The sequence below is a fragment of the Pseudoalteromonas holothuriae genome (assembly GCF_945859825.1).
Taxonomy (GTDB): domain Bacteria; phylum Pseudomonadota; class Gammaproteobacteria; order Enterobacterales; family Alteromonadaceae; genus Pseudoalteromonas; species Pseudoalteromonas holothuriae.
This window is the reverse complement of the sequence record NZ_CAMAPC010000011.1, coordinates 115,343-167,717: the sequence shown is the minus strand read 5'-3', so window position 1 is coordinate 167,717 and position 52,375 is coordinate 115,343. Positions and strand designations below refer to the sequence as shown.

The 52,375-nt window shown below is 39.1% G+C and carries 58 protein-coding genes (1 of these 58 only partly in view); 16 read left to right on the top strand and 42 right to left on the bottom strand.

Annotated features, from left to right (window positions below; all coding sequences use genetic code 11):
* Positions 1-202 (bottom strand): hypothetical protein (locus tag OCI93_RS14325; RefSeq protein WP_261626674.1); only part of this gene is annotated, 202 nt, incomplete at its 3' end.
* A gap of 753 nt (positions 203-955) precedes the next feature.
* On the opposite strand from OCI93_RS14325, the gene OCI93_RS14320 reads away from it, so the two are divergent.
* Positions 956-1,540, top strand: coding sequence for a hypothetical protein (locus OCI93_RS14320; RefSeq protein ID WP_261591527.1), 585 nt, complete (start codon positions 956-958; stop codon positions 1,538-1,540).
* 54 nt (positions 1,541-1,594) lie between these two features.
* Here the strand turns inward: OCI93_RS14320 and fliP are convergent, their stop codons facing one another.
* From fliP to OCI93_RS14190, 26 genes are all read right to left on the bottom strand, one after another.
* The gene (gene fliP, locus OCI93_RS14315; RefSeq protein ID WP_261591542.1) at positions 1,595-2,332 is read right to left on the bottom strand and encodes a flagellar type III secretion system pore protein FliP; all 738 of its coding nucleotides are present in this window, start codon (positions 2,330-2,332) and stop codon (positions 1,595-1,597) included.
* Between the two features lies 1 nt (position 2,333).
* Positions 2,334-2,627 carry a hypothetical protein gene (locus OCI93_RS14310; protein ID WP_261591526.1) on the bottom strand — a complete coding sequence of 98 codons (294 nt, stop codon included), beginning with the start codon at positions 2,625-2,627 and terminating at the stop codon, positions 2,334-2,336.
* The gene (locus OCI93_RS14305) at positions 2,620-2,937 is read right to left on the bottom strand and encodes a FliM/FliN family flagellar motor C-terminal domain-containing protein (RefSeq protein WP_261591525.1); all 318 of its coding nucleotides are present in this window, start codon (positions 2,935-2,937) and stop codon (positions 2,620-2,622) included. The genes OCI93_RS14310 and OCI93_RS14305 overlap by 8 nt, the downstream gene beginning before the upstream one ends.
* Positions 2,938-3,678, bottom strand: a complete 741-nt coding sequence (locus OCI93_RS14300) for a FliM/FliN family flagellar motor C-terminal domain-containing protein (protein ID WP_261626673.1) — start codon at positions 3,676-3,678, stop codon at positions 2,938-2,940.
* Positions 3,678-4,856 (bottom strand): flagellar basal-body rod protein FlgF, encoded by a 1,179-nt coding sequence (gene flgF, locus OCI93_RS14295; protein WP_261591523.1) that lies wholly within the window; start codon positions 4,854-4,856, stop codon positions 3,678-3,680. Before flgF ends, OCI93_RS14300 begins: the two co-directional genes overlap by 1 nt.
* 12 nt (positions 4,857-4,868) lie before the next feature.
* Positions 4,869-5,285: a flagellar hook assembly protein FlgD gene (locus OCI93_RS14290; RefSeq protein WP_261591522.1), complete on the bottom strand. Its 417-nt coding sequence runs from the start codon at positions 5,283-5,285 to the stop codon at positions 4,869-4,871.
* Positions 5,275-6,393 (bottom strand): hypothetical protein, encoded by a 1,119-nt coding sequence (locus tag OCI93_RS14285; RefSeq protein ID WP_261626672.1) that lies wholly within the window; start codon positions 6,391-6,393, stop codon positions 5,275-5,277. Before OCI93_RS14285 ends, OCI93_RS14290 begins: the two co-directional genes overlap by 11 nt.
* Positions 6,386-6,838, bottom strand: a complete 453-nt coding sequence (locus OCI93_RS14280; protein ID WP_261626671.1) for a hypothetical protein — start codon at positions 6,836-6,838, stop codon at positions 6,386-6,388. Before OCI93_RS14280 ends, OCI93_RS14285 begins: the two co-directional genes overlap by 8 nt.
* Positions 6,828-8,150, bottom strand: a complete 1,323-nt coding sequence (locus OCI93_RS14275; RefSeq protein ID WP_261591519.1) for a FliI/YscN family ATPase — start codon at positions 8,148-8,150, stop codon at positions 6,828-6,830. Before OCI93_RS14275 ends, OCI93_RS14280 begins: the two co-directional genes overlap by 11 nt.
* Positions 8,143-8,889 (bottom strand): FliH/SctL family protein, encoded by a 747-nt coding sequence (locus tag OCI93_RS14270; protein ID WP_261626670.1) that lies wholly within the window; start codon positions 8,887-8,889, stop codon positions 8,143-8,145. Before OCI93_RS14270 ends, OCI93_RS14275 begins: the two co-directional genes overlap by 8 nt.
* A complete protein-coding gene (locus OCI93_RS14265) occupies positions 8,889-9,248 on the bottom strand; it encodes a hypothetical protein (protein ID WP_261626669.1) in 360 nt (119 codons plus the stop codon). Before OCI93_RS14265 ends, OCI93_RS14270 begins: the two co-directional genes overlap by 1 nt.
* On the bottom strand, positions 9,238-10,623 hold the full coding sequence (locus OCI93_RS14260) for a flagellar M-ring protein FliF C-terminal domain-containing protein (protein WP_261626668.1): 1,386 nt from the start codon (positions 10,621-10,623) through the stop codon (positions 9,238-9,240). Before OCI93_RS14260 ends, OCI93_RS14265 begins: the two co-directional genes overlap by 11 nt.
* A 14-nt stretch (positions 10,624-10,637) precedes the next feature.
* Complete coding sequence (fliE, locus tag OCI93_RS14255; protein WP_261626667.1) at positions 10,638-10,934, bottom strand: flagellar hook-basal body complex protein FliE; 297 nt, start codon at positions 10,932-10,934, stop codon at positions 10,638-10,640.
* Position 10,935: 1 nt separating this feature from the next.
* Positions 10,936-11,337, bottom strand: coding sequence for a flagellar basal body rod protein FlgC (locus tag OCI93_RS14250; RefSeq protein WP_261591514.1), 402 nt, complete (start codon positions 11,335-11,337; stop codon positions 10,936-10,938).
* A complete protein-coding gene (locus OCI93_RS14245) occupies positions 11,337-11,708 on the bottom strand; it encodes a hypothetical protein (RefSeq protein WP_261591513.1) in 372 nt (123 codons plus the stop codon). The genes OCI93_RS14250 and OCI93_RS14245 overlap by 1 nt, the downstream gene beginning before the upstream one ends.
* A 9-nt stretch (positions 11,709-11,717) precedes the next feature.
* Entirely contained in the window at positions 11,718-12,836 is a 1,119-nt protein-coding gene (locus OCI93_RS14240) for a flagellar basal body P-ring protein FlgI (RefSeq protein ID WP_261591512.1), read from the bottom strand.
* Between the two features lie 2 nt (positions 12,837-12,838).
* A complete protein-coding gene (locus OCI93_RS14235) occupies positions 12,839-13,405 on the bottom strand; it encodes a flagellar basal body L-ring protein FlgH (RefSeq protein ID WP_261591511.1) in 567 nt (188 codons plus the stop codon).
* Entirely contained in the window at positions 13,392-14,345 is a 954-nt protein-coding gene (gene flgA / locus OCI93_RS14230) for a flagellar basal body P-ring formation chaperone FlgA (RefSeq protein WP_261626666.1), read from the bottom strand. Before flgA ends, OCI93_RS14235 begins: the two co-directional genes overlap by 14 nt.
* A gap of 4 nt (positions 14,346-14,349) precedes the next feature.
* The gene (flgG, locus tag OCI93_RS14225; protein WP_261591509.1) at positions 14,350-15,126 is read right to left on the bottom strand and encodes a flagellar basal-body rod protein FlgG; all 777 of its coding nucleotides are present in this window, start codon (positions 15,124-15,126) and stop codon (positions 14,350-14,352) included.
* Between the two features lie 2 nt (positions 15,127-15,128).
* Positions 15,129-15,800, bottom strand: a complete 672-nt coding sequence (locus tag OCI93_RS14220; protein WP_261626665.1) for a flagellar basal body rod C-terminal domain-containing protein — start codon at positions 15,798-15,800, stop codon at positions 15,129-15,131.
* 2 nt (positions 15,801-15,802) lie between these two features.
* The gene (flhA, locus tag OCI93_RS14215) at positions 15,803-17,875 is read right to left on the bottom strand and encodes a flagellar biosynthesis protein FlhA (RefSeq protein WP_261591507.1); all 2,073 of its coding nucleotides are present in this window, start codon (positions 17,873-17,875) and stop codon (positions 15,803-15,805) included.
* Positions 17,876-18,928 (bottom strand): EscU/YscU/HrcU family type III secretion system export apparatus switch protein, encoded by a 1,053-nt coding sequence (locus OCI93_RS14210; protein ID WP_261591506.1) that lies wholly within the window; start codon positions 18,926-18,928, stop codon positions 17,876-17,878.
* Between the two features lie 2 nt (positions 18,929-18,930).
* Positions 18,931-19,677, bottom strand: coding sequence for a flagellar biosynthetic protein FliR (locus OCI93_RS14205; protein ID WP_261591505.1), 747 nt, complete (start codon positions 19,675-19,677; stop codon positions 18,931-18,933).
* A 32-nt stretch (positions 19,678-19,709) separates the two neighbouring features.
* Positions 19,710-19,973, bottom strand: a complete 264-nt coding sequence (locus tag OCI93_RS14200) for a flagellar biosynthetic protein FliQ (protein ID WP_261591504.1) — start codon at positions 19,971-19,973, stop codon at positions 19,710-19,712.
* Positions 19,963-21,111 carry a tetratricopeptide repeat protein gene (locus tag OCI93_RS14195; RefSeq protein WP_261626664.1) on the bottom strand — a complete coding sequence of 383 codons (1,149 nt, stop codon included), beginning with the start codon at positions 21,109-21,111 and terminating at the stop codon, positions 19,963-19,965. Before OCI93_RS14195 ends, OCI93_RS14200 begins: the two co-directional genes overlap by 11 nt.
* 124 nt (positions 21,112-21,235) lie before the next feature.
* Positions 21,236-21,724 carry a hypothetical protein gene (locus OCI93_RS14190; protein ID WP_261591502.1) on the bottom strand — a complete coding sequence of 163 codons (489 nt, stop codon included), beginning with the start codon at positions 21,722-21,724 and terminating at the stop codon, positions 21,236-21,238.
* A gap of 99 nt (positions 21,725-21,823) precedes the next feature.
* On the opposite strand from OCI93_RS14190, the gene OCI93_RS14185 reads away from it, so the two are divergent.
* Entirely contained in the window at positions 21,824-22,129 is a 306-nt protein-coding gene (locus tag OCI93_RS14185) for a hypothetical protein (RefSeq protein WP_261626663.1), read from the top strand.
* 16 nt (positions 22,130-22,145) lie between these two features.
* Here the strand turns inward: OCI93_RS14185 and OCI93_RS14180 are convergent, their stop codons facing one another.
* The 4 genes from OCI93_RS14180 to OCI93_RS14165 all read right to left on the bottom strand — a co-directional run bounded on the left by OCI93_RS14180 (position 22,146) and on the right by OCI93_RS14165 (position 27,494).
* Positions 22,146-22,820, bottom strand: coding sequence for a sigma-70 family RNA polymerase sigma factor (locus OCI93_RS14180; protein ID WP_261626662.1), 675 nt, complete (start codon positions 22,818-22,820; stop codon positions 22,146-22,148).
* Positions 22,821-23,689: 869 nt separating this feature from the next.
* Positions 23,690-24,820 carry a ribonuclease D gene (rnd, locus tag OCI93_RS14175; RefSeq protein ID WP_261591499.1) on the bottom strand — a complete coding sequence of 377 codons (1,131 nt, stop codon included), beginning with the start codon at positions 24,818-24,820 and terminating at the stop codon, positions 23,690-23,692.
* 55 nt (positions 24,821-24,875) lie between these two features.
* On the bottom strand, positions 24,876-26,528 hold the full coding sequence (fadD, locus tag OCI93_RS14170; protein WP_261591498.1) for a long-chain-fatty-acid--CoA ligase FadD: 1,653 nt from the start codon (positions 26,526-26,528) through the stop codon (positions 24,876-24,878).
* A gap of 120 nt (positions 26,529-26,648) precedes the next feature.
* Positions 26,649-27,494: an alpha/beta fold hydrolase gene (locus OCI93_RS14165; RefSeq protein ID WP_261626678.1), complete on the bottom strand. Its 846-nt coding sequence runs from the start codon at positions 27,492-27,494 to the stop codon at positions 26,649-26,651.
* A 131-nt stretch (positions 27,495-27,625) separates the two neighbouring features.
* Between OCI93_RS14165 and OCI93_RS14160 the strand changes: the two genes are divergently transcribed.
* Entirely contained in the window at positions 27,626-28,918 is a 1,293-nt protein-coding gene (locus tag OCI93_RS14160) for an alkaline phosphatase (RefSeq protein WP_261626661.1), read from the top strand.
* Positions 28,919-28,940: 22 nt separating this feature from the next.
* Here OCI93_RS14160 and OCI93_RS14155 read toward each other — a convergent pair whose 3' ends face one another.
* The 5 genes from OCI93_RS14155 to OCI93_RS14135 form a co-directional block, all read right to left on the bottom strand.
* Entirely contained in the window at positions 28,941-30,986 is a 2,046-nt protein-coding gene (locus tag OCI93_RS14155; protein ID WP_261591496.1) for an EAL domain-containing protein, read from the bottom strand.
* A gap of 92 nt (positions 30,987-31,078) precedes the next feature.
* The gene (locus OCI93_RS14150) at positions 31,079-31,372 is read right to left on the bottom strand and encodes a hypothetical protein (protein ID WP_261591495.1); all 294 of its coding nucleotides are present in this window, start codon (positions 31,370-31,372) and stop codon (positions 31,079-31,081) included.
* A 42-nt stretch (positions 31,373-31,414) separates the two neighbouring features.
* On the bottom strand, positions 31,415-32,101 hold the full coding sequence (tsaB, locus tag OCI93_RS14145) for a tRNA (adenosine(37)-N6)-threonylcarbamoyltransferase complex dimerization subunit type 1 TsaB (RefSeq protein ID WP_261591494.1): 687 nt from the start codon (positions 32,099-32,101) through the stop codon (positions 31,415-31,417).
* Position 32,102: 1 nt separating this feature from the next.
* On the bottom strand, positions 32,103-33,929 hold the full coding sequence (locus tag OCI93_RS14140; RefSeq protein ID WP_261626677.1) for an ATP-dependent DNA helicase: 1,827 nt from the start codon (positions 33,927-33,929) through the stop codon (positions 32,103-32,105).
* A gap of 166 nt (positions 33,930-34,095) precedes the next feature.
* A complete protein-coding gene (locus tag OCI93_RS14135; protein ID WP_261591493.1) occupies positions 34,096-34,335 on the bottom strand; it encodes a hypothetical protein in 240 nt (79 codons plus the stop codon).
* A gap of 327 nt (positions 34,336-34,662) precedes the next feature.
* Between OCI93_RS14135 and hisG the strand changes: the two genes are divergently transcribed.
* The 11 genes from hisG to OCI93_RS14080 all read left to right on the top strand — a co-directional run bounded on the left by hisG (position 34,663) and on the right by OCI93_RS14080 (position 43,463).
* Positions 34,663-35,562 carry an ATP phosphoribosyltransferase gene (gene hisG, locus OCI93_RS14130; protein WP_261626676.1) on the top strand — a complete coding sequence of 300 codons (900 nt, stop codon included), beginning with the start codon at positions 34,663-34,665 and terminating at the stop codon, positions 35,560-35,562.
* A gap of 5 nt (positions 35,563-35,567) precedes the next feature.
* Entirely contained in the window at positions 35,568-36,866 is a 1,299-nt protein-coding gene (hisD, locus tag OCI93_RS14125; protein ID WP_261626660.1) for a histidinol dehydrogenase, read from the top strand.
* Complete coding sequence (gene hisC, locus OCI93_RS14120; RefSeq protein ID WP_261626659.1) at positions 36,859-37,932, top strand: histidinol-phosphate transaminase; 1,074 nt, start codon at positions 36,859-36,861, stop codon at positions 37,930-37,932. The genes hisD and hisC overlap by 8 nt, the downstream gene beginning before the upstream one ends.
* A 10-nt stretch (positions 37,933-37,942) precedes the next feature.
* A complete protein-coding gene (gene hisB / locus OCI93_RS14115; RefSeq protein WP_261626658.1) occupies positions 37,943-39,004 on the top strand; it encodes a bifunctional histidinol-phosphatase/imidazoleglycerol-phosphate dehydratase HisB in 1,062 nt (353 codons plus the stop codon).
* Entirely contained in the window at positions 39,001-39,594 is a 594-nt protein-coding gene (gene hisH, locus OCI93_RS14110) for an imidazole glycerol phosphate synthase subunit HisH (RefSeq protein WP_261626657.1), read from the top strand. The genes hisB and hisH overlap by 4 nt, the downstream gene beginning before the upstream one ends.
* A 9-nt stretch (positions 39,595-39,603) precedes the next feature.
* Positions 39,604-40,338: a 1-(5-phosphoribosyl)-5-[(5-phosphoribosylamino)methylideneamino] imidazole-4-carboxamide isomerase gene (locus OCI93_RS14105; RefSeq protein ID WP_261626656.1), complete on the top strand. Its 735-nt coding sequence runs from the start codon at positions 39,604-39,606 to the stop codon at positions 40,336-40,338.
* A complete protein-coding gene (hisF, locus tag OCI93_RS14100; protein ID WP_261591486.1) occupies positions 40,320-41,099 on the top strand; it encodes an imidazole glycerol phosphate synthase subunit HisF in 780 nt (259 codons plus the stop codon). Before OCI93_RS14105 ends, hisF begins: the two co-directional genes overlap by 19 nt.
* A complete protein-coding gene (gene hisIE / locus OCI93_RS14095; RefSeq protein ID WP_261626655.1) occupies positions 41,090-41,707 on the top strand; it encodes a bifunctional phosphoribosyl-AMP cyclohydrolase/phosphoribosyl-ATP diphosphatase HisIE in 618 nt (205 codons plus the stop codon). The genes hisF and hisIE overlap by 10 nt, the downstream gene beginning before the upstream one ends.
* Before the next feature lie 148 nt (positions 41,708-41,855).
* Positions 41,856-42,632, top strand: a complete 777-nt coding sequence (locus OCI93_RS14090) for a glycosyltransferase family 25 protein (protein WP_261626654.1) — start codon at positions 41,856-41,858, stop codon at positions 42,630-42,632.
* A 110-nt stretch (positions 42,633-42,742) separates the two neighbouring features.
* Positions 42,743-43,243, top strand: coding sequence for a hypothetical protein (locus tag OCI93_RS14085; protein ID WP_261591482.1), 501 nt, complete (start codon positions 42,743-42,745; stop codon positions 43,241-43,243).
* On the top strand, positions 43,236-43,463 hold the full coding sequence (locus OCI93_RS14080) for a helix-turn-helix transcriptional regulator (RefSeq protein WP_261591481.1): 228 nt from the start codon (positions 43,236-43,238) through the stop codon (positions 43,461-43,463). The genes OCI93_RS14085 and OCI93_RS14080 overlap by 8 nt, the downstream gene beginning before the upstream one ends.
* A gap of 57 nt (positions 43,464-43,520) precedes the next feature.
* Here the strand turns inward: OCI93_RS14080 and OCI93_RS14075 are convergent, their stop codons facing one another.
* The 5 genes from OCI93_RS14075 to dnaK all read right to left on the bottom strand — a co-directional run bounded on the left by OCI93_RS14075 (position 43,521) and on the right by dnaK (position 49,809).
* Positions 43,521-44,411: a lipase chaperone family protein gene (locus OCI93_RS14075; protein WP_261626653.1), complete on the bottom strand. Its 891-nt coding sequence runs from the start codon at positions 44,409-44,411 to the stop codon at positions 43,521-43,523.
* Positions 44,408-45,325, bottom strand: coding sequence for an esterase/lipase family protein (locus tag OCI93_RS14070; RefSeq protein WP_261591479.1), 918 nt, complete (start codon positions 45,323-45,325; stop codon positions 44,408-44,410). The genes OCI93_RS14075 and OCI93_RS14070 overlap by 4 nt, the downstream gene beginning before the upstream one ends.
* A gap of 498 nt (positions 45,326-45,823) precedes the next feature.
* On the bottom strand, positions 45,824-46,282 hold the full coding sequence (gene ybaK, locus OCI93_RS14065) for a Cys-tRNA(Pro) deacylase (RefSeq protein ID WP_261626652.1): 459 nt from the start codon (positions 46,280-46,282) through the stop codon (positions 45,824-45,826).
* Positions 46,283-46,622: 340 nt separating this feature from the next.
* A complete protein-coding gene (dnaJ, locus tag OCI93_RS14060; protein ID WP_261591477.1) occupies positions 46,623-47,759 on the bottom strand; it encodes a molecular chaperone DnaJ in 1,137 nt (378 codons plus the stop codon).
* A gap of 127 nt (positions 47,760-47,886) precedes the next feature.
* The gene (gene dnaK / locus OCI93_RS14055; RefSeq protein WP_261591476.1) at positions 47,887-49,809 is read right to left on the bottom strand and encodes a molecular chaperone DnaK; all 1,923 of its coding nucleotides are present in this window, start codon (positions 49,807-49,809) and stop codon (positions 47,887-47,889) included.
* Positions 49,810-50,050: 241 nt separating this feature from the next.
* On the opposite strand from dnaK, the gene OCI93_RS14050 reads away from it, so the two are divergent.
* Entirely contained in the window at positions 50,051-50,842 is a 792-nt protein-coding gene (locus tag OCI93_RS14050) for an acyl-CoA thioesterase (RefSeq protein WP_261591474.1), read from the top strand.
* A 26-nt stretch (positions 50,843-50,868) separates the two neighbouring features.
* Here OCI93_RS14050 and OCI93_RS14045 read toward each other — a convergent pair whose 3' ends face one another.
* Positions 50,869-51,639 (bottom strand): substrate-binding periplasmic protein, encoded by a 771-nt coding sequence (locus tag OCI93_RS14045; protein WP_261591473.1) that lies wholly within the window; start codon positions 51,637-51,639, stop codon positions 50,869-50,871.
* A 209-nt stretch (positions 51,640-51,848) separates the two neighbouring features.
* Here OCI93_RS14045 and OCI93_RS14040 point away from each other — a divergent pair, with 209 nt between their 5' ends.
* A protein-coding gene (locus tag OCI93_RS14040) for a PqiA/YebS family transporter subunit (protein WP_261591472.1) crosses the window boundary here: on the top strand, positions 51,849-52,375 show its 5' portion. 682 nt of this gene lie beyond the right edge of the window; 527 of the gene's 1,209 nt are visible here — the first part of the coding sequence; it begins with the start codon at positions 51,849-51,851; its stop codon lies beyond the right edge, outside the window.

Here is a 52,375-nt window from a genome sequence, read left to right as displayed (position 1 = left end):
TATTGTAGGTACGCATCACGCCCAAGCCTAAGCCCAGCCCTTTCACTTGTTCATCTTGATTTTGTAGAACTAAATTACCCGTGGCTGCATTAACAAATATATTCTCTGATGCTTGTCCGTGTGCCGCACGATTGCTTTGTCCCAAAAGTGAAGTTGAATTGTTGAAAAAACCGAGTCCTTCGCCTGAAATAACAGTTCCCATGGTGCGCCCTTTGCAGTTTATGTTTAGCTTATATACCTCTTCCAAGATTTTTTCGAAATGTTTAATAAAAAGTACAATTTTTTTATTCTTTTCTTCCATTAAAAATAAAATAATATAATTTTCAATGGCCTGTAGTTTTAAACTTCAAAATTAAAAACATTCATCGTCTATAGCCCTACATTAAAACTCTCACCAGCACCTGATGCACTCTTAACATCGTGTGCTTTAGTCAGCAGCAGCCGCTATTGTAACTAAGTACAAATAAAACAAAGAGATAAGCTGATTACCTCTTTGTTACTTTATAAATGAAAAATCAGCAACCTCACAAAAAGTCCGTATTATTGGCATGGTTTTATACGATGATTTTTTCATAGCAAGTGTGAATCAACCTTTTTATTATTTAGGTTATGTCTAATGCAATAACTTTAATGCATTAGTGAAAGTAAAAGCCTAAATACGCTATGTATGTAAATGAGTTTAAAAAACAAAAAACATGAATCTATACTCAAGTTTAAATATATCCTTGTAACATAAGTTTATATATCTTAACGTTATAAAACGCATCTACAGGCATTAACAATCATCTACTAGGCTGCTTCAAGGTAACTTAATTTTCTCATAAAATTAGGCCACTCAATACAACCACCAAAAGTGAGTAATAAACAAACTCAGTTACCGAAGCTGCAATTTGCACATAGCCATAAAACAAAAATTCAATTATGATAGGTGAACGATTGAACAAAGAATTTAGTCATGGAAACTTCAGAAGAATTGGTACTAACAAGCATAGAAGAGTTAATTAACGATTTTCCTAAAATTATAAAAAACCAGCAGTATGATAAAATATCAGAATTAATAAAGCTGCAACCACACAGCTTTGAATTGCACTTTTTAGACGGCTCATATCATGCTGAGCATGGTGTTTACGAGCAAGCAAAAGATGCGTTTATACTCAGTATAAATATTAACCCCGATTTTAACATATCACGATTTCAACTGTGTTTTCTTGCAGTTATCAATCAAGACTTAGATACATTTAACACCTATATAGAACCGCTGCTTGAACTAAACAGCAATAACTATCTGGCTCTTTTTGCAAATGCACTTGTTAATATACTACATGACAATATAGAGCAAGCAAAAAGCAACCTCAGAGACGGTATGCTTTTAAATGACGAAAACTTATCACTCAATGAGAATATGAATAAACTTTTATCTCTCATTAGCGAAGATGCTGAAAGTAGCAATAGTGAAACACAAGAAAATGTTACAGAAGATGAACTTAATAGCTCGACAAACTCTGTATTATTAGATATTTATAAAAATAAGTTTAATTAAGAATTAACAACCAAGTATAGAGCTATCTACTCTACACTTGGTTAACTTATAGTATTATGTAAAACTACTGACTAAAGATTGTGATATTAACGACCACCCGTCAATTAATACAAACAGCATTACTTTAATAGGTAGTGCGATAGAGATCGGTGGCAGCATTATCATACCCAAAGACATTAATACACTTGCCACTACCAAATCAATTAATAAAAATGGTATAAATATAACAAACGCAATTTTAAATGCCGTTGTTAATTCACTAAGCAAAAACGCTGGCACTAAGTAACTAAATGAAACCTCTTCAATACTTTTTGGCGGCTCTTTCTTTGCCATCTCAAGTATTGCTGAGAAGTCTTCTTCTCTAGTTTGGGATACCATAAACGCCTTCATATGTTTGCCACCATTATCCAGCGCAGTTTCTAAATTAATCGTATCACTGACGTAAGGGCGAACAGCTTCATTCTCTACCTTCTCCCAAACGGGTAACATAGTATAAAATGTTAAGAACAAACTTAGCGTAATAATAATAATGTTTGGGGGGGTTTGTTGTAACCCTAGCGCATGTCGTAGCATCGATAAAACAATGACTATTCTTGTAAAGGCAGTCATCGCAATCAACATGACCGGAATAAACGATAATACTGTTAAGGTAAGGACAGTTTTTAGCTCAGGTGCTAAACTGTCGAGTAGACCAGAGTTAGTTACTTCCTGTAGTAAGCTCGTTTGTGTACTCTCAGTGACTGCATATGCTTGGGGGAAGAAGCCAAGAAGTATGAACAAAAAGCTAATCATTTTACCCAATTTGCTCTACCTCTTTAATTAGTGTTTCGCCATGTAATTCAATAACGCCAAACTTCGATTCAAGCACAACATACTTCTTATCGTCTGTACACAATTCATAAACCACGCTTTGTTGGCTAAGCCTTGTTTTACTTAAAACTCTTACACCTTCATGCACTTCATGACTTTTTACATAGACAAATTTTAAATATATATAAACCGCAACCAGAAGCAAAGACACGACAGCTAATATGATTAACTGAAATTCGCCCACAGCTTCTGATTGCCTAAACTGAAGTTCATTCATCTGTTAAAACCGGAACATCCGTTATTTCTACACCAAATTTCCCTTCGGCAGCCACAAGTCGACCCATTGCAACTACATTACCGTTTAAACAAAGTTTGATAGTATCTTGCGTGCTTTGCTGAAGTTTAACGACTTCGCCAGCCTCTAAAGAGTACAACTTATCTAAAGAGATTTCCGTATCTCCAACTATACATTCAAGTTCAACTTGCACGCCTTTTAAGACTCGCTTGTCTAAACCAGAAAACACCTTCGTACCTGTTCCGCTGTCTTTTGCTACTTCTGTAAACTCTACCGGTTGAACGTCTTTCATTTACGACTCCAAAAATATAATTGCTTTACTATTATCACGCTCGACTAAATAGCCTGATGCCACATTATCTGCTTGGTTAACACCGACAGGGATTGGCTTTTCAACTTCCTGCTTAAGCATAATGACATCACCTTGTTTTAAACACATAACATCCACAAAGTTAACAGGTTCAGTTTTTAGTGATACGCGCATTGGCAGCAAACTGTATTTTGCAGCTTGCTTCAGTGGGCTTACAACCTTCTTATTTTGATCGCTACTAGATGACTCTAACCACACCTGAATTACATCAGCAGTTAAGTAAACAGACAGTGAAGCCTTTTCCGATATCAGCTGCATCTTAATAACTGGCTGTTGCTTACAATTTTTAACCGAGCTATTAATAGCAAACCCAGCAAAAATTTTATTACGTAAATCAAAATACACATTATCGATTGGATCTGTATCTAATGTTTGCAGCAAAACCTGCATGGTATTTTCATTACAGTTAAACATTTGCTGTAATAATATTTGCTCGCTTGATGCTGTATCTGCATAAATGCTAATACCCGATTCATGCATATCTTCCATTTGACTTTGTGTAAGCGAAAGTGCACAAAATAGCTGTTCGTTAAAAACTATATTTACGTCAAACTTGCAGCTGCTAAACCACGTTTTTTGCCATTTGCTGACTTGTTTATTTAACAAACTAGTTATGGCCAATCGTGTTTCTTTATCAAATACACCCGCACTCAAAACTGACATTATCGGCCTCTAGTATTCTCATATAGCTGCTCTAGCAACTGGTTTGATACATTAAGCAACCTTGAACTTGCTTGATAACCACGCTGAATAACTAACATGTCTGCAAATTCACGCGATAAATCAACGTTTGATAGCTCAATACTCTTTCCTGCGATACCACCCAAGCCAGCAGTGCCTGCCTTGCCAAAAGTAACCCCAGAGTTTCCTTGTGCAATAAACATATTACCATTAACGAGCTTTAGAGAACTTTCGTCTTTAACTTGTGCTAACGCTAAAGATGGGCCTTTCACAGTCTCCCCGTTGCTATATTTTAATGCCAAAGAGCCATCCGATGAAAACTCAATACTTGTTAGAGACGCAACCGCAGACCCATCCTTAACATCTGCCTTAAGTGTTGAGGTTTCCCCTGTATCCATCGATGTTGACTGAGAAAAGTTTGATGGGCTGCCTAGTGCAAAAGTCACCGCAGCACTACCGCCCATTGAATCTTCAATATTAACTGAAAATGAAGCTTCTCCTTGTTTAGGTGTACCATCAGGTCCAAAAGTAACCTTAGATGTTGAAAGAACAACACCAGGAGCTGACGATTTACTTACATCAACACTCCATTCACCCGTAACTGTGGTACTTTTTGTGAACTTCAATGTCAATTCAATTTCTTCACCCAGCTTGTTAAAAACTTTTACACCTGATATTTCATGAGATGAAGCACCACTTGACAAGTTACCGCTTAATTCAACAGATGTAGAAGCTTTAGGTGCTTGCATTTTTAGACTGCTAATATCAAATTCTGACATAGCGCCAGTATCACTTAAACTCGCAACACTTAGCCCACTATTTTTATCAACAAGAATACCTTCACTATTAAATGTGAATTGTCCAGCACGAGTGAGATACTGTTCATTATCTTGCAACAAAGTAAAGAAGCCTTGACCACTAATCGCAACGTCTGTTGCATTTCCTGTTTGCTTGATATCTCCAGGAGTAAACCGGTACCCTAAACCAGATATTTGCGTGCCAATCCCCCCATTCCCCTCACCACCGCTCAAGCTGTCATAAAATGTATCAGCAGCTCGAAAACCTGGGGTATTCATATTCGATATATTATTACTCACTGTATCTAGGTTTTTTGAGAATGAAAGCATTCCCGAAAGCCCGTTAAAGAAGGCTTGAAACATAATTAACTCCCGTTATTGTTGTACCACAGTCACTCGACTTAACGATACCTTATCGATAAAGCTACCTTCGGCACTTTTTATTGTTAATGTTGGTCCATTCGCGTCGTAGTGAACAGCTTCAATGGTGCCATTAAACTCAGAGCCCGATTGCAAATTAACTTGCACGGTTTTTCCAAGTAAATTTAATGCCTGATTCGATGAGTTCATCGATAGCAGACTTTGTAACTTGTCATTAGATTGACGCGTTTGTTCCAGCGCAGAAAACTGTGCTAACTGTGCTAAAAACTCTCTATTATTTAACGGCTCTAATGGGTCTTGAGAATTGAGCTGGGCCAAAAATAGCTTTATAAATTCATCTTGAGAAACATTGCTGTTTTCATTAGTTGCATTAGTTGCTCCATTTACCTGACCAATGCTTTCAATTGCCATTGAGACCTCCTTTTCTCCAAACAGTAACACCGTTAAAGCTATATTCTTGTATCTTGGCGAGCATTTCATCACTCGCTAATTGACTCATCCAAGACCTAATTGCATAGCTATGATCCTGACCACTAAAGTAGTCTCTTGCTGATACTTTTAATTCATTTTGCTGCGTAGAAAACACATATAGTGCTTGTTCAGAGTGAGGTTGATAGCGTAAATCAAAAAACGGTTTTACAATCTCAACAGCACTTTTATTACTTACTTGCCCACGAACCTGCTGGTATAAAGCGCGACCATAGGAACTCGCTTGCATTAGCTTAAAGCTTTGCAATTGCTCAGCTTTAGCTTTAACACTTGGTTGTAATATGTGTTTTTGCATTGGTAAAGAAGGGGAATTTGCGGTTCTCACTTGCTGAGTATCAGCCACTTCACTGGCAGTTTTAAGTTGTGACAAATATCCTGTTGCCAATCGCCCCCAAGACACAGTAACTTTAACTTCGGTTACCGAGGTTTGGCCTATACTTTGCGTTTGAATTGAGAACGTTACCGCATTATTAGTCAGGTTGACTTGCTGCTTATCGCCACTGGTTTCTGTGTTGTCTGGTTGCTTGCCAAGAACTTGTCCTGAAAATAGCAATGTCAAACTATTTTGCAGTTTACTTTCTAAACTTTCTTGTTGGCTATCAAGTTGCTCACTTTGCAATTTGCTTTCTTGTTGGCTAACAAATTGCTCACTTTGCAATTTGCTTTCTTGTTGGCTATCAAGTTGCTCACTTTGCAATTTGCTTTCTTGTTGACTAACAAGTTGCTCACTTTGCAATTTGCTTTCTTGTTGGCTAACAAGTTGCTCACTTTGCAATTTGCTTTCTTGTTGGCTACCAAGTTGCTCATTTTGCAGATTGCTTTCTTGTTGGCTATCACTTTGCCATTGTTCTGGTGGTCTCGACGGAGAAAAGATCACACCATTTTTTTTACTGTCTGCGAGGTAAGACGTATTTGGTACACTTAACAACTCCAAAAACTGCGAGTCTAAGCCATTTTTATTATTTGGCTGGCCTGTATTCCTGCCATCTAGCGACTTAGCGTTAAAAGCTGAAACTAAACTGTCAAGCACGGTGCTTCCCTCCCATATTGATAACCCATAGCTGCTCCAATTGTTTATCTTGCGCTTTATGCAACCTCTGCAGTTCCTGCAGCTCAAATTTACCTGCTTGGTTGTCTATGACTTTTTGTTTAAGCTTAAGTAATTTCAACTCTTGCTCTAACGTTTCTCGTTCCAGCTTAAGCTCATTTATACGCTCGCTCAATTGAGACATAGTACGAGTTAAAGACGCTACATGATTCAAAGTAGCTTGATGCATCTCTGGGATCACGTTCGCTTTAAAGAAGTAATTATTTGTCTCATCTAGTTTCTGAGCACAACTTTTATGCTGCGCTTGTACATCATCGATTCTCACAATTAACTCGTTAATCTGGGCTTGCTTAGTCGTAAAACGATGCTCAAATAACTGAGCATACTGCCCACACAAGCGCGCTATTTTAAGGTTATTAGACATCATGCAACTCCAATTCATTTAGGCACTTAAACATCGTATCTCTATTAATGTGCTTATTTTTCGGCTGCTGTAAGAAGTCACAAATTGCCTGATAATTATTTTTTATATGTTGCGCATTAGAGTTTTCACCTTCAACCATGCCAATTTCAAGCAGCTCTTTATTATCTTCATAGTTGAGCCATGCTTTGCGCACTTTAAGTAATGATTCTCGTTGTTCAACTGTCGATAAATCTGTAAATAATCGACTAACAGATTTTAAAATATCAATGGCTGGGAAATGATAGCGTTCAGCTAATTGCCGAGTCAGTACGATATGACCATCCAAAATCGCACGTAGAGTATCTACAACAGGATCATTAAAGTCATCATTCTCCACCAATACTGTAAATATCGCTGTAATAGAACCGCGGCCTTTGAATTTTCCACAGCGCTCAACTATTTTAGGGATCGCAGAAAATACCGATGTGGTATAGCCTTTGAGTGTAGGAGGCTCGCCAATTGCTAACCCTATTTCCCTTAACGCCATAGCAAAACGCGTCATAGAATCAATGGTTAATAGCACTTCTTTGCCTTGTTGCGAAAAATACTCAGCCAAAGCCAAAGCATAATTAACTGACTGGACGCGAACTAACGGCGACTCTTGTGCTGTTGCAGCAATTACAATTGAATTTATGAGGCCTTCTTCACCTAATGTGCGAGACACAAATTCTTCAACTTCTCGGCCTCTCTCTCCGACCAACACAACGATGTTAACTCTGTCATCCGTCAATCTGTTTTTACATATATCGCTAAGTAGACTGCTTTTACCAACACCACTACCTGAAAATAGGCCCACTCTTTGACCCGCGCCCAATGTCAAAAATGTATCAATCGCCGTGATGCCTGTATCAAATACATCAGAAATTGGTTCCCTATCCAGCGGGTTAATTGGTGCAGAATCCATTTCTACGTCAACGGCTTCTTCAATTACACCTTTACCATCTATTGGTTTGCCAAATGCATCGATCACGCGACCCAAATAATTATCACCAACAGGCACCGTGACGTTGTGACCTAATGACACCACTTTACTTCCATACGTCACACCACGTAAGCTTTCAAACGGCAGAAGCAATACCTTTTGCTCTCTAAAACCAACAACTTGGCATAAAATTTCAGATTGGCCTGATTTTGGGTATATCTTACAAAGTTCACCAATGTATGTACCCGGGCAATTTGCCTCGACCACAAGTCCGATGGTCGTCACAACAAAGCCCTTACTCACTTGACCTTCAATGTTATCCAGTGTTTGCTTGAATAACTTTAAATTAGTCAATGTCAGTACTCCTTTTTAGCTGTGCTAAATTTCTGCACCATGTATGAAGTTTCTCACTAAAGTTTGTCTCAATATTGCCATTGGTCAATTCAAGTCGAGTATCCCCAATCGCTAGTTTTTTATCTTCTTTTATTAATACGTTTTCATGTATCGAAGACGAAAACTGACTCTCTAAATGCTTATGGACAAATTGATAATCCTCAGTACTCAAGCACAAGATCACGTGCTTTGTCACTAAGTACTCTTGTGTTGCTCTTTTCAACACCTGATCTAAATAGTCGCCTTTTTCTAGCCTTTCACCTAGAAGCCTAAAGACGGCAAGTGTCATAACGTCATAAATATCTTTATCCTCAAGCTGCACTTGCGGAGTTAGCTGGTTTACGCTCTCGATTAGCGACACTAATGTTTGTTGCTTCGTGTCGATTTCTTTTCTCATTTCATCATGTTCTAACTGAGCTTGCTTTTGAGCATCTTGTAAACCTCGCTCTCGACCTTCCTTAAAACCGCGTTCAGACTCTGTTTTAACAATGGTTTCAATATCCTGTTCAAACATTTCAACAATAAGCTGTTGCCTTTGCTTAACATCCATATCCATCAATAAAGCTCTTACATCAGGCTTAGCATGAGCTTGTAAACCTGCAACACTGTGATAAGTTTGTTCAGTATTAGATTCGTCTATAGTCGAGACCACATCGGCATCAGTATTTGGACTATGATAAGTTTTAACGCTACCTATCATTACCGGCCCTCCTTGAGGCAAGTATTATGGGCCGAACGGTTCATTGACAAATGTTCATCTAGTAGTTTTCTTATACTTGGCGTCACCAGTTGTTCATTTGCTTTAACACGCTGTAAATATGCATAAACTTCGCTCGGAAGTTGCTCTATTTCAATATCCACTGGCTCATGTTCCGTTGAAAACTGTGCCAACAACTCTTTAGGGTTTTCAATACCAATCTGGTTTAAGGCCTTATATGCACTTTTTACTTGCCGACTGACTGTGGGGTTTAATTGACGTAATAACCACTCTCTATCTATCCAACTCAACGTAGTAAGCTTCAGTGCTACCATTTTGACAGGATCATGTTTAGCGTGCATTACTAGCCTCCTGAGCCTCTAACCACTGTGATACTTCTTGCAACAAAGCTTGACGTTCTTTTTTTGGTAAACGACGTCGTCTAATAAGCACAGCCCCAAGTAGCAAAATACTTGCAGGCATAAGAATCAAAAGCGCCATCTGGAAAGATGTAAAATTCAACGCCCATTGGTTTGTTGCTACTGCAGATGTTTGAAGCTTAGTGTGTGGTTGTGTAACTAATTCTGATTTTGAGTTTGCCACCTCTGCTGGAGGAGTATTTGTTAGGATAATCGGTTCAAAATATTCAATAGCGACCGTATCACCGCGCGCTTTATTCAAACCAGTAGCAGAGGCCAGCAAAGTCTTTAATTTAGCTATTTGTTGCTCCCCGACATTAGCAGTTAAAGCAACAGCAATACTGACTCTTTCAACATGACCTGCCAGCTGGGTGCTTTGTTCTGTTTTACTGCCAACTGAATATTCAAGCTCTTCATTTACCTGTAGTGAATTTGGTTCACTTTGCTCATCGTTGTTAGTTAAACCACGATTTGACGTTTTCTTACGAATGATAACGCCTTCACCACTTGGCCCTACAAGTAACGATTTCTCCACAGAACTCATCTTTTTATGACTCAATTCTACACTTGCAGATACGGCAAACTGTGATGGCATCATATAAAGCGCTAATAATTTTTCAACTTTTTGAATTAGTTGAGCTTCTTTTGCAGCGCTGCCAACTAATAATGCTTGCTCATCTGAATCAGCCGAACCACTTGACAACTGCTTTCCATGTTGCGAAAAAACGGTGACTTGTTCTGTATTTAAACCTTCAATAGCTGCTGCAACTAATGATTGCACCCCAGTTACATTGCGCCGTGTCATTTCATAACCTGGCTCGGCAAACAAAGTTACCGAGGCTTTTGCTGGTAAGCTGTCTGATGAAAACAGCTTTTTATCCGCCAAAGTTAGATGAACACGTGCGTAATTAATATACGAGAGCGACGATAGGGTTCTTTCTAACTCGCCCTGCATTGCGCGTTGAAACGTTACTTTTTGTGCGTGTTCAGTCATGCCGTAGTCGGTTTTATCAAAAAGCTCTAACCCGTGAGATAAAAAATTACTTCCCTGCGCTTGCTCTAATAACAGCTGACTCTTTCCAAGCTGTTCTTGATTAACTAATAATTCGCCACTAGACGTATATTTGTAATCCAGATTATTCTGCTCAAACTTTTCTATAAGCGCTGCTGACTGTTGAACATTATCAACAGGGATAGCTTGGTAGTTCGCTTTAACGACCCAAACAACAGCAAGTACCGTCAAAACAATGATTAAAGCGGCTGCTGCCATCATTGAACGTTTCTGTACAGGCGTTAATGTGGTAATTATATTTCCCATTTTTGAGTTCTCACCTAAATCTGCATTTTTGTAATTTCTTGATAAACATCAAGTAATTTATTTCTGACTTGAACAGCCATATTGAGCTCCAACCGCGCTTTTTCCATCGCAATCATAATTTCGTGAGACGGGATGCTTTCTCCCATTGCCACACGCTCTACGATACTGTTCGCTTCAACTAAATTACCATTGAGCTGTGCAACTTGAGCTAACATAGTATCCATAAATACGCTCTGTGGTTGGGTTGAAACGAGTTCTGCCACATCACTAGTTTTAACCAGCTCAGTTGAGCCAATTGCTAAGACTTCCATACTATTTCCCTATTTCTAGCGCTTTAGAACTCATGCTTTTATACGCATTAAACGCTTTTACATTTGCTTCATATGCGCGTGTGGCAGTGTTAAGGTTGAGCATCTCAGTTGCTAAATTAATTTTCGGCGCATAAACATAACCCTGATCATTGGCAAGTGCATGCTCAGGTTTAAACTGTGCCTGTACCAAACTCGTTTGCATAAGTAACTGATCAGCTTGCAGCTCTATGCGCTGCGCAAACGATAAGTTATTTACTGCACTTGACAGTTGTTGAACCTTATAAACACCTTCAGGTGAGGATGCTACAGAGTTTGCATTGGCAATGTTCAAAGATGCCGCCTGTAATTTTGCACGTTCAACTGCCATGCCCGACATACTTATAGCGTAAATATCATGTGCCACTATCGCTTTCCTCCTGATATCGCGAGATTCATTAATCCCAATTTTCTATTTAATACTTCAGCTAGCTTTCGATAACTACCAGACGCTTTCATTGACAGCGCCACCTCTTCATCAAGTGTCGCCTTCTTATGGCTTTGCTGTATATAGCTGGATTCTACTTCTTGCCACTGAGACGATAAGTTTGAAATCACTTGCGCTCGTTGCTCTGCAGGGAGAGCGTTAACTTCTGCCAACAAGGTCGAAAAATCAGCGCGTTGAGAACCTGCATTAGAAATACTGTGAGATGCAATATTTTCTAGAGCTAAGCGCTGCTGTGTAGCGGCAATATTCATTGATAATCTAAGCGCTTCTATAGATAATAAATCAGACATATTTTTCTCCTATTGAACCACTAACTCAGCATGCAATGCGCCGCTTTTCTTAAGTGCTTGCAAAATAGAAATAATATCTCGAGTTGATAATTTTAGTTTTTTAAGTGCGCTAATGAGCTCAGCAATACTCGTGCCTTGAGCATTTTGGTATAAAGCCTCATGATCTTCAGATACCGTGACTTCACTTGTTGGCGTCACTGTAGTTTGAATCCTACTACTTGGGTTAATTAGTACGCCATTAGGTTGAGAAACGTAAAAATCAGTGTCAATAGTTAGTTCAATTGAGCCATGGGAAATTACAACACCACCAATACGTATATTGGCACCTGAAACCAACGTACCAGTGCGCTCATTTATTACTACTTTTGACGCCACTTCTGGCACGACCCAAGCTTGTTGAATCAATGCAATTGCAGAGATCACAGACATACCTTCGCTTGGTGTAACCACTATTTTACCCGCATGCAAGGCTGTGACATCAAAACCTGTTGCCTTGGAAAGTGCTTTAACAATCCTGTCAGCTGTCACAAAGTCTGGATGCTTAAGCACTAAACTTAAAGTGCCGTCATCATTAACAAATTGGTTTTTAATTTCACGTTCAACAGTTGCTCCTTGTGGAATAAACCCAACCGTAGGATGATTTCGTTGTAACACACTTTGATTAGCTTCAAATTTGAAACCTCCAACCGCTAAGTTACCTTGTGCTAAAGCATAAACTTTGCTGTTCGCCCCCTTAAGAGGTGTCATGTACAACGTCCCGCCAGTGAGACTTCTTGCATCACCAATAGAGGAAACATGTACATCTAATTTATCACCGGGTTGAGCAAATGCAGGTAAATCAGCGGTCACTATAACGGCTGCAGCATTTTTACTTTTTATATCATCCGTAGATAAAATCAGGCCAAAGCTTTCTAGCGTATTTTTAACAGATTGTAATGTTGCAAGGCTACGCGAGGAGTCTCCTGAGCCAGCTAAACCCACTACAATACCATACCCAACTAAAGCATTTTCACGCACCCCATCTACTCGAGCCAAGTCTTTAACTCTTACCGCTCCTGAGCCACTTGCATAAACAGTTGCACAATAGAACATCACAAAGCAGGTTATTGCCAAACTTAATATGCGCATTCCTAAAATCCTAACCATGTAAATAATTGAGACAACATACCTTCAGACTCAGGCTCATCACCTGTGAAGTTAATTTTTGCATTCATAATTCGCGAAGAAAGTAGCGTATTGTTTGCCATAATATCGACAGCTCTTACACGACCTGATAATTCAATACTTTGTAACTCTCCATCAATGGTAATGTTCTGCGCCCCCTGAATAACTAAGTTACCGTGCAAGTCAATTTCACTAACAATGGCTGTAATTTGTGCCTTAATATACCCATTACGACTAGTAATCGCGTCACCGCTATACTCTGCGCCAATGCCTAAGCTATGTGGCCAAGTACCTTGCGGTGAACTGCCTGTAGCAGAAATTGACAAATCATTCGCATTGGACGTACCCGAACGGCTTTTTGCCTGTGCATTTTCAAGTACTATTACAGTTACTGTGTCACCAACTGACATCGCTCTTTTATCTGCTGTCAAAGAGTTAAATGAACTTTCATCAAATAATGACGTGGCATAAAGATTCAGGCTCAAAATTGCACATAGCACAATGACTAAGCCCTGTATTTTACTGTAAAACAACGACAACTCCTTTTTGTACAATTTTTGCTTTAATAGCCTGATTACTTGACTCAAGCATAATGTTGATCTCATCTTTCAATTGCCCTTCCCCCAATGCTTTCGCTTTTCCTGTGATAAACAAAGCACCGTCTTGCATCTTAAACTGCACTTGGTCACCTTGTTTTACTAATGGCTTTATCCTGGTATTGTTATTGTTAAGTACACTGCCAAACTTTAGGTTTCTACTAACGATCAAGTCTTTTACTACCATTTTATGGTTAGGCAGTTTTAAATGATTAATACGGTGCCATTGCCATTGAATATCAGCTGCGCTTAATAAAGTATTTTTCTTCTTATCAACAACCAGTACAGGACTTAACCGTTCAAATTCGAGCAACATAACAATAGAAAACTCATAGCCATTATCTAAATCAAGCGTCAACCGTTGTTTGCTAAAGACTGTATTGGGCGCGTAACTTTTTACAGAGACCTTGCTAGTTTTATGTGGCACACATAATCGCTCTAAATCATCATGAAACTTCGCAGATACCAGCCGTATATGACTAGACTCTAGCCACAACTCAACCTGCCGAGCAGCAACCTGCTCGATTTCAACTTTTGGTAACTGCCAACATTGTTTTAGAAATACCTGACGTAATCCAGTCACCTTCCAATCAACACTCAAATTAGGTGCAATTGCTTTCACACTTTTAGTAATATCCTGTGAAGTCAAACGATTAGCTAACTTTGGCCAAGCAATTTCAAGCGCTTTAACCTGATTAACTAAATGACTATTTGACCCTGAAACATCAGCGATACTTTCGATTAAAATGGTACCATTGCCTTGGTGCTGCATCTTATTTATACGCACAACTAAAGTAGGCTCCGCTGATTTAACTTTGGGTGATATAACGCATAACCCAATTAATAGATAGAACACAAAAACAGCAGAAAACCTCACAGCCCTAGCGCCTTAAGTTGTTAATAGTTTCTAGCACTTGATCTGACACTTGAATGATCCGAGCATTTAACTGATATCCTCGCTGAGCCAGCATCAAGTTAACCATTTCTTCATTCATTGATACATTCGATAACTCAGTAAAACCTTGTACTATCTGACCAACACCATTTTCACCTGGGGTGCTAAAATTAGGCTGTCCTGCCTGCTCAGTTGCACTATATAGATTATTACCCAAGCGCGTTAAGCCCTGTGGATTACTAAAATTAACGAGCTCTAATTGACCAAGTTCAACTAACTGTGTAGAACTGTCTACCCGAACTAAAACTGCGCCACTGGAAGTAAAAGTAACGCTGGTAACATCTGGTGGCAGTTGAATATTCGCACTTAACTTTTGCCCTTGAGACGATACTAAATATCCACTCTCATCCACTCGTAATCTACCTGCTCGTGTGTAGGCGAGTTCTCCATTTTGCGTTTCAACCGCCAAAAAACCATTACCATTAATTGCAATATCAAATGGATTACCCGTTTGCTTTAAATCGCCTCTTTCAAAGTTAACCATTTGCTCAGATGTGGTTACACCAATACCTTGTGTTTGCGATTGCTCAGATAGCTGCGTGTTTTGCATACTTGGGTTTGTTTGATATACCAAATCCACGAAATTAACATCTGAGCTTTTAAATCCTGGCGTTGATACATTTGCAATGTTATTAGAAATAACTTCTATTAATTCCTGCTGCGAGTTCATCCCTGTTTCTGCTATATATAAAGCTTCTATCATTGTTATTTTCTTCCCAATTCATTAATTCCAGCATTCATCATTTGGTCATATGCAGATGCTGCTTTTTGTAAACTTTGCACGTGTCTATTCAAATTAATCATGTGTGTCATTTGTTCACCTGAGTCGACATTTGAGACATTAATCGAATTTGCTTTTATGCGGGTGTTTTGTACGTCTGTAACTGGCCCAGAAAATGAGTACAAACCACCTGACTGCCCAGCAACAACTTGACCAACTTCAACAATTTTTAGTTGTTCCAGTTGCTGGCCATCAATAAACACTTGACCTTGTTCAGAGACTGATACTTGTCCACTACCAACATTTATTGCTCCATTGTCTCCAACTAATCGTCCGCCTGACACATGAGTCAGCCAACCTTCAGACGATACATGAAAGCGGCCATAACGAGACAAAAACAGTTGCCCATGTTTTTCAATGACAAAGTAGCCCTGTGATGCAATCGCCCAGTCAAGATTACGATCGCTGTCTTTCAATGCACCATATTTTGAAGATATGTTTTGTTGAGCGACTGTTTGGTTGTTTCCTAATGCAACATCAAAAGACTGTATTGCCTGATAGCCAGGAGTATTAACGTTAGAAACATTTTGGCTCACTGCTTTTAAATGTGCGAGATCTCGCTCAATACCTTGTGCAATCGCTTCGATAAATGCCATTACTATGCTGCCTCCATACTTTTTCTACTTCGCACTACACCTAAGTTTGTCACAGAAACAGCGGAAGGGATCTCTGAAATTGCCAACACATGTAGCTGAGGGATTACACGCTCTAACAGACGTCTTGTTGCTAGGCGGATCGGAGAGTGACAAACTAAGACAGCAGGTAAGCGCTTAGATATAGCCTGCTCTGTAAAGCCGGCTAACTGTTGAATAATTAGGTCTGTTAACTGTGGGTCTATCGCTAAAGAGCTATGCCCACTTTCGCTTTGCACACCAGAAATTAGCTGTTGTTCAACAATTGGTTCAAACGTAATAACATGCAACATATCATCATTATCTAACAAGGTTTGTACAATCTGAGCTTTAAGCTTTTCACGTACCTGCTCACACAAAAAATGTACTTCTTTTGATACTTTCCCTTTATCTACTAAACACTCGAGAATCATTTCAAGATTTCTAACCGACACTTTTTCTTTGAGTAGTTGCTGTAATACGTTTTGAATTTCAGAATAACTAAGTACGTTTGGAATAAGCTCATTCAGAAGGCTTGCCTGTGTACCTTCCAATCGGGATATCAATTTCTCAGTTTCAGCACGAGTTAACAACTCCCATGCATGAGATTTAATCATTTCGGTGAGATGAGTAAGTAAAGTGGTTTCCGCATCAACCACAGTATAGCCCGCTCTTCGCGCATTATTTGATTGCTCTTGTGACACCCAACAAGCCGGTAAACCATAAGTCGGTTCTTTTGCCTTAGTGCCTTCAACTGCATCTAGCTTTCCTTTAGGGTCAATTGCCAAATATTTATCGAAATATAAGCTACCTCGCCCAACTCGAGAGCCTAATATGCGCAGCTCATAACATCCCTCTTTCAAACTTGGATCATCAAGCAAAAATAGCTTTGGTGCAATAATTCCAAGATCTCTTGTCAGCTGCTTTCTAAACGTTTCAAATCGATCGAATAAAACATCACCTTGTTCATGTATTGCATCCGCAATTTCAGCTGACACCCCTAATTCCAAAGGCCGAATTGTTAGCATCGACTCAATGCTGTCTTCTTCTTTACTCTGTTCTGTGTTTTTATCATTATCACCGCTTTGCTTATCATCTATCGTCTTTGAACGACGATAAGCGACAATACCAAGCGCAAGGAAAATAATGCCAATAGACAACAACGGAATCACTGGCAAACCAGGCAATAGCATGGCACTAAACAATGCACATGAGACAATGAAAAGTGTTTTCGGTGACGAGGTTATTTGTCGCCCGAGTTCATCGCTTAAATGAGCGTCAGTGGCTGCACGCGTAATGATTATTCCCGTTGCTGTTGCAATGATCAATGAAGGGATCTGGGTTACAATACCATCGCCTACCGTAAGTAATGTGTAGGTCTGTAAAGCTTCTTCCCAACTCATGCCTAGCTGCGCAACACCAATCGTTAAACCGCCAATAATATCTATAAGTATGATGATAATACCCGCTATTGCATCACCTTTTACAAATTTACTCGCTCCATCCATAGCACCATAAAAGTTAGCTTCTTTCTCTATGTTTTCACGACGACTTTTTGCGGTATGCTCATCAATTAGCCCCATATTGAGGTCAGCGTCAATACTCATTTGCTTACCAGGCATCGAATCAAGAGTGAACCTTGCGGCAACTTCAGCCACTCGCTGAGCCCCGTTGGTTACCACAACATACTGCACGACGATAAGAATAAAAAATACGACTAAACCGATGATATAATTACCACCCACAACAAAACTACCAATTGACGAAATAACTTGCCCAGCATCTCCTTCATTTAAAATTAACCGCGTTGCAGAAATATTTAGGCCCAACCTAAATAACGTTGCAATCAGCAGCAAAGATGGAAAGGTAGAGAAGCTTAGCGGTTTATCTGTATAAAACGTAAGCATCAATATTAATAAGGCCAAACTAAAGTTGAGAATTAGTAATATATCTAACAATAGCGGAGGCACTGGTATAAACAGCATCATCAAAATGACGATTACTGCAATCACCAATAATAAGTCTTTGTTAGCCGCTAATATCGATGCGATCTTCTTCATTTATTTTATTCCTAATAACCATCGAAATATTGGGGCCAAATCGTCGAAACAATGTGCTGGAACTGGTTTATTCAAACGTGTTTCTTTATAAAGCTTTCTTGCTAATGGCTTATTTTGAATAGTTGGAACTGAGTAGCGACGTGCTTGAGAACGAATTTTACCTGCAAGTTCACCTTTACCAACCGCCATGACCACTGGTGCAATCATTGTTAACTTGTCATATTTCAGTGCGACAGCAATATGGGTTGGGTTAACAATAACGATGTCAGAGTCTTTAACCTGACTGAGTGCAGCGCTTTTTTGTAACAGCTCTTGTTGTATTTGCTTTTGTTTAGATTTTACCTCTGGGTCACCTTCGCGTTTTTTATGATCATCTTTTACTTCTTTACGGCTCATCATCATATTTTTCATAAAATCCCAACGATTAAAAATAATATCAAACAATACAAATGGAGCTGATAATAGAATAAAATATATACCAACCTTTATTAACATATTTAACCAGATGGAAGGTAAAATACTAACGGGAGATATCATTAACTCATATGCATACTCTATTAACGTTGAAGAAGAAAAATAGATAACCAATGTGAAAGCCAATAATTTAAAAACACTTTTTATTAATTCAAAAACTGTCTTTTTTGAAAATATCTTTTTCAATCCTGATGCGGGGTTTATCTTTTTAAAATCAGGTGTTATAGGAAATGAGCTCAAAACAAAACCTGTTTGAAATACATTTGAAAACACACCAAATAGCATAACAAAGCCAATTAGTGGAACAAAAATATAAAGCATTTCCATACTAACAAATCGGAACAGAGTTACTAAGGACTCAGATGTAAACGAAAAATCTGAAGAAATAAGAAATATACGTTTAAGTAGGCTTATAAACTGCATTGATATACTATCAAACAACATAGTAAATACAGATAAAAACACAATGCATGTTACAAGTAAGTTCAATTCTTGGCTTTTACTAACTTGTCCACGACCCTTTGCTTCTTTGAGCTTCTGGGGAGTTGGCTTTTCCGATTTATCTTGATCTTGCGACATAACTAAGACAACATCCCATTCCAAAAAATAAAGACCTGATTAAATAAGCGTTCAAATATAAACTTACTATGCATAGTAAATAAGCCGAGCAAAAATAACCCTGAAAAAATTTTTAATGGGAGCATTACAAAATAAATATTCATCTGAGGCATAGTTCTTGATAACAATCCAATAAACATATCCAGGCACCACATTAAAATTATTACTGGGGCAAACATAAATAGCCCAACAGTAAACATGATCGTAATTAAAGAAGCAAAATTAGGTAATTTTAAATCAAATAATCCAGCACCCACAGGTAGAACTTCAAAACTAAATACAATGCCTTCAATTAATTTGTAATGCATACCAGAAACATAAAAAATACAAATCGCTGCGGCTAAAAAAATACTGCCTAATAATGGGTCTTGGCCCTTATTGGTTGGATCGATAACGCCAGCAGCCCCAAAACCTATTTGCATATCTAATACGCGGCCCCAAAATGTGATAGTGACAAATGCGAGTTGAAGCGTAAAAAATAACGCTAAGCCAACTAAAAACTCTCCGATAATTGAAACAATCCACTGCGTTGCTTGTACCTCTACTTGTTGCTCTATCAAAAAACAACAAACAATAGAAAATGCAATTAAGAGTACAACACGCACAAAACCAGGTATCCTTTGCAAAGGTCCATAACCACTAGATATAAAAAATGGCATCAACCTTGACATGACCAATACAAACTCACTTGCGATACCAGTTAGATCCATACGACCCCAATCAACCCCTGCAACTAAATAGCTTAAAAGTTTTTAATGGACGATATAGTTTGAATCGTAAACTCTATCAACACATTTAGCATCCAAGGGCCTGCAATTGCCAGTACCGCAACAGATACAATTATTTTTGGCACAAATGTCAAAGTCATTTCTTGTATTTGTGTGACCACCTGAAAGACACTAATTAAAAGACCAACGACTAAAGTTGCCACTAGCAATGGCATAGCTATTTGCAAAGCAACTTGAAACATGCTGCCCAGATAACTGATAACAACATCAGTGCTCATTATACTTCCCAGAGCGTTCACTTATTATTTTCATTGACTTTTCAATTAGTTGCTGATACGTTAACTCATTCACATGACTTTTGGAGTTTAAAATACGTTCAATCATTTGTTTCGCAGAAGCTTCATTCCCATTTTTAGCACTGAGCAACGACTGGGCATAATGAGCTGTAAAACTATTCGGGTCTAAACGTAGTGACTTTTTAATTAACTTATTCGCTTCATCGAGCTTTTCTCTGTTAAGCTCAATAATTGCCAAGCCGGCATGTGAATCAGCAAAGCTCGGATTTAATTCAAGTGCACTTTGGAATTGTAATTCTGCTTTTTCTAGTTCATCGATAATTAAGTATGTCCAGGCTAATAAATGATAAGTACCTATATGATTTGGCATAAAAGTGACTGCTTTCTCAAATGCTATGACCGCATTATTATACTGCGCATGGTATAAATCTATTTGGCCAGCCAAGGACCAAACACGCCCAACATAGGGGTTAATTTGCAAGCATTTACCTACATATTTTTCAGCTAATGCGATTTCATGTTTTGCTAAGGCACATGATGCCAATGCAAGCAGAGCATCTAGCTGATATTCAAATTCTTGTATTGCATTATTGGCGAATTCTTCCGCATGTTCGTAATTGCCAAGATCAAGCCAACACATTGCATACAAACCAAGTGCTTCGGCATTTACATGATTTGTTATGTACTTATCCAACACAAGCTTTGCTAATTCTATTTCTCCACTCATATAATGTGCCCGAGCACACAATGTGTAAGTCATAGCAAGTATTTTCGAATCTGCCGGAAAATTGCTAAATGTCTCAATGCAGCCATCAAAATTTGACTCTTTAAATTGAATTAGTGCGTTAAAATAAATGCACCACTGCGATAGTATTAATTGATAAGTTACTAGATGTTGTTTTGCAGATGCTGTTTGCCCACTCTGGATTAATAATTCGACTGCACTAGCATGAACAGCTTGAGATTTTATCTGATCAAATGGAATCTCAGAATAAGCTTTAGCATATATTTCAAACTCTTTATGTTGAGAAATGCTAGTAAGTAGCTCCTGAAGTAACAGCTCATTTTTTTTATCATTTAACCAAAATGACATTAACTTTTCAGTTCTAGAAATATTCATTCTCTACTCACGTTTAGTCTCAAATCCATTTAGGCTGCGAAATGTACCAGATTTGTATCTCAGATCAATAGAAGCAACGCATTATTCGTAATTTTTTAGTGAAAAAATGTAAATTATAAATTTACTAGATTATGTGCGTCATACAGTGGCGAACGAAAGATGCTTTCCTAGTATCTTTCTTTAAATCACTAGCATTAGTATAAAAGCTTGAGTAACTCTCACAAAAGTCTTCTTGTGCATTTGTTGATGCATAATTTGAAACAAAATACTGACTGTTTGGAAAAATATCATTCACCCAAGTTACTCGCATCCGACTAGGTAGAATATGATTAAACACATGATGACCAATCTCATGATAGAGAACATGATAGAAGTTTTCTTCATGAATGATTTTATGAATTGTAATAAATTTACTGGGTAATCGATTGTATTGGCCTATCACGTTATAGTTAATTGGCCTCGGATTCACATAACTGCGCTGAAAAAAGCGTTCTGGATCATAGACGATGTATTGCAAACCCTTAAGGTGGGCATTGGGCACTTTCGCAATTGCAGTTTTAATTTGATCATTTGAAACGACTGTTTGCTTACAAAAATCTTTTATATATAGCACCGTACCTTCTCCACGATGTAAAAATCTATACTTGCAAAACCGTGCAATACCCGTAAGTTCACTTTATAATACCCACATAAAATCGATAGAGGTTTACTCATGCTCCCTCCAATAAATAAGTCAAAAGCTAATTTTGGTTATACCAGCGCTAAGCCAAAGGAAAAAAGCGATAAAACAAAAAAACAAGCAGTGTCTTCTTACTACCTTTCAGATCCAGCCCCTCCTTTAAAAGGACAAATAAGACAACTGGTCTTTAGCACCTTAAAGCATAAGTTTGGTGATAAACTGGAAAATGAACCTGAATTTATAAAAATGGTTGATACTGTATGCGCTCAGATAGAGCCTAGTATTACAAATTCACGAGACTTACAAAATCAACTTGATAAACTTCTAAAGGGCAACTAGCACTTCAAAAGTTTAATTAACTTTCTTCCAGCATTTTTGCTACTTCTCTAAGCGCAATGTTTCGTAATTGACTAACTCGACCTAAAGATAATCCCAAAATATCAGCCACTTCTGTCAAACTTTTTTCAAAACGATAATGCAGTGATAATATGGCTCCTTTGGGTTCATCCAACCTCAACACCGCTGCCATACAACTAATTTTAAGCCTTTCCATTTCATCGGATGAATAATAATGACCATCCAATCTAGTTTCTATAGCCTCTTCGTGTTCATATTCTAAAAGATACTCGAGTGCTAACTCTTCTATAGCGCCAACGAGCCCACTCGATGCAATTAAATCGTCTATTTTAGTGTTGCCATCGGGTGTTGAGCTGTATAACTTATTTTTATATGCGCAGTCATCTGAATATTTGAATACATGATTAAGAATGGCTCCACGTACCCTGTATTGTGCATAGCTTTTAAACTTTACTCCTTTATCCAAATCAAAACTATCCATAGCCTCCAGCAGGCCTATCATTGCATGCTGATAAAAGTCTTCTTTATCAGCACTGACTTTACATAAACGCTTTTGCCAACAAAGCGCTTCAATATCAGCCCACTGCTGATATTTTTCGTATAGGAAATGCCTCGCATTTTCACACTTTCGAATCTTCCAGTGTGACCACATTGTAATTTCTTGTTCGTCCATTTGCTCTAAATAACAATTGAATAGCTTAATAATACTAAACAGCTACTGCTTATTCCCATGATAAATTACACTATATGATCGAGCGCTAACATTGTTTGACTAAGACTAAATCTGTCTTTCTTATGTATCTAAAAATAACACAACCGCCCCACAATGGATACAGACAATTGACATAAACGCAATCAATCTAATGTTACTCTTTTGTTTTATAATACTTTTAATAATTCATTAATTTGCTAATCAGTCACTGAGAATTATGGATATGTTTATTCGTTAAAACTCTAATGGTTTACATTGAGAGCAGTATCAATCGCATAAAAAAATGATTAGGTATTGCGATAGATAAATGACTAAGTAATCAAGTAAAAATTCCGATATACAGATATTCTGCACACACCATTTTTATCGCATTTAATGAACCAATTAGCTTGCTAGAATGAGCTATTTTATTATAAAAGAGATGTGATACACCCCCTCATAAAAAACAGCAATAGTGGGGCTTCAAGGTATTAACTTATTCAAATATTTAAAACTTGCCTACTCCCATTTTTAAAACCGAAGATAGCCATGAGTTTTTAATCAGTCTATTTTTTGACAGCATACATACTAAAAGAATTGAGTCTCTAGCAAATGCTACGGCTGGAGTGATAAAAAAGCAGCTAAGATACCCATATCATCGGAGTTAGTTTATCTCAAATAGCAGAAAGCGCTGGTAAGCATTCGATTCAACAAGTTGCTCGTTTACTCAGAGCCCTAAAGTGAATGTGTGATCAATTTTTGATCTCTGGGTTAATTAAATATTTTTGTTTTGGCAAAATTAGCGTATTTTATTCAAGAGCCGTTAGGCTCTTGTCGCTCAATATACTTAATTATACATCCCATTCACTAATCGCGAGTTTAACCATCTCATAGCGCCAAGGTTGCAGTAAATCTGGTTTGAGTAAACTTGCTCGCTCTTCAGCGGTTTTTTTCCAATTCCAACTGATCAACTGATTAATTTGCTTTTTTGATGCCAAAACATCTGCAGGTATTTCATTATCGTCAGCGACTTGTTTAATGTGTGCGGTGAGCTGTTTTGCTGCTTTTTTATATTCGGGGTAATCTATTAACCTGAGTAGTTTTTTAGGGCAATGAGGCTCAGAAACTAACCTACCTTTTTCAATACACGCTACAATTTCTTTGCCTGAACGATTAACTTCCATAGTCTCAATGCCAGGCACACTGCGTAACCCATTTAACGATGTTGGGCGGCGCTTGGCAATTTCCACCATAGTGTGCTCTTTTAGAACAAAGCTCAATGCTAAGTTTTTTCTATGTGCTTTAGCTCTTCGCCAAGCAGCTAGCTCCTTAAGCACAGCAAGATCTCTTGACTTTAACTGCCATGCATTTTTAATATCTAAATAAACTTGGTCATCAGGTACACTAAATGCGCGCTTAGAAGCGATGAGCTCACTCTCTTTTATCACTATATCAACTAAATCACGTTCTTTTATTAATTCATAGATATGCTCAAAACATGGCATTAAATAAAAAACATCAGACGCAGCATAATCAAGTTGTTTCTGTGTGAGTGGCCTTTGTAACCAGTTTGTTCTGGATTCACTTTTATCTATTTCAACTTCGAGAATCGTTTTAACCATATTCGCAAACCCAATGCAATTTCCCTTGCCAAGAACTTGTAATGCAAATTGCGTATCAAAAATTGGATTAGGCACAAAGCCTGCGAATTTTTGAAATACTTCAATATCCTCAGAAGGTGAATGAAGAATTTTGAGTATGTTCGGGTTTTTAAATACATCCCAAAGCACAGTAAAATCAAGTTCCAGAAGCGGGTCAATTAAAGCAAGTTGATTTGCGGCAAACACTTGAATTAATGCAACTTCTGGATACAAAGTGCGGCGGCGCATAAACTCAGTATCTAAAGCAACAACTTGCGCCTGAGAGATATTTGAAACAAATTTATTAAGCTCAATTTGGGAGTGGATAACTTGATACTGCACTGCGTCTCCTAGACATATTTATAGTAAAAAAAAGCCGGCTAATGCCGGCTATTCTTTATTCTTTTAAGGCCCGACGCAGGATTTTCCCGACATTTGTTTTTGGTAGTTCATCTTTAAACTCAACCAATTTCGGCACCTTATAATTAGTCAGATTCTCACGACAATGTTTGATTATATCCTTTTCTGTTAAAGAAAGGTCTTTTTTAACGATAAATACTTTAACTTGCTCACCACTAACTTCATGCGGCACACCAATAGCAGCAACTTCTAATACACCTTCATGCATAGCAACCACTTCCTCTACTTCATTAGGGAACACGTTAAAACCAGATACGATGATCATATCTTTTTTGCGATCCACGATATAGAAGAAGCCTTCATCGTCATAGGTGGCAATATCGCCAGTTGCAAACCAACCATCTTTTAAACATTCAGCAGTAGAGTCTGGTCGATTATAGTAACCAGCCATTACTTGAGGGCCTTTAACGCAAAGCTCGCCAGCCTCACCTTTTGCTGCTTCTTCACCGTTTTCTAGGATAATTTTCAGCTCTGTACTGGGTGCTGGTAAACCAATTGACCCATTGTAACCATCCAAATCATAAGGGCTAATCGTCACTAATGGCGCACACTCAGTAAGACCATAGCCTTCCATCAACTTGCTTTTGGTAATATTTTGCCAACGCTCGGCAACAGGTCGTTGCACCGCCATGCCACCACCTAAAGACATTTTTAAGTGTGAAAAATCAAGTTCTTCAAATCCTGGCGTGTTCAATAAGCCATTGAATAGCGTATTTACACCTGTAATTGCGGTAAATGGATATTTTGCTAGCTCTTTTACAAATGCAGGCATATCACGCGGATTAGTGATCAAAATATTATGACCGCCATATTTCATAAACGTTAAGCAGTTCGCCGTTAACGCAAAAATATGGTAAAGCGGCAATGCAGTGATCACCACCTCTTTGCCTCTATCTAATACTTTGTCTAAACAACCAGAAACTTGCTCTAGATTACCCACCATATTGCCATGGGTTAACATTGCACCTTTTGAAACCCCTGTAGTGCCGCCTGTGTATTGCAAAAAGGCTAAATCACTTAAGCTTACATCTGGCACTGTATATTGTTTTGGATCAGCGCTAACAACCGATTTAAAAGCAATAGTATTTGGCAATGAAAATGCTGGCACCATCTTTTTGATATGTTTAACCACAAAGTTAACCAGATGCTTTTTAACACCGCCCATCATATCGCCAATTTCAGTTAATATGATGTGTTTAACTTGGGTTTTTGGTAATGCTTTTTGCAGCGTTTGAGCAAAGTTAGCTAGAATAAAAATAGCTTTAGTTTCAGAATCATTTAACTGGTGCTCAAGCTCTCTGACTGTGTAAAGCGGATTAACGTTTACCACGGTACAACCAGCTCTTAACACACCTAATATTGCCAACGGTGTTTGTAATAAATTTGGCATCATCACCGCCACTTTATCACCCCTGCCAAGTTTCAAGGTGTTTTGAATGTAACTTGCAATCGCTTTGGTTTTTTCATCAACTTGTTTATAAGTTAAGGTCTTTCCCATATTACTGTAAGCAGGCAAAGACGCATATTCAGTAAAACTTTTGTCAAACAATTCAAGCAATGAGTTGTAATGTTCTGGATCAATAGTGTGAGGCATACCTTCTGGGTATCGCTTTAGCCAGATTTTTTCCACTCTTAGCTCCTGTGTTTTAGTTATTTTTTTGAGACTTAACCTTAATAGATATAAGGCGCTTTAACAATTGAGCAAATACTCTAATTCGAGAATATTCCCATATTTATTGAAAATATACAATTAAGTTACTACATTTCTATTCATATGGCGTTCAATTAGTTCAATACACACTTTGGGATTATCCATATGACAGTGATGTCCACCTGAAATCTTCTCAACTTCTAACCTATTAAAACTCCTTCCAAATACAGCAATATTTTGCTGTACAAAATCGTATCCTTTAGTGCCTAAAATGAGTAGGCTAGGTACATTCACATCTTTTAACAGTGCCAGAGCTTGTGCTTGTGTGTAACGAAAGCCTGAACGCGCTTTAAGTTGAGGATCAGTGGTAAGACTAAATCCCCCCTCTACTTTTTGCGTGTTTCTTTGCATCAACAGTGCCGCATCCTCTGTACTAATATCACCGACATTACTTCTGACCTTTGCCAGTGTCTCAAAGTTTGCATAAAGCCGTGGCTTAAACCTATCTATTTTTGCACGCTGTTCAAAAGACTCCATAACTTGCTGTTTCATCTGATCAGGCTCTGTACATACTAACCCTATTCCTTCAAGCATCACTAAACTTTTTATGCGCTGTGGGTATAACGCACTAAACAAGCCACATACCATAGCGCCAAGTGAATGACCGAGTAAATGACACTGCTCAATGCCCAGCTCATCCATAATAGTCAACAGGTCATACACATAATCGATAAAATAATAATCGCCTGAGCGCCATTGAGATTGCCCATGACCCTTTAAGTCAACAGCAATGTACGTAAAATCAGTATTAGCTTTATCTAGCATAGGTTTAAAGCTGTTGCTGTTATCAAGCCAGCCATGAACACAAATAACAATATCTTTGCCTTCACCATAAAGTTGCGCAGCTATACCAAGCTTTTTTAAGGCGTCTATCGCATTTTCCATTCTAATCACATAATTCCCATAGGTTATTGCTGGTAATTACTCTATCATCCTACCTCAAAATTCATATCTCTTTTTAGTACTTTGAGTAGTATCATACAGTCGCAACACACGGGAATAATAAGGTATAAAGAATGAATAAATCTCTCAGTTTACTGGCATCAAGTATCATATTTAGCAGTAGCCTGTATGCCCAAACAGCGCCAAAAAATATCATTTATATGATCGGTGACGGTATGGGTCCAGCTTATACAACGGCTTATCGCTATTTTATGGATGATGCAAACACTAAAGTTGTTGAACCAACTGTTTTTGACTCTATTTTAGTGGGTATGGCTCATACCTACCCTGATGACGATACCGTTGTGACTGATAGCGCAGCGGGTGCAACAGCACTAAGTACTGGCACTAAAAGCTATAATGGTGCAATTGCAGTAGACACTCATAAAAAGCCGCTGACAACCATGTTAGAAATTGCCAAACAAAAAAACATGACCACTGGTTTAGTTGCTACGTCACAAATAAACCATGCAACACCTGCCAGTTTTGCCTCACATAATGAGTCGCGCCGCAACTATGATGAAATTGCTAACGACTACATAGACAACAAAATAGAAGGCAAGTTGCCCGCTGATCTCATGCTCGGAGGAGGTACCAAATATTTCATTAGAGAAGATAGAAACTTAGTCGATGAATTCAAAGCAGCAGGTTATAGCTATAGCGATAATTTAGCAGCATTAGATAAACTTGAGAAGCTACCGGCGTTAGGCCTTTTTGCCCCTGTTGGCTTACCATTCGCCATTGATGAAAACCCAAATCGCCTTGAAAAAATGACAAAAAAATCACTCTCATTGCTTGATAAACATAAAGATAATGGCTTTTTCGTTATGATTGAAGGTAGCCAAATAGATTGGTGTGGACATGCTAATGATATTGCCTGTGCAATGAGCGAAATGCACGACTTTGCAAATGCCATTAAAGTTGCTAAACAATATGTTGATAAAAACCCAGATACCCTATTGGTTATTACGGCTGATCACTCAACTGGCGGCTTAACTCTTGGTGCTAATGGTCAATATCGTTGGGAACGAGACATTATTAAAGGCGTGAGCGCATCGGCTGAAACTATCGCTAAGAAAATGTTAGAGTCAGAAGATTTAGAAACAATATGGACTCAATCCACCAGCTTACCTTTTGAGAAATCAACTAAGCTTTTATTAGAACAGGCAAAATCTAAAGGTAATAAAACGCTAGCTCAAGTGATTAAATCTCGTATCAGTGAGGCAAGTTTTACTGGGTGGACAACTAGCGGTCATACAGCAATTGATGTACCAGTATTTGCCTACGGTCAAGGCGCTGAGCAATTTATTGGTTCACAAAACAACACGGCCATTGCAGACAAGCTAATTTCATTTATAAAGCAATAATCAGCATCGATACATTAGAAGCTTATGAAGAAGAAGCTGCTGTTGCTGCTTCTTTTTTCTGCTCCAAAAGCTCTATTGCGGCCTCTAATGGCATCGCCTTGTGGTACAAAAAACCTTGTACACAGTCAATCTTTGCCGCTTTGACTACACTTTCTTCTTCTTTTGTCTCTACTCCCTCTGCAACTGTTTTAAAACCAAGTTGTGTGCACAACTGTGCAAGATGGCGGTACAGAGTCTCCGATTTTTCATTACTTGAGTCTGGTAGTAAGCTCCGATCTAGCTTTATCGTATCTATATTAAGTTTCGATAGCACCGACAAACATGAATAACCGGTGCCAAAATCATCCATTGCACAGCGTATATGACTTTGTTTAAGCTGATTTACAACCTCAATGGTGGCTGCAAAGTCTTCAATGTAACTAGACTCTAACAACTCAACCTCAACTTGATCTTCAAAGCGCGTAAATGCTTTTACAACTCGCTTATAACCTCCAGACAACAAATTGTCAGGTGAGATATTAAAGCTAACTTTTGGTGCAAGCCCTGCTTTTGCAAAGTTCTCCAAGTCCACTTCCAGTTGATCAATAACAAAATTATCAATCACATCAAGTAACTTATGCTTTGCCAGCGTTTCTAAAAACCAAGGACCCTGAACCGTACCATCCGCTTTTTTTAACCTCAGCAGTGCTTCAAAACCAATCACTCCACCACTTTTTAGATCCATTTTTGGCTGGTAATAAAGTGTCAATGCACCTTGGTTAAGCGCGTCTGTCACTTCTTTTAAACAGTGATGTTCAAGTTGCTGCTCACTGTGATGAATTGCAAACAAACTTTCTGCTTTGCCTTCTATTTCTCTTCCTGCTGAGTAGCGTTTAACTAACATATCGAGTGCTTTACCTGAGGTGCTATGGCGCTGATATATTTTTAAAAATGGATAATAAATTGCAACGTTAAGTGCCACCAAAAACACTTGTAATAAAATAGCCGTATAGCTTTGAGTTAACAGCCAAGCATTCAAAAAAATAGGTGTAAACCATGGGACTGTTTGCTCGGCAATGACCGTGATAACACCTGACGATATTGCATAGTAAGACAGCAAAGCGTTTATCAATGGGGCAAGCAAAAATGGGAGTAATATATATGGGTTAAACACAATAGGTAACGCATAGATCATCACTTCGCTAATATTAAAAACAGCCAGCGGAAGTGAAATTTTAGCAATATGCTGCTCATGCTTGGCACCTTTAAGTAAAAAGCTCGCAATGATCACCCCCCAGACACACCCTGTTCCGCCGAGTAACACAAACACCGTAAAAAAATGATAGTTAGCCACCACAGCTCCGACCATATACTCTGTCACTGCTATGGGTGCTAAAATATGATAGGTGTTGTCACCGTGTACACCAAAAAACCACAATAAATGTGTGCTAATCAATTGGATAATTAATTTTCCAAAAGCACTCAACTCTAGTTGTACATGCAGCAAAGTTGTAAAAAGCCACCTAGCTGTATTATCAACATATGGATATAAAAACAAGGTGATTGCAGTAACCGCTAAGTAAGGAAAAATTAAATTGATATGCTTTCTTAAAAATAAGCTAATAGAGCTCACGTTCACAATTCTAAATAGCTTAATTTTCACTAAATATGATAATAAATAACTACAGAATATTGGCATGAATAGTGAATACAGTACGCCTTGCGTTTGATCAATTTGGATCACCCCACCTTTAACATACATATATCCTGTTGTCGCTGTGAAGCAACTTATCACTAAAATTGGTGCAGCAATTGTATGAACTTTTAAGTTTTTAGCTAAGTGATAAGAGAAAGAGATCAAGGTCAGCAATGGAAATAAACCCCAAACTAAATGATTAAAGTCACTTAAGTATTGGTGATCAAAACCTTTTGCTGCTATGTCGAGCCATTGATTAAATAAGGTAATCAGTGCAGCGACAATAAAAAATGGTATGAGTGCAATATAGCCTTCTCGTAATGACAAAATCATCGTGTTGGCTGATATTTTTACCGCGATACGATTAAACTGATTTAGTATTGAAGTACTCAAATACACGCTCGGCTTTTTCTTTAAACAATACCGAGTTTTAATGAGAATACAAACAGAACGCTTTGAATTAGACTTGAATATTTTTCAATCAGTTATGCGTAAATATTAACACCAATTAAACTTTCAATTTCATTGCGCCGTTGTTGGTTATTAATCGACATATAAGCACTAATTGCTTTATTATTGTTAAAATTAGGTTGATCATAAATTGTTGAGTTAAAATCATCTTGCAGTTTTTGGGCAAGTGCTGCGCCTTCATTTGATGTTTTAACATAGCTTGTTTGTTGTGTATTTTGCGGCGCAGGCGCTTGTTCAGCATTCGTCTTTGTAACGGCTGGTTTGAGCTGATAAGTATGTTGACTTTGTACAATTAATTGCGTTTTCATTGCCTGCACCGATAAAACGACTACTGTTATAAAAATATAAGATTATTCGCGACCTGGCAACTTTTTCCAAGTAACCGTATCTCGAACGTAGTGGGGTTGCGCTTGTGAGGCATCTACGCTTAAACCATTAGTGAAGGCATAATCCCCTAGTTCCAGCATATAAAATGCGTCTGGTAACGTAATACTTGGAACTAAATCTAAGTTTTTCTGAGCTACTATATCAGGGTAAGTTTGCCACGCAGTACCAACAGCAGCAATTGCGTTTTCATAATGCTGAATATTTTCTGGGGTACATACAATTTCTTCACCAATAATTTTTAGCATCCCAGCTTGGTCAGCCTGATATTGCGCGAGATAAACCTCTCCCATACGCGCATCGATACCACTTAAAACGCATTGCGCTTTATGCTGGCGAATTGCTTGCAATGCCATCGCCTGAAGTGTCGACACACCAACCACTTTCAGCTTAGCGGAAAATGCCAAACCTTGAGCAATAGCAACACTTATTCTTACGCCAGTAAAACTGCCAGGTCCTCTTCCAAATACAATGCCGTCTAATTGATTTAGCTGACAACTTGCCAATGTCAATAAACGCTCTATTTCAGGCAGTATTTTTTGGCTATGTTGCTGCGGACATACTTCAAAGTGACGGTAAGTCTGACCATTAAAGTGAAGTGCTAAACTTAGCGCTTCCGTTGACGCGTCAATTGCTAATAAGTTGTGTTTCATATTATTTTATATTCTCAAGAAATTTCGTTGCAGTTTCCAAGGAGCGAGTGCGTTTCATCGCTGGTAAACTTTTTAAAAACGTTTGCCCGTATTTTCGCGTAACTAAACGATTATCGCAAATAACTAATACGCCTTTGTCGGCATTATCGCGAATTAAACGCCCTACCCCTTGTTTTAGGCTGATCACCGCTTGAGGTAGCTGAATCGTAGAAAAAGGTTCTTTGCCCTGCATCTCAGCGTCTTTCATTCTCGCTTGTAACAACGGATCATCAGGTGAAGCAAAAGGCAGCTTATCAATCATAACACAGCTCAGAGCATTGCCTCTTACATCCACACCTTCCCAAAATGAGGCTGTACCTAGCAATACCGCATTACCATGTCGCACAAACTGCTCTAAAATAATTCGTTTAGAAGACTGACCCTGCATAAAAATAGGGTACTCAAGTGCCGTACTCAAGCCCTCGTAAACCAAATGCATGACTCGGTAACTGGTAAATAGCAAAAATGTGCGGCCCTTTGCCGCGTCAATAACTTGCTTAGCAATTTTAACCAGTGTATGTGGCATTAAATCATCACGACTTTCTGGTAAATACCGTGGCAAACACAGCATTGCTTGTTGTTCATAGTCAAATGGACTAGCCACGATGCTTTGATGAAGTGGTTGCAAGCCAAGACTGGCATTAAAGTGCGACAGCGAATCATCTACTGAGAGCGTTGCTGAAGTGAATACAAAGCTGGCTTGTGTTTTTTCAACTATTTCTTTGAATTTACTGGATACATCCAGTGGCGTAATATGCACAGAGATAAATCGACGTGTGGTTTCGTACCAGTAACTATAGCCTGATTGAGAAACATCAAAAGCCCGCTCCAACTGGCCTTTAAATTTAAGTACACGCTCGAAAGGATGCTCAATTTTGTCGCTGCGATCTAAGCACGTTTTTAATACCTGATATAAAAAGTCTAAATCGCTAATAACGCGATGAAGCGCATCGCATACTAATTTGTCAGCCAAAGCTACGCGCCAATCCCCGCGTCCCCCATCCGCACCAAAGGAGATTCGCAAGTCTGCAACGCTGGTTTCTAACTTGTTTAAAGTTTTGCCAAGTTGCAGCATATCGGGGATATCTGAGCGGTAAATGAGGCGAATATCTTTAATTAAGTCACTAAGTTGTTTGGTACTAAGAGACTCACCAAAGTAATCACTGGCTATTTGTGGCAGCTGATGTGCCTCATCAAATATATAGTTATCTGCTGTAGGCATTAACTCTGCAAAGCCAGAGTCCTTTACCGCCATATCAGCAAAAAACAAATGATGATTGATAACAACTAAATCAGCATCTATTGCTTTTAGTCGTGCTTTACGGATATAACAGGTTTGAAAATCAGGGCAGTCTTTACCTAAACAGTTGTCAGATGTTGAATTGACATAAGGTAACACCTTGGCATCTTCTTCAATTCCAACACAATCAGCGAGGTCGCCACTATCAGTTTCAGTGGCAAACTTAGCTACCATTGCAAGCTGGTGCATGATATCTGGGTCATCACTTGGCACATGAGCAACATGTTGTGACAGGCGATAGGTACATAAATAATTCGCACGTCCTTTAAGCAATGCAGTAGTTTTGGTTGCTTTTAACGCTTTTTGCAACGTGGGTAAATCGCGGTGATATAACTGCTCTTGCAGTGCTTTTGACCCTGTAGAGATAATCGATTTGTGCTTGCTTAGCAACAAAGGGGCTAAATACGCAAACGTTTTTCCCGTGCCAGTACCGGCCTCGACAACACATTGACCTTTATCCGCAATGGTTTTTTCTATTGCCAGAGCCATTTCAATTTGCGGTTGGCGTGGTGTATAACCGTCGAGCTGTTGAGCAAGAAGACCTTGTTCACAAAAAACGTGTTGAATAGACAAGATGTAGCTTAGTTAAGAGATTTGCCCTGATTGTAATAATTAAAACACGCCAGAGCAAGCGAGCATCACAGTTTGCATACCATCAGGCCCAAGTATCCAAGTGGGTTTCGTCATCTTCTTCTTCAGACTCTTTTCTTTTAGTATTTTTTTGCTGCTCGGCCATTTCTTGCTCTTGCAGCTTTTTGCGCTGTTGATCAAGCGCTGCACGGCGTAACTTCACTTTTGACACAGCACCATCTTTAACACCAGCAATATAAAACATTGGCTTATGCTCAACTTCTAAGCGAACAATATTGGTTAAAAAGGGTTTTAATGCATCCATAACAAGTAACCTCGCACTCTAAAATCTACCTATATTATCGACTGTTATAAGATATACTTTAGAAATCAATAAAAAGTGCTTGCAAGCAACTATCATTTTGTGTTTTTCTAGATATACAAACACAGTGTAACTGATTTTAAAGAGTAAACCATGTTCAATATTTTGACAGCTGTACATCATCACCATCATTCAACGGGATAACCTGTCAGGTATTTCGCTGGTAGGTTATTCCCTAAAAGGAACCTCCGGCGAGCAGCTCAAAATATAATTTATTTTCGCCCCGAGGTTCCGCCTCGGGGTTTTTTGTTTTAAACATTAGGAAAGTAAATTATGAACAACAATAGATTACGAATCGCAATACAAAAGTCAGGCCGTTTATCAAAAGACTGCCAAGACTTGCTTAAACAACTGGGCGTAAAGCTTAACCTTCGTGAGCAGCGTTTAATCGCGCACTCTACCAACATGCCAATCGATGTGTTACGCGTTCGAGATGATGATATTCCTGGCCTAGTAATGGATGGAGTATGTGACCTTGGTATAGTAGGTGAAAATGTACTCGTCGAATCTCAAGCAGAGCGTGTAGGCAGCACACAAAACGCTGAAGTAATTAAATTATCTAAGCTCGATTTTGGCTATTGCCGTTTAGCACTAGCATGGCCTCAAGAACTAGGCCCACAAGATAAATCTTGGTTTGAAGGCAAACGTATTGCCACTACCTACCCTGAAATCCTTAAGCAATACCTTCAGCGAGAAAACATTAATGCAAGCACCGTAATGCTGACTGGTTCAGTAGAGGTTGCACCTCGCGCAGGCTTAGCTGACGCGATATGTGATTTAGTATCAACCGGTGCAACACTTGAGGCTAATGGTTTAATGCAAGGCGACACCATTTTAGAATCAAAAGCCTGTTTAATTCAAAACGCAAATTTAACTGACACCACTAAATTAGCATTAATCGAAAAGCTCATGCCACGTCTAAAAGGTGTTAAACAAGCCAAAGAAAGCAAATACATTATGCTGCACGCGCCAAAAAACAAACTCGATGCCATCTGCGAATTACTGCCAGGCACTGGACAACCTACATTACTCGCGCTTGCTGGCAGTGATGATTATGTAGCACTACATATGGTTAGTACTGAAACATTATTTTGGGAAACTATGGAAGAGTTAAAGGCACTCGGTGCTAACTCGATTTTGGTTATGCCAATTGAAAAAATGATGGAGTAACTAAGGTGATCAGGTGGAATGAGGAAACTGAGCAAACTCAGCAGGCTTTGCTAACTCGCCCTGCTGTTATAGCCAGCAAAGCAGTAGAAACTAGCGTGTTACAAATTATCGAAGAAGTAAAAGCGCAAGGTGATCAAGCATTACTAAAGTATGCAGAGCTGTTTGATAAACGAAGCAACCCGCGTTTAGTGGTACCACTACAGGAAATCAATGACAGTGCAGAGCAATTAACGCCTGAATTAAAATCAGCTATTGAGCAAGCGTATAGCAATATAAAAACGTTTCACCAAGCGCAATTGCCACAAGATATGAAGATTGCCACTGCACCGGGAGTTGAATGCGAACTTAAATATCAAGCTATTGATGCTATTGGTCTTTACGTTCCTGGCGGTAGTGCGCCTTTGCCTTCTTCAGTACTAATGCAAGGTGTGTGTGCGCAATTAAGTGGTGCTAGAACAGTGGTTTTAGCAACACCTGTTAATGGCGATAGCCTTATTTCACCTGCCATTTTGTACGCAGCAAAACTGTGCGGTATAACTACAATCATTGAAAGTGGTGGCGCGGGTGCAATTGCGGCCATGGCAATCGGTACACCCAGTGTGCCCAAGGTGAACAAGATATTTGGTCCAGGCAATAGTTATGTAACGATGGCTAAACAGCTATTGAGCCAAACACAAACTGGGTTTGCAATTGATATGCCTGCAGGCCCATCCGAAGTACTTATAATTGCAGATGAACGTGCTAACCCTGAGTTTATTGCTGCAGATTTACTCTCTCAAGCTGAGCATGGCGCAGACTCGCAAGTTATTTTGTTATCTAACAGTGCACAGATAATAACGCAAACCCAGCAGGCGTTAAATAAGCAGCTCAAGGCACTTTCTAGAACTGAGATAGCTCAAAGGGCCATGGAAAATAGCGCTTTAATTCAAGTAGACTCGCTACAGCAAGCTTTTGAAATTTCAGCGCAATATGGGCCAGAGCACTTGATTTTGCAAATTGCTGACGCAACACCATATTTGCCAATGGTACAAAATGCAGGCTCTGTATTTGTTGGCGACTACACGCCAGAGTCTGCGGGAGATTATGCGTCAGGTACAAACCATGTACTGCCAACTTATGGCTACTCAAAAGTATATTCAAGTTTAAATTTATTAGATTTTTTTAGGACTTATACAGTGCAAAGTATTACCCCTCAAGGGCTTAAAAGCTTGAGCTCAGCAATATTACCTTTGGCACAAGCTGAAGGACTAGATGCTCACGCTAATGCAGTAAGTGTACGTTTAGAGGCGATGAAAAATGACTAAGTCTGAATTCCCACAGAACTTACTGCCTAACAATATCAGTGCATTAGCAGCATATAGCTCGGCTAAAAGTCAAAAGCTAACGGGTACAACCTGGTTAAATGCAAACGAAAGCCCCTATACCAAAACCTTTGAGTTGAGCCTATCAGACCTAAACCGTTACCCCGATCCACAGCCAAATAATGTGATTAATGCGTATGCAAAATATGCGGGATTAAATACCGAGCAAGTACTTATGACCCGTGGTGCCGACGAAGGCATAGAGCTGCTGGTACGCACTTATTGTGAAAATAGCAAAGATAGCATTGCGTTGTTTTTACCAACCTATGGCATGTACAAAGTCACGGCTGATACACATAACATCGCAATTAATGCACTTACACAAAAATTGTTACTAGAAGGCACTGCTGAGCAAATAACCAGCGCAATTGGCGACAGTAAATTAGTGTTTATATGTAATCCAAACAACCCCACAGGTAGCCTAACAGAGCTTGATAAAATTTCTGCAATAGCAATCGCTTTGGCAGATAAAGCCATTGTGGTAGTTGATGAGGCATATATAGAATTTTGCCCCGAAAAGTCAGCCGCTTCACTATTGCAAGACTTTAACAACATCGTGGTACTACGCACTTTGTCAAAAGCATTTGCATTAGCCGGCTTACGAACTGGCTTTATGCTCGCCAATACCGAGCTACTCAAACCTGTTCGCAAAGTCATTGCCCCCTACCCTGTTTCTCGGGTAGTTGCGCAAATAGCCGAGCAAGCACTACAAAGTGATGCCATTACCCAAATGCGCAGACAAGTCACCATTTTAAACCGAGCCAAAGCGGCATTAGTTCAATGGTTAAAATCGTGTTCAGCAGTTAATACCGTTTTAAATGGTGAAGGTAACTTTGTTACCGTGCAATTTAAACAAAAGGAAGACATTGATAATGCGATGCAAAGCGGTCTTATCATGCGTCCGTTTACTTTGTATGAGCAAGATAATTGGCTACGAATTTCCATTGGTAATGAGCAAGAATTAGAACAAGTAAAGCTTTGGCTTGAAATGCTTGGCACAGAGCAGTAAAGGAGCAACTATGAGCAACCCCTATTTATTTATAGACCGTGACGGCACTTTAATTGACGAGCCTATCACCGACAAACAAGTTGATAGCCTTGAAAAGTTGGTATTATTACCAAACGTTATCCCTGCACTACTGCAATTACAAACTGTAGGCTACAAGCTGGTCATGGTATCTAATCAAGATGGGCTAGGAACTGATAGTTTTCCTACCGCTGACTTTGATATTGCACAAGATAGAATGATGGACATATTTGTAAGCCAAGGCATTGTATTTGAGGACGTTTTAATTTGCCCACACTTTGATGAAGATAATTGCCAATGCAGAAAGCCTAAAACGGGCTTACTTACTAAGTTGATGCGTTCAGGAAAAGTAGACTTAGCACGCTCTTATGTTATTGGAGACCGTCAAACCGATATAGGACTTGCACAAAATTTATGCGTTGAAGGCATATTGTACGCAAATAACTGGCCTGAGATTGTCACTAAGCTAACAACACAAAACCGCCAAGCAAGCGTGGCCCGCAATACTAAAGAAACTCAAATAACAGTAGCCGCTAATTTAGATCAAAGCGCCAATGGTGAAATAAGTACTGGCTTAGGCTTCTTTGACCATATGCTGGACCAAATAAGAACACATGCCAATATTGGATTGACCGTGCAAGCGAGCGGCGACTTGCACATTGATGAGCACCACTTAGTAGAAGATGTAGGCATTGCATTGGGCCAAGTTTTAAAAACAGCCCTTGGTACGAAATCGCAAATAGCGCGTTATGGTTTTGCATTGCCAATGGATGAATGTAAAGCCGAATGCCAACTCGATTTGTCGGGTCGTGCATCGTTTGTACTTAATGCAAATTTTAGCCGTGAAAAAGTCGGTGATTTAGATGTACAAATGGTAGAACACTTTTTTCAGTCGCTTGCAGATAACGCCCAAGTGAGTCTTATTTTGTCGGTTTCAGATGGCAATTGTCACCACCAAGTTGAAGGTTTATTTAAAGCATTTTCGCGTGCTTTACGAATGGCCATTAGTCAAGATTTACAGCAACAAACTGCCAGTTCCAAGGGGTGTTTATGATAGCTATTATTAACACAGGCTGTGCCAACATTAATTCGGTACGATTTGCATTTGAGCGTTTAGGTGTTACACCAGAAGTGATAACCGACCCTGCTCAATTGCAACACTTTGAACGTGCAATACTGCCGGGGGTTGGTCATGCAAAAGTTGCCATGGAACGTTTAAAGCAAGGTGGTTGGCCGCAAGCAATTGCAGAATATGATAAACCTCTAATGGGAATTTGTTTGGGCATGCAACTTTTGTGTGAACACACCAACGAAGGTGATGTTACATGCTTAGGTATGATCCCAGGTAATGTTCAGCTATTAGAGGTTGGCGAGCTGACCTCGCCTCATATGGGCTGGAATAACCTAAACAATATTAAAGCACACCCATTAACCAAAAGAATTGATCAACACCAGCAAGTTTATTTTGTACATAGTTTTGCACACACACCCAATGATTCTTCATTGGCGCAATGTGAATATGGTAGTGCGTTTTCCGCTATTGTTGCTAACGATAATTATGCAGGTATGCAATTTCACCCTGAGCGCAGCGCCAAAGTAGGTGCACAGCTTTTACAAAACTTTATTGATTGGCAATTGCCCTAAAGGAAAAACATGATTATTCCAGCGTTAGACGTATTACAAAATCAAATTGTGCGCCTATATCAGGGTAAATATGATACCGCACAATTTTACCCATTTGAGCTTGCTGCTCGATTACAGCAATATCAAAACAGCGGCGCACAAAAATTACATTTAGTAGATTTAGAAGGCGCGCGCGATCCACAAAAAAAGCAGTGGCAGCAAATTCAACAAGCCACGAAAGCACTCAATGTACCCTATCAAGTAGGCGGCGGTATTCGTCGTTTTGATGATGTTAAACAATGGCTAGAAGCTGGGGCAAACCAAGTGGTTATTGGCTCAATGGCGGTTGATAAACGCCAAGAGGTAGCAAAGTGGATACAAGAATTTGGCGCAGAACGTTTTGTAATTGCCCTTGATGTTAACAAAACCGCCACAGGCTGGGCTCCAGCGACTCATGGCTGGCTCGCTGATGGTGAAGATAACTTATTTGAACTCATTGATTATTATTATCAGCTTGGCGTGCTTGATTTTTTATGCACGGACATCAGTAAAGACGGTACTATGACAGGACCATCATTTGAGCTTTACACACAACTGATTGTACATAATACCAATATTAAAGTGCAAGCATCAGGTGGTGTGAGTTCGTTGAAAGATATAAAGAAGCTCAGCGACATTGGTGTAGGCGGTATTATTCTAGGTAAATCGTTACTTGATGGTGCATTTACCACCGAGGAGGCACTTACATGCTATCAAAACGCATAATTCCCTGTTTAGATGTGAAAAATGGTCAGGTCGTCAAGGGCGTAAAATTTAAAGGCCATGAAGTTGTCGGCGATATTTTAGAGCTTGCACAACTTTACAGTGAGGCTGGGGCTGATGAGTTAGTCTTTTATGAAATAAGCGCCAGCGTTGAAAAGCGTTTACTAGATGTGAGCTGGGTGAGCGATATAGCCAAACACATAGATATACCATTTTGTGTTGCTGGCGGCATTAAATCGGTGGCTGATGCAGCAAAGGTGCTAGAACAAGGCGCAGACAAAATTAGTATCAATAGCCCAGCAATTGCAAGACCACAATTGATAAAAGAGTTGCATGATGAGTTTGGTAAGCAATGTGTGGTGGTTGGGATTGACAGCTTTTATGATGAAACGACTGGCGACTATTTAGTTTATCAATTAACAGGAGATCCTAATGCTTCAAGCCGTACGCGCTATAAAACGCAGCAATGGGTAGAGATGGTGCAAGCACTCGGCGCAGGTGAAATAGTGCTTAACTGCATGAATCAAGACGGTGTACGCAAGGGATATGATAATGCTCAGTTAAGCCTGATAAGACGAATGTGCGATATTCCATTAATTGCCTCAGGCGGCGCTGGCACAATGCAAGACTTTGCTGATGTTTTTACGCAAAGCCAAGTAGACGGTGCACTTGCTGCCAGCGTATTTCATAAGAACATCATTGATATTAGCCAATTAAAAACCTATTTAAACGATAAACAAGTGGCGGTGCGATTATGCAACTAACCCCAGATAACTTAACAATACTTGATTTTGAAAAGAGTCCATTAATGCCAGCGATTGTACAAGATGCGGCAACAGGACAAATACTAATGCAAGGCTTTATGAATAGTGCAGCCATTGCTGCCACATTTGAAAAGCAACTGGTGACCTTTTATTCGCGCTCAAAAGGGCGGCTCTGGACCAAAGGTGAAGAGTCTAACAACGTATTAAAGCTAATAAGCGCACATACTGACTGTGATAATGACTCAATCTTAGTGTTAGCATTACCTGCTGGCCCAACATGCCACTTAGGCACACAAAGTTGCTTTGGTGAAGCTAAGCCTACCACTGGCTTTTTAGCACAATTAGAGCAAGTGATAGTTTCGCGCAAAAGTGATGACCCAAGTACCAGTTATACGGCATCATTATTCTCAAAAGATATTAGCCGAAGCTGTCAAAAAGTAGGGGAAGAAGGTGTGGAAGTTGCACTGGCTGCCATGAAACAAGATAAAAATGAGCTTATCAATGAGTCCGCTGATTTACTGTATCACCTACTCGTTTTATTACAACGCTCGGACAGTAACCTAAGTGATGTGGTTAATTGTCTAGAAAATCGCCATAAAAAATCCTAGAGCTAGTCATTGCGTTTTACCATGGTATCCTTAGCACTTAATTGTAAGCGTGCTTTGGTAAAACGTTGAATACGACTCTATTTATAATTCACTGTTTTATGCTTGCTATAACACGCGCTAAATAACCGCTATCAAAGAGCTGCAGATAATGAACACACAACCTCCAATATTTTTAATCAACCTAGATCAGAGCACTGAGCGATTAGAAAAAAGCAGCATACGATTAAACGAACAAACAATTAATTTTAATAGAGTGTCTGGTGTATATGGTAAGACCTTAAGCGACATAGAATTAATAAAAAATTATCAGCCACTATTAAATAAAAAGCGCTTTTATCGTCAATTAAGTAAAGGTGAGATTGGCTGCTATATGAGCCATCGTAAAGCATGGCAAGCCATTGTTGATAACAAGCACCCTTACGCCATCGTGATGGAAGACGATTTTAGGTTGGTCGGTAATTTACATGACGTGTTTGCAACAATCGAAAGCTTAAAAATAGACTGGCGAGTACTTAAACTTGCCGCCTATGAAAATCGTACTCGCCCTATCGCGTTTTCACATCACCTGAACGACACGTTTAGTCTTGTTGTACATAAAAAAGCGATGACAGGATGTTGTGCCCAAGCGATTAGTTATGAAGGCGCAAAAGCTTTACTAGCTGCAACAGAGCAGTTTGCCCGCCCTGTCGATACCGACTTACAACACGTATGGGAAACCAAAGTGCCTGTCTATTCTTTAATGCCTTATTATATTGAGCAAGATCTTGAATTTGACAGCGACATTAGCGCTGCATCAGGAGCCACTAAAGTCAAAAAGAATTTTTGGAAACGTAAATGGCTACAAATAAAAGAGAAAATATTAAACACTCACGCAACTATAAAAATTATTGAGTCGTTACAAGATATGCTCAATAAGACAAAATAACCTTCTATGCGTCAAATATAACCAACTTTTGGTAAAAAATTTTTGACATGAACAAATAAACACCTTAGGCTTTGTGGTGTCAAAAATACTTTACCTGAGGTTAATTATAAATGACTCGCTCACAGCAGTTTAAAGAACTATTACAAAGCATAAGTTTTAGGGAACTTACGCTCAGTATTGACTTATTAGTAAGTGTATACATTTCATTTATTTATGTTCAAAGCTTAACGAATGCAACTGCAGAGCAACTAGCCTCAGTCTCTTGGCTATCTGCGCTATTACTAGAGGTGCTAACCTATTCGGTGGTGCTTATGATATTGAGCTACTTACTACTGGCATTTATTAGTGATGATGAGCTAAAACAACCGCTTGATGTGCGAGAAAAGCAAATTAACTTAATTGGTTACAAATACAAAGCGTATATATTACAAACAGGTATTTGCATTGCGATTTTCCAGTATCAAATTGAAGCGAACGGATGGGGCCCTGCTATTGAGTACAACATACCTTATCTACCAATGCATGTCTTAGTCGCCTCATTTTTAATTGGAGAAATAACATATTACGCAGCACAACTATATAAAGGCAGAACAGGTAATATCTATGAGTGAATATGCAATAACCAACTCTATTCGCACATTACGGTTTTTACAAAATGAAATGACTCAAAAGCAGTTAGCCGAAGCCATTGGTGTTACTCGGCAAACCGTTATGGCTATTGAAGCAAATAAATACTCCCCCTCCTTAGAAGTTGCTTTTAAAATAGCATCTGTGTTTGGATTACCATTAGAAGAAGTTTTTCAATATCGAGCAATAAACAAGTCTAATTAGTGACCATAATATAACCACAAGTTTTGTTTAGCGCTGGGTTTAACGTTTATTTTATAATTAATGACTATTTTCAAGTTCGGTTAGTGCAATCGACAAACGTTTTTGCTCATTGACGTCAAAAAGACTCTGCTTTAATTTCTCAATAGCACTGACTTTGTGTGCTGATGTAAGCGCTTTAGCTGCTATTTTAGCTCGTAATTTTTTAAATTTGGTTAGTTTACTTTGCCATTGCCTTGTTTTCTTTTGTAATTCAATAATCCTTTGCGCAGCTGCTTCGCCATACTGTGAACTGAGTTGATTAAAATCTTGTTGTTGCCAATTCTCAGCAAGTTGATGCAATCGTGAGCTTGACTGGATGAGCTGCCTTTCTTGCTCAGGTAATTGACTAATATGTTGTTCAATAAGCTGTTGTTGCTGCTGCTCACTTAAACGTCTATCCGCTAAAATACGCCAGCGCTGTAATGCTTGTTCGTTCCATTGATTTTCTTCTTCAAACCAAAGAGCAATCGTTTGTGGCGAAAAGTATTCTAGCTGTAATGCTTTTAATAGCGTATTTCGTTCAAATATATTTAGGTTATCATCTACTTCTTGCAGTGCGCGTTTATAGTCCATATAACTTTGAACATAATGATGTAAACAGGTATCAAGTTGTGCTAAATACTCATGCCAATGGCTTTGCTTATCTTGGTTTTGTAAAGCCAATAACCAATCATCTATAACAAGTTTATCATCTAAAACAACTGGGCTACAACGCTCAATTGTGAGCCAAGGTTTAACTTTAATTTCGCTAATTTTTGGGGTCTCATGTTCGTACAGTACATTTGAATAAGGTTCAGCATTACTTTGTGCTAGCGCCTGTTCCTGTTTGTTTTTACCTTGATAATATTGTCCGTAAAAAACAAATATACATAAGCTCAATATTACAAACGCAAGGCCCCAGTTTTTCATAAATTCAAACCTTTTAATCTACGAATATGTTGACGGTACAAAGTCAGTGGGTCGGTTTCAAACAAGTGATGGATGCCAATCGTTTGGTTCACTTGATCTAAATGGTTCATTTTAAAGTTATTCCCTATAACCTGTCCTAAGTTGCTTGAACACGCTGATACTAAGCCATCATTTGCCTCATTAAAAACCTGAGAGAAAAGTAATAAGGCACTGTCCGCTGGATCAAACATATTAGTCCATGCTTTACTACCACTCCATGAAAAGTAGTAAACACCGTTATCCGCCAAGGCATTGGTTTGACCACAGTAAGTGGCGGGTATCCCTTCTGGATATTTTTGATTAAACGCCAACGACCCCTCAGTTGTAAGAGCCGCAAGTGCTTCAAGCGCATCTTTTGGTGCCGTTGCTTTACCTGAAAGTAAGTCAATTAAACCCGCTAGACCATTAGCTAATGACGCCAAAAAAGCCTCAGAGAAAGACCCACTATCAACCCCACCTCTGACCACATCAGCAAAGCGACTACCCCAATTCACACCACCCACACTGGTTGCTGAAGCTACCCACTGTGGCTTAATTGATGCAACATACCTTATAGTTTGTGCGCCTTGGCTGTGACCAATCAAGTTGACTTTGTCTTTGCCCGTTATTGCGCGTATGAGTGCAACCTGCTCAAGTAGCTGCTCCCCACGTAATTCAGAATTATGTGCCGATGATACTTCTGCGACATATACAGCTGCACCTTCGTCTTGTATGACTGATGGCACACGATAGAAATAATCGACCCCCAATAGATTATCAAAACCAAATAGGCCATGCACCAAAACCACGGGGTACTCAAGACGCTCATTGCTGTATGCTGCCTGTGAAAATAGCGTAAATAAGCCAACCAAGGCCGCCAAAACATGTTGTTTCATATATATACTCCAATTATTACAAATTAGTAACAATTAAAGCTAGAACACATTGGTCAGAGGTCAAGCCAGTTAGCATAAAAAACATACTTTTTATGAATAATTTATCAATGACTATGTTATAACTTACCGCAGAGTTTACCTAAAAGTAGCAACATGGCTTGACGCGTAATTAGTCAGCACTGGTATGTTTCACTTTGAAATAAAGTCTATAATAAACATGCTATTGACTTATTACCTTCAGCGAAAAAATTAAATTAGGGGCTAAATACACGACCCCTGTTTGATTGTGCTAAAAAGTGGTTCAGAAACTGCCTCAAATTTTATGCTGTTAGAACCTAAGAATTAATCCAAAAATATGAATTTTAAAATATTGCAATGCAAATATCAGTGCTATATGTTTTATATTCAATGTGAGTATAAAAGGAAATTAAAAATGAAAAAACCTAACAAATAAATCACCATTACCATTACCATCGGCTCAAACCACATCTATGGCGCTCAAAAATCCCCCAACGTTGCATTGCATAGCTTGTTGATCACACTAGGTGCTACGGCTACCTCAAGCCCACGCTTACCTGCACTCACATAAATTGTCTCAAACCGTTTAGCATCACAGTGCAATAAGGTATTTAAACACTTTTTTTGCGCAAAAGGGCTGATGCCACCAATCAAATACCCGGTCGTATTTTGTGCTTTTTTTGTATCTGCCAACATCGCTTTTTTACCTTTGCAAGCTTTAGCAAACGCTTTTAAATCAACTTGCCGTGTAGCGGGCAGCACTGCAACGTGTAATACCCCATCAACATCTACTAATAACGTTTTAAAAACCTGCTCAGCTTGTAAATTCAACTTTTCTGCCGCTTCGTTAGCAAAGCTTTGATCAAGAGGGTCATGCTCAAACTTCAAAATTTCATATTTGATTTTATATTTTTCAAGCATTTTTATTGCTGGCGTCATACTTTGCCCTTACTTATAAAGTTAGATAAGCATAAAAATTTTATATATTAAAACAGTGTAATATTGCATGAAAACAAAAAGGCATCCATCATAATAAACATGCGTGGCTTTTTATTATGGTAGTAATAATGACGCTAGCGCGCTCAATTTCATGAAAATGATATAAAATCTACAGTGGCAACCTACGTGTGATTCTAAGTATGGGCTATCAGGTTATAAACACGGCTTTATGTAATGAGTCAAAATAATCAAATAGCTCTATCACGACTAAACGAACGTATTATAAACAAAAACGGCGCAATTTAAATGCGCCGCTTTTTATACGATGAGTGTTTTATCGTTATTTGGTTAAGTCGTCAAAGAACTTTTTAACACCATCAAAAAAGCCTTGTGCTTTAGGGCGGTTATTACTATTTTCACCTCCCATGCTCTCTTCAAACTCTTTTAGTAACTCTTTTTGACGGTCGTTTAAGTTAACCGGTGTTTCAATTACTACCTTACAGATCAAGTCTCCCACAGCGCCACTGCGTACTGACTTAACGCCTTTACCACGCATACGGAACATTTTACCTGTTTGACTTTCTGCTGGGATCTTAAGGTTTGCTCGACCATCTAAAGTAGGTACTTCAATTTCACCACCTAGTGCCGCAGTGCTAAAACTAATAGGCACTTCGCAGTACAAATTATTACCATCACGCACAAAGATTGGGTGTTCACGCACAGAAACCTGTACATACAGATCACCGGCAGGTGCACCATGCATACCCGCTTCACCTTCACCTGATAAGCGAATTCGATCGCCTGTATCAACGCCAGCTGGAATTTTAACAGACAATGTTTTGGTTTTTTCTACACGGCCTTGACCATGACACTTATTACATGGGTCTGAGATGATTGAGCCCGTTCCCTGACACGTTGGACAAGTTTGCTGCACAGCAAAGAAGCCTTGACGCATTTGCACTTGGCCCGCACCATGACATGTTGTACATGTTTTTGGCTTAGAGCCGGCTTTTGCACCACTGCCATCGCATGGGCTACAACTAACCCACGTAGGCACTTTAATTTCAGCATTCTTACCGCGTACCGCTTCTTCAAGCGACAAGTCCATATTGTAACGAAGATCTGCACCGCGCTGCTGACGAGACTGGCGACGGCCACCCCCGCCACCAAAAATATCACCGAATACGTCACCAAAAATGTCGCCAAAGTCACCTTGACCGCCACCGAAGCCGCCTTGGCCACCGCCATTTTGATCAAAGGCTGCATGCCCGTATTGGTCATACATCTGACGCTTTTGGCTATCAGTTAGTACTTCGTAAGCTTCTTTTACTTCTTTAAACTTTGTTTCTAATTCGGCATCACCGGCTGTACGGTCTGGGTGGTACTTCATCGCCAAGCGTTTGTACGCTTTTTTTATGTCACGTTCGCCGGCATCTTTGCTAACACCTAGTACTTCGTAATAATCACGTTTTGACATAGTTATCACATTACTCTAGTTATATGGTGAGCTTACACTCACCAAGGCGGCTAAAAAACAGCCTAAATTTACATACACTAAGGGCGCGTCAAGCGAAAATCGCCAGCGCGCCCTTACATGTCAACAATTACTTGTCGTCTTTAACTTCTTCAAACTCAGCATCAACAACATCATCGTCTTGCTTAGCTGAACTTTGTTGTGCACCGCCTTCTGGAGCTGCTTGGCCTGGTTGAGCCTTAGCCTGAGCAATTTCCATTAGCTTTTGTGACTTTTCAGCAAGTGCCTGCACTTTAGCATCTATCTCTTCTTTACTTTCGCCTTTGATAGCAGTTTCAAGTTCAGTTAATGCAGCTTCAATTGCTTCTTTATCTTCACTTGGTAATTCGTCACCAGCTTCTTCAACTTGCTTACGCGTACCGTGAACCATAGCATCAGCTTGGTTACGTGAAGAAACTAATTCTTCAAACTTTTTATCGTCTTCAGCATTTGCTTCAGCATCACGTACCATTTTCTCTACTTCATCATCACTGAGACCTGAAGAAGCTTGGATCGTGATTTTCTGCTCTTTACCTGTATCTTTATCTTTTGCAGATACATGTAAGATACCATCAGCATCTACATCAAAAGTTACTTCAATTTGTGGTGCACCACGTTGTGCAGGGCGAATACCTTCAAGGTTAAATTGACCAAGAGACTTGTTATCGCTTGAGCGCTTACGCTCACCCTGTAGTACGTGAATTGTTACTGCAGCCTGATTATCTTCAGCGGTTGAGAAAGTTTGCGATTTCTTAGTAGGAATCGTAGTGTTTTTCTCAATCAATGCAGTCATCACTTGACCCATTGTCTCAATACCTAATGACAGTGGACATACGTCTAGTAACAATACGTCTTTCACATCACCTGCAAGTACGCCACCTTGAACTGCAGCACCAACAGCCACTGCTTCATCAGGGTTAACATCTTTACGAGGTTCTTTACCAAAGAACTCTGCAACCGTTTTTTGTACTAGTGGCATACGTGTTTGGCCACCCACTAGAATGATGTCATTAACATCGCCTACAGATAAATCTGCATCAGCCAGTGCACGTTTTAGTGGCTCAATTGATTGAGTTACTAAATCTTCAACTAATGATTCAAGCTTAGCACGAGTCAATTTAACGTTCATGTGCTTAGGACCAGAAGCATCCGCTGTTACATAAGGTAAGTTAACCTCAGTGTGCTGTGCAGAAGATAGTTCAATCTTCGCTTTTTCAGCGGCTTCTTTAACACGCTGCATTGCTAGCGGGTCAGTCTTAAGGTCAATACCTTGATCTTTTTTGAATTCTGCAACAAGGTAATTAATAACTCGGTTATCAAAGTCTTCACCACCTAAGTGTGTATCACCATTCGTTGCTAATACTTCAAATGTGTGCTCGCCTTCAACTTCATCAATTTCGATGATAGAGATATCGAATGTACCACCACCTAAATCGTATACCGCTACAACGTTATCACCTTGTTTTTTATCCATACCGTAAGCAAGTGCTGCAGCAGTAGGCTCATTGATGATACGTTTAACTTCTAAACCAGCGATGCGGCCAGCATCTTTTGTTGCTTGACGCTGTGAATCGTTAAAATATGCAGGTACTGTAATTACAGCTTCAGTCACTTCTTCACCTAAGAAGTCTTCCGCTGTTTTTTTCATCTTTTTCAGTACTTCTGCTGAGATTTGTGGTGCTGCACGTTTTTCGCCACGCACCTCAACCCACGCATCACCGTTATCAGCTTTAGCAATTTTAAAAGGCATAATACCGATATCACGTTGTACTTCTTCGTCTTCAAAGCGACGACCTATCAAACGCTTAATTGCATATACCGTATTTTGTGGATTAGTTACCGCTTGGCGCTTAGCTGGTTGACCAACAAGTGTTTCACCTTCAGCTGTAAATGCAATAATTGAAGGGGTTGTACGATCACCCTCTGCATTTTCGATAACTCGTGCTTTATCACCATCAAGTACTGCTACACAAGAGTTAGTAGTACCTAAATCGATTCCAATAATTTTACCCATGAATCTTCTCCGACTTCAAAATTCGTTGTTCTGTTAGATGCATTGTAAATAGGGGCAACAAAATTGAATTCAAGCTTAAAAGTAAAAAAAATTTGTTTTTTTTACTTTTAAGCTTATTTGAGCGCTTTTTTGACCTATAAGTCAGTATTTAGGCTAAGTATATCATTCACAGTACTGGTCTGACCTTATGGGCTATGCTATAACCTACTTCAATATGTACAGTAAATTTTAAGAGATTCTCATGCATTTTGAACAATTATTAATGCAAGCCGAAAAGCTTGGCAAAGGCGTCATGCAGTTCCCTGCCAGTTGGTGTCAAGGCCGAACCGCGTTCGGCGGCCTATCTGCTGCACTTATTTATCAGGCAATTAGGCCGCATATTAGCAACGAGCGCCGATTGCTTTCTTTAAGCACTAACTTTGTTGGCCCACTTTTATCTGAGTGCGATTTTTGCATTGAAGTGGAAATATTACGTGAAGGTAAAAATAGCAGCCAAGTAATGGCAAAAGTGATACAAAATCAGCAGATATGCGTGATAGCACAAGCGTGCTTTGGTGCCAATCGCAATTCAAACATACGCGTTGATGTTTCTAAGGAAATGACACTCGCTCCCGTTAATCAAAAACATATATTACCTTATCAAAAAGGGGTTATGCCCGAGTTTTTCCAACATGTCGATTTATGTCCACAACAAGGTAATATGCCGTTTACTGGTGCTGACTCTTCACATTTAGGCGGCTGGATGAGATTCAAGGAATCTCAACAGCAAATGCACGAAGCACATATTATCGCGCTGACCGATGCTTGGCCGCCAACTTTACTACAAATGTATCAACAACCAGCACCTGCGAGCAGCATGTCATGGTATTTAGAATTTGTTCAAGCACCAAATCTTGCAGCTGACCAATGGCTTGGTTTTGAAGCCATTACTCATCACTGTAAAGATGGCTACGGTTTAGAGGACGGCACTATTTGGAGTAGTAATGGCCAGCTGCTTGCCTTAACACGCCAAACTGTCGCGCTGTTTGATTAACTTGAGTTAACTATATTGCCAGTTATTTAAAACTTATGTATATCTAAATTGCTGTAATCCGTACCATTATAAATCATGATGGTACGGTACTTGCCACTTTTTACTAGACTTGCAAGCCCTTTATTGAACAAGTTTTTTAGCTTCTCATTGTTAAAAAAAGCAGGCCTTGGCGCTTGCGAAAATATAGGGTGTATTTGGTAAGGAAAAACAGGGTTGCTCTTCTCATACTGATTTAAATAATAAAGAAAGATTCGTCTTTCTAAGATAATGACATCAACCCAATTTTTCATCAAATGCTGTACTTGAGCTTCTTGATTTACAACCTCATTGTATGAGCTAAATGCCTGTTTAGCCTCTTCAAAAGGGGCATCTAAGAACCCAGCAGCATTTTGAAATGCTAAAACATTTTTACCGCTTAAACCTTTTATGGTTTCTATTATATAATTTTTAGACGCTAAAGAAATGGCGACGTTTTGGTAGCTAATCAAACTGTCACTTTGATAAATATGCTCCGGTGAGCTACTTGGTAAATTAAGTGCAACATCAACATTGCCATTTTTTAATTCAAGCTCAGCTCTTTTATTTGACATGTAACGAACCACAATATTGCTAATGCCCTGTTGCTTAAATGCTTGTTTTAGAATTTCCATTTGTATACCCGTATTATCAGCAGGAATAACATATGGGGGCAAATATGCACTGGCAGCAACCACCACTTGATCTTGTGACCAAGATTTAGCACCACTCAAACTTGTAAAACATAAGCAACTTATAAATAAAAGTATGTTGCGATTCATTCAGTCCTTCCAAAGTAGATTTTAAACCAGTCACTATAACACGCTTAAATTAAGCACAGCTTAATGAAGTGTATTGCCTATATCTGCCCTATTGCAGCTGTGCATAGCGTATGGTTTTAAACATTTTTCGTAAATTGACATTTGCACTGGCCTAATAATTACAGCACACTAACGTAACACCACAACTTTATGTTTTATGTGATTACCAAGTGATACTGGCATGTAAACAATGCGACAAACTAATCAATGTCGGTCATATTGGCCAACAACAGCGGGCGATATGCCCTTATTGCCGTGCCCAATTATTAAGTTGTAGGAACAACCAACAACAATGGATCAGTGCCTTTAGCATTTCATCATTGCTGTTTTTATTCTCTAGTCTATACCCCTCGTTTATATCATTTAGTCAACACGGATTAAAACAAGAAATCAGCCTGTGGGATGCCTTTCTTTTATTGGGAAGCAATTATAACTCCGTCTTAGCCAGCGTATTCATATTCACAATCTTAATTATGCCACTATTGGTATGTACGATGGTGTTAATCACTCAAAGTGGTATTTGGACTAAGTTAAATCCACATAATGCACGCAAAATCTCGAAGCTACTAAGCTACATTACACCACTCAATTTAGCCGATATTTTTCTTGTTGCTGTTTTAGTCAGTGCTTTTAAATTGATGGCTTATGCTGAATTAACACTCGGCCTTGGGTTTTGGTCCTACGTGTTATTTGTGTT

Bases quoted from the DNA above. Each gene is read 5' to 3' on its own strand.
- OCI93_RS14320 (WP_261591527.1), top strand. From the start codon at position 956: ATGGAAACTTCAGAAGAATTGGTACTAACAAGCATAGAAGAGTTAATT.
- fliP (WP_261591542.1), bottom strand. From the start codon at position 2,332: ATGATTAGCTTTTTGTTCATACTTCTTGGCTTCTTCCCCCAAGCATAT.
- OCI93_RS14310 (WP_261591526.1), bottom strand. From the start codon at position 2,627: ATGAATGAACTTCAGTTTAGGCAATCAGAAGCTGTGGGCGAATTTCAG.
- OCI93_RS14305 (WP_261591525.1), bottom strand. From the start codon at position 2,937: ATGAAAGACGTTCAACCGGTAGAGTTTACAGAAGTAGCAAAAGACAGC.
- OCI93_RS14300 (WP_261626673.1), bottom strand. From the start codon at position 3,678: ATGTCAGTTTTGAGTGCGGGTGTATTTGATAAAGAAACACGATTGGCC.
- flgF (WP_261591523.1), bottom strand. From the start codon at position 4,856: ATGTTTCAAGCCTTCTTTAACGGGCTTTCGGGAATGCTTTCATTCTCA.
- OCI93_RS14290 (WP_261591522.1), bottom strand. From the start codon at position 5,285: ATGGCAATTGAAAGCATTGGTCAGGTAAATGGAGCAACTAATGCAACT.
- OCI93_RS14280 (WP_261626671.1), bottom strand. From the start codon at position 6,838: ATGATGTCTAATAACCTTAAAATAGCGCGCTTGTGTGGGCAGTATGCT.
- OCI93_RS14270 (WP_261626670.1), bottom strand. From the start codon at position 8,889: ATGATAGGTAGCGTTAAAACTTATCATAGTCCAAATACTGATGCCGAT.
- OCI93_RS14265 (WP_261626669.1), bottom strand. From the start codon at position 9,248: ATGCACGCTAAACATGATCCTGTCAAAATGGTAGCACTGAAGCTTACT.
- OCI93_RS14260 (WP_261626668.1), bottom strand. From the start codon at position 10,623: ATGGGAAATATAATTACCACATTAACGCCTGTACAGAAACGTTCAATG.
- fliE (WP_261626667.1), bottom strand. From the start codon at position 10,934: ATGGAAGTCTTAGCAATTGGCTCAACTGAGCTGGTTAAAACTAGTGAT.
- OCI93_RS14245 (WP_261591513.1), bottom strand. From the start codon at position 11,708: ATGTCTGATTTATTATCTATAGAAGCGCTTAGATTATCAATGAATATT.
- OCI93_RS14240 (WP_261591512.1), bottom strand. From the start codon at position 12,836: ATGCGCATATTAAGTTTGGCAATAACCTGCTTTGTGATGTTCTATTGT.
- flgG (WP_261591509.1), bottom strand. From the start codon at position 15,126: ATGATAGAAGCTTTATATATAGCAGAAACAGGGATGAACTCGCAGCAG.
- OCI93_RS14220 (WP_261626665.1), bottom strand. From the start codon at position 15,800: ATGGCATTTATCGAAGCGATTGCACAAGGTATTGAGCGAGATCTCGCA.
- flhA (WP_261591507.1), bottom strand. From the start codon at position 17,875: ATGAAGAAGATCGCATCGATATTAGCGGCTAACAAAGACTTATTATTG.
- OCI93_RS14210 (WP_261591506.1), bottom strand. From the start codon at position 18,928: ATGTCGCAAGATCAAGATAAATCGGAAAAGCCAACTCCCCAGAAGCTC.
- OCI93_RS14205 (WP_261591505.1), bottom strand. From the start codon at position 19,677: ATGGATCTAACTGGTATCGCAAGTGAGTTTGTATTGGTCATGTCAAGG.
- OCI93_RS14200 (WP_261591504.1), bottom strand. From the start codon at position 19,973: ATGAGCACTGATGTTGTTATCAGTTATCTGGGCAGCATGTTTCAAGTT.
- OCI93_RS14195 (WP_261626664.1), bottom strand. From the start codon at position 21,111: ATGAATATTTCTAGAACTGAAAAGTTAATGTCATTTTGGTTAAATGAT.
- OCI93_RS14185 (WP_261626663.1), top strand. From the start codon at position 21,824: ATGCTCCCTCCAATAAATAAGTCAAAAGCTAATTTTGGTTATACCAGC.
- OCI93_RS14180 (WP_261626662.1), bottom strand. From the start codon at position 22,820: ATGGACGAACAAGAAATTACAATGTGGTCACACTGGAAGATTCGAAAG.
- OCI93_RS14165 (WP_261626678.1), bottom strand. From the start codon at position 27,494: ATGGAAAATGCGATAGACGCCTTAAAAAAGCTTGGTATAGCTGCGCAA.
- OCI93_RS14160 (WP_261626661.1), top strand. From the start codon at position 27,626: ATGAATAAATCTCTCAGTTTACTGGCATCAAGTATCATATTTAGCAGT.
- OCI93_RS14150 (WP_261591495.1), bottom strand. From the start codon at position 31,372: ATGAAAACGCAATTAATTGTACAAAGTCAACATACTTATCAGCTCAAA.
- tsaB (WP_261591494.1), bottom strand. From the start codon at position 32,101: ATGAAACACAACTTATTAGCAATTGACGCGTCAACGGAAGCGCTAAGT.
- OCI93_RS14140 (WP_261626677.1), bottom strand. From the start codon at position 33,929: ATGGCTCTGGCAATAGAAAAAACCATTGCGGATAAAGGTCAATGTGTT.
- OCI93_RS14135 (WP_261591493.1), bottom strand. From the start codon at position 34,335: ATGGATGCATTAAAACCCTTTTTAACCAATATTGTTCGCTTAGAAGTT.
- hisC (WP_261626659.1), top strand. From the start codon at position 36,859: ATGACTAAGTCTGAATTCCCACAGAACTTACTGCCTAACAATATCAGT.
- hisB (WP_261626658.1), top strand. From the start codon at position 37,943: ATGAGCAACCCCTATTTATTTATAGACCGTGACGGCACTTTAATTGAC.
- hisH (WP_261626657.1), top strand. From the start codon at position 39,001: ATGATAGCTATTATTAACACAGGCTGTGCCAACATTAATTCGGTACGA.
- OCI93_RS14105 (WP_261626656.1), top strand. From the start codon at position 39,604: ATGATTATTCCAGCGTTAGACGTATTACAAAATCAAATTGTGCGCCTA.
- hisF (WP_261591486.1), top strand. From the start codon at position 40,320: ATGCTATCAAAACGCATAATTCCCTGTTTAGATGTGAAAAATGGTCAG.
- hisIE (WP_261626655.1), top strand. From the start codon at position 41,090: ATGCAACTAACCCCAGATAACTTAACAATACTTGATTTTGAAAAGAGT.
- OCI93_RS14090 (WP_261626654.1), top strand. From the start codon at position 41,856: ATGAACACACAACCTCCAATATTTTTAATCAACCTAGATCAGAGCACT.
- OCI93_RS14085 (WP_261591482.1), top strand. From the start codon at position 42,743: ATGACTCGCTCACAGCAGTTTAAAGAACTATTACAAAGCATAAGTTTT.
- OCI93_RS14080 (WP_261591481.1), top strand. From the start codon at position 43,236: ATGAGTGAATATGCAATAACCAACTCTATTCGCACATTACGGTTTTTA.
- OCI93_RS14075 (WP_261626653.1), bottom strand. From the start codon at position 44,411: ATGAAAAACTGGGGCCTTGCGTTTGTAATATTGAGCTTATGTATATTT.
- OCI93_RS14070 (WP_261591479.1), bottom strand. From the start codon at position 45,325: ATGAAACAACATGTTTTGGCGGCCTTGGTTGGCTTATTTACGCTATTT.
- ybaK (WP_261626652.1), bottom strand. From the start codon at position 46,282: ATGACGCCAGCAATAAAAATGCTTGAAAAATATAAAATCAAATATGAA.
- dnaJ (WP_261591477.1), bottom strand. From the start codon at position 47,759: ATGTCAAAACGTGATTATTACGAAGTACTAGGTGTTAGCAAAGATGCC.
- dnaK (WP_261591476.1), bottom strand. From the start codon at position 49,809: ATGGGTAAAATTATTGGAATCGATTTAGGTACTACTAACTCTTGTGTA.
- OCI93_RS14050 (WP_261591474.1), top strand. From the start codon at position 50,051: ATGCATTTTGAACAATTATTAATGCAAGCCGAAAAGCTTGGCAAAGGC.
- OCI93_RS14045 (WP_261591473.1), bottom strand. From the start codon at position 51,639: ATGAATCGCAACATACTTTTATTTATAAGTTGCTTATGTTTTACAAGT.